59 protein-coding genes (2 of these 59 running past the window's edge) are annotated in these 57,671 nt (G+C 38.6%); 6 read left to right on the top strand and 53 right to left on the bottom strand.

Annotation, left to right across the window (positions count from 1 at the left end):
* The 3 genes from LAV82_RS21750 to galU all read right to left on the bottom strand — a co-directional run.
* Positions 1–13: the 5' end (the start) of a WecB/TagA/CpsF family glycosyltransferase gene (locus tag LAV82_RS21750; protein WP_013059779.1), read on the bottom strand. Its footprint begins 695 nt before the window's first position; only the first 13 of its 708 coding nucleotides appear in the window; its start codon is at positions 11–13; its stop codon lies off the left edge, out of view.
* Positions 14–79: 66 nt separating this feature from the next.
* A complete protein-coding gene (locus LAV82_RS21745; RefSeq protein ID WP_013059780.1) occupies positions 80–1,363 on the bottom strand; it encodes a nucleotide sugar dehydrogenase in 1,284 nt (427 codons plus the stop codon).
* Positions 1,364–1,608: 245 nt separating this feature from the next.
* Positions 1,609–2,493, bottom strand: a complete 885-nt coding sequence (gene galU, locus LAV82_RS21740; RefSeq protein ID WP_029319374.1) for a UTP--glucose-1-phosphate uridylyltransferase GalU — start codon at positions 2,491–2,493, stop codon at positions 1,609–1,611.
* A 241-nt stretch (positions 2,494–2,734) separates the two neighbouring features.
* On the opposite strand from galU, the gene LAV82_RS21735 reads away from it, so the two are divergent.
* From LAV82_RS21735 to LAV82_RS21725, 3 genes are all read left to right on the top strand, one after another.
* Positions 2,735–4,297, top strand: a complete 1,563-nt coding sequence (locus LAV82_RS21735) for a replication initiation protein (RefSeq protein ID WP_499716875.1) — start codon at positions 2,735–2,737, stop codon at positions 4,295–4,297.
* Positions 4,290–6,920: a DEAD/DEAH box helicase gene (locus tag LAV82_RS21730; protein WP_499716874.1), complete on the top strand. Its 2,631-nt coding sequence runs from the start codon at positions 4,290–4,292 to the stop codon at positions 6,918–6,920. The genes LAV82_RS21735 and LAV82_RS21730 overlap by 8 nt, the downstream gene beginning before the upstream one ends.
* A gap of 298 nt (positions 6,921–7,218) precedes the next feature.
* The gene (locus LAV82_RS21725) at positions 7,219–8,265 is read left to right on the top strand and encodes a C40 family peptidase (protein WP_499716873.1); all 1,047 of its coding nucleotides are present in this window, start codon (positions 7,219–7,221) and stop codon (positions 8,263–8,265) included.
* A gap of 537 nt (positions 8,266–8,802) precedes the next feature.
* Here the strand turns inward: LAV82_RS21725 and ssb are convergent.
* The gene (gene ssb / locus LAV82_RS21720) at positions 8,803–9,165 is read right to left on the bottom strand and encodes a single-stranded DNA-binding protein (protein WP_013059785.1); all 363 of its coding nucleotides are present in this window, start codon (positions 9,163–9,165) and stop codon (positions 8,803–8,805) included.
* Positions 9,166–9,261: 96 nt separating this feature from the next.
* Here ssb and LAV82_RS21715 point away from each other — a divergent pair, with 96 nt between their 5' ends.
* Positions 9,262–9,699: a YwpF-like family protein gene (locus tag LAV82_RS21715; RefSeq protein WP_014457773.1), complete on the top strand. Its 438-nt coding sequence runs from the start codon at positions 9,262–9,264 to the stop codon at positions 9,697–9,699.
* 523 nt (positions 9,700–10,222) lie between these two features.
* Positions 10,223–10,645: a helix-turn-helix domain-containing protein gene (locus LAV82_RS21710; protein WP_025752508.1), complete on the top strand. Its 423-nt coding sequence runs from the start codon at positions 10,223–10,225 to the stop codon at positions 10,643–10,645.
* 28 nt (positions 10,646–10,673) lie between these two features.
* Here the strand turns inward: LAV82_RS21710 and fabZ are convergent, their stop codons facing one another.
* The 41 genes from fabZ to LAV82_RS21505 form a co-directional block, all read right to left on the bottom strand.
* A complete protein-coding gene (fabZ, locus tag LAV82_RS21705; protein WP_013059788.1) occupies positions 10,674–11,108 on the bottom strand; it encodes a 3-hydroxyacyl-ACP dehydratase FabZ in 435 nt (144 codons plus the stop codon).
* A gap of 83 nt (positions 11,109–11,191) precedes the next feature.
* Positions 11,192–12,013 (bottom strand): flagellar hook-basal body protein, encoded by an 822-nt coding sequence (locus LAV82_RS21700; protein WP_499716872.1) that lies wholly within the window; start codon positions 12,011–12,013, stop codon positions 11,192–11,194.
* A 23-nt stretch (positions 12,014–12,036) separates the two neighbouring features.
* Positions 12,037–12,861 carry a flagellar hook-basal body protein gene (locus LAV82_RS21695; RefSeq protein ID WP_499716871.1) on the bottom strand — a complete coding sequence of 275 codons (825 nt, stop codon included), beginning with the start codon at positions 12,859–12,861 and terminating at the stop codon, positions 12,037–12,039.
* Positions 12,862–12,975: 114 nt separating this feature from the next.
* Positions 12,976–13,977, bottom strand: a complete 1,002-nt coding sequence (locus tag LAV82_RS21690) for a rod shape-determining protein (protein WP_013059791.1) — start codon at positions 13,975–13,977, stop codon at positions 12,976–12,978.
* 186 nt (positions 13,978–14,163) lie between these two features.
* A complete protein-coding gene (gene spoIIID / locus LAV82_RS21685) occupies positions 14,164–14,427 on the bottom strand; it encodes a sporulation transcriptional regulator SpoIIID (RefSeq protein ID WP_013059792.1) in 264 nt (87 codons plus the stop codon).
* 275 nt (positions 14,428–14,702) lie between these two features.
* Positions 14,703–15,533, bottom strand: a complete 831-nt coding sequence (gene spoIIQ, locus LAV82_RS21680; RefSeq protein ID WP_499716870.1) for a stage II sporulation protein SpoIIQ — start codon at positions 15,531–15,533, stop codon at positions 14,703–14,705.
* Positions 15,534–15,695: 162 nt separating this feature from the next.
* On the bottom strand, positions 15,696–16,718 hold the full coding sequence (gene spoIID, locus LAV82_RS21675) for a stage II sporulation protein D (RefSeq protein ID WP_013059794.1): 1,023 nt from the start codon (positions 16,716–16,718) through the stop codon (positions 15,696–15,698).
* Positions 16,719–16,880: 162 nt separating this feature from the next.
* On the bottom strand, positions 16,881–18,185 hold the full coding sequence (gene murA / locus LAV82_RS21670) for a UDP-N-acetylglucosamine 1-carboxyvinyltransferase (protein ID WP_013059795.1): 1,305 nt from the start codon (positions 18,183–18,185) through the stop codon (positions 16,881–16,883).
* A 31-nt stretch (positions 18,186–18,216) separates the two neighbouring features.
* The gene (locus LAV82_RS21665; RefSeq protein WP_074681816.1) at positions 18,217–18,957 is read right to left on the bottom strand and encodes a YwmB family TATA-box binding protein; all 741 of its coding nucleotides are present in this window, start codon (positions 18,955–18,957) and stop codon (positions 18,217–18,219) included.
* 160 nt (positions 18,958–19,117) lie between these two features.
* Entirely contained in the window at positions 19,118–19,354 is a 237-nt protein-coding gene (locus LAV82_RS21660) for a DUF1146 family protein (protein WP_013059797.1), read from the bottom strand.
* Positions 19,355–19,628: 274 nt separating this feature from the next.
* Positions 19,629–20,033, bottom strand: coding sequence for a F0F1 ATP synthase subunit epsilon (locus LAV82_RS21655; RefSeq protein WP_013059798.1), 405 nt, complete (start codon positions 20,031–20,033; stop codon positions 19,629–19,631).
* A 26-nt stretch (positions 20,034–20,059) separates the two neighbouring features.
* Entirely contained in the window at positions 20,060–21,481 is a 1,422-nt protein-coding gene (gene atpD / locus LAV82_RS21650) for a F0F1 ATP synthase subunit beta (protein ID WP_013059799.1), read from the bottom strand.
* A 36-nt stretch (positions 21,482–21,517) separates the two neighbouring features.
* A complete protein-coding gene (locus LAV82_RS21645) occupies positions 21,518–22,375 on the bottom strand; it encodes a F0F1 ATP synthase subunit gamma (protein WP_013059800.1) in 858 nt (285 codons plus the stop codon).
* 105 nt (positions 22,376–22,480) lie between these two features.
* Positions 22,481–23,989: a F0F1 ATP synthase subunit alpha gene (gene atpA, locus LAV82_RS21640; protein ID WP_013085461.1), complete on the bottom strand. Its 1,509-nt coding sequence runs from the start codon at positions 23,987–23,989 to the stop codon at positions 22,481–22,483.
* A gap of 15 nt (positions 23,990–24,004) precedes the next feature.
* Positions 24,005–24,550, bottom strand: a complete 546-nt coding sequence (locus LAV82_RS21635; protein WP_013059802.1) for a F0F1 ATP synthase subunit delta — start codon at positions 24,548–24,550, stop codon at positions 24,005–24,007.
* Positions 24,547–25,065 (bottom strand): F0F1 ATP synthase subunit B, encoded by a 519-nt coding sequence (locus tag LAV82_RS21630; RefSeq protein WP_013085463.1) that lies wholly within the window; start codon positions 25,063–25,065, stop codon positions 24,547–24,549. Before LAV82_RS21630 ends, LAV82_RS21635 begins: the two co-directional genes overlap by 4 nt.
* Positions 25,066–25,167: 102 nt before the next feature.
* The gene (gene atpE / locus LAV82_RS21625; protein WP_013059804.1) at positions 25,168–25,380 is read right to left on the bottom strand and encodes a F0F1 ATP synthase subunit C; all 213 of its coding nucleotides are present in this window, start codon (positions 25,378–25,380) and stop codon (positions 25,168–25,170) included.
* Between the two features lie 90 nt (positions 25,381–25,470).
* The gene (atpB, locus tag LAV82_RS21620) at positions 25,471–26,181 is read right to left on the bottom strand and encodes a F0F1 ATP synthase subunit A (protein WP_013059805.1); all 711 of its coding nucleotides are present in this window, start codon (positions 26,179–26,181) and stop codon (positions 25,471–25,473) included.
* An 18-nt stretch (positions 26,182–26,199) separates the two neighbouring features.
* Entirely contained in the window at positions 26,200–26,571 is a 372-nt protein-coding gene (locus LAV82_RS21615; protein WP_013059806.1) for an ATP synthase subunit I, read from the bottom strand.
* 6 nt (positions 26,572–26,577) lie between these two features.
* Entirely contained in the window at positions 26,578–26,799 is a 222-nt protein-coding gene (locus LAV82_RS21610; protein ID WP_013059807.1) for an AtpZ/AtpI family protein, read from the bottom strand.
* A 297-nt stretch (positions 26,800–27,096) separates the two neighbouring features.
* Positions 27,097–29,289, bottom strand: coding sequence for a S8 family serine peptidase (locus LAV82_RS21605; RefSeq protein WP_499716869.1), 2,193 nt, complete (start codon positions 29,287–29,289; stop codon positions 27,097–27,099).
* A 68-nt stretch (positions 29,290–29,357) separates the two neighbouring features.
* On the bottom strand, positions 29,358–30,509 hold the full coding sequence (gene wecB / locus LAV82_RS21600) for a non-hydrolyzing UDP-N-acetylglucosamine 2-epimerase (RefSeq protein ID WP_499716868.1): 1,152 nt from the start codon (positions 30,507–30,509) through the stop codon (positions 29,358–29,360).
* Positions 30,510–30,531: 22 nt separating this feature from the next.
* On the bottom strand, positions 30,532–31,161 hold the full coding sequence (gene upp / locus LAV82_RS21595; protein ID WP_013059810.1) for a uracil phosphoribosyltransferase: 630 nt from the start codon (positions 31,159–31,161) through the stop codon (positions 30,532–30,534).
* Positions 31,162–31,374: 213 nt separating this feature from the next.
* Positions 31,375–32,619: a serine hydroxymethyltransferase gene (glyA, locus tag LAV82_RS21590; protein WP_013059811.1), complete on the bottom strand. Its 1,245-nt coding sequence runs from the start codon at positions 32,617–32,619 to the stop codon at positions 31,375–31,377.
* Between the two features lie 117 nt (positions 32,620–32,736).
* Positions 32,737–33,288, bottom strand: coding sequence for a TIGR01440 family protein (locus tag LAV82_RS21585; RefSeq protein ID WP_029319400.1), 552 nt, complete (start codon positions 33,286–33,288; stop codon positions 32,737–32,739).
* A gap of 35 nt (positions 33,289–33,323) precedes the next feature.
* A complete protein-coding gene (gene rpiB, locus LAV82_RS21580) occupies positions 33,324–33,785 on the bottom strand; it encodes a ribose 5-phosphate isomerase B (RefSeq protein WP_013059813.1) in 462 nt (153 codons plus the stop codon).
* An 80-nt stretch (positions 33,786–33,865) separates the two neighbouring features.
* Positions 33,866–34,294: a low molecular weight protein arginine phosphatase gene (locus tag LAV82_RS21575; RefSeq protein WP_013059814.1), complete on the bottom strand. Its 429-nt coding sequence runs from the start codon at positions 34,292–34,294 to the stop codon at positions 33,866–33,868.
* A 50-nt stretch (positions 34,295–34,344) separates the two neighbouring features.
* The gene (locus tag LAV82_RS21570) at positions 34,345–34,500 is read right to left on the bottom strand and encodes a hypothetical protein (protein ID WP_211078621.1); all 156 of its coding nucleotides are present in this window, start codon (positions 34,498–34,500) and stop codon (positions 34,345–34,347) included.
* Positions 34,501–34,522: 22 nt separating this feature from the next.
* Positions 34,523–35,083, bottom strand: a complete 561-nt coding sequence (locus tag LAV82_RS21565; protein ID WP_013059815.1) for a manganese efflux pump MntP — start codon at positions 35,081–35,083, stop codon at positions 34,523–34,525.
* A gap of 67 nt (positions 35,084–35,150) precedes the next feature.
* Positions 35,151–36,191 (bottom strand): L-threonylcarbamoyladenylate synthase, encoded by a 1,041-nt coding sequence (locus LAV82_RS21560; protein ID WP_013059816.1) that lies wholly within the window; start codon positions 36,189–36,191, stop codon positions 35,151–35,153.
* 192 nt (positions 36,192–36,383) lie between these two features.
* Complete coding sequence (locus LAV82_RS21555; protein WP_013059817.1) at positions 36,384–36,830, bottom strand: GNAT family N-acetyltransferase; 447 nt, start codon at positions 36,828–36,830, stop codon at positions 36,384–36,386.
* An 85-nt stretch (positions 36,831–36,915) separates the two neighbouring features.
* Positions 36,916–37,806 carry a stage II sporulation protein R gene (gene spoIIR / locus LAV82_RS21550; protein WP_055991595.1) on the bottom strand — a complete coding sequence of 297 codons (891 nt, stop codon included), beginning with the start codon at positions 37,804–37,806 and terminating at the stop codon, positions 36,916–36,918.
* A gap of 120 nt (positions 37,807–37,926) precedes the next feature.
* Positions 37,927–38,778, bottom strand: a complete 852-nt coding sequence (gene prmC, locus LAV82_RS21545; RefSeq protein WP_211078622.1) for a peptide chain release factor N(5)-glutamine methyltransferase — start codon at positions 38,776–38,778, stop codon at positions 37,927–37,929.
* Positions 38,778–39,845 (bottom strand): peptide chain release factor 1, encoded by a 1,068-nt coding sequence (gene prfA / locus LAV82_RS21540; protein ID WP_013059820.1) that lies wholly within the window; start codon positions 39,843–39,845, stop codon positions 38,778–38,780. Before prfA ends, prmC begins: the two co-directional genes overlap by 1 nt.
* Before the next feature lie 138 nt (positions 39,846–39,983).
* Positions 39,984–40,598 carry a thymidine kinase gene (locus LAV82_RS21535; protein ID WP_153252841.1) on the bottom strand — a complete coding sequence of 205 codons (615 nt, stop codon included), beginning with the start codon at positions 40,596–40,598 and terminating at the stop codon, positions 39,984–39,986.
* Between the two features lie 204 nt (positions 40,599–40,802).
* Positions 40,803–41,003, bottom strand: a complete 201-nt coding sequence (rpmE, locus tag LAV82_RS21530) for a 50S ribosomal protein L31 (RefSeq protein WP_013085477.1) — start codon at positions 41,001–41,003, stop codon at positions 40,803–40,805.
* Positions 41,004–41,157: 154 nt separating this feature from the next.
* Positions 41,158–42,432: a transcription termination factor Rho gene (rho, locus tag LAV82_RS21525; RefSeq protein WP_013059823.1), complete on the bottom strand. Its 1,275-nt coding sequence runs from the start codon at positions 42,430–42,432 to the stop codon at positions 41,158–41,160.
* A 526-nt stretch (positions 42,433–42,958) separates the two neighbouring features.
* The gene (gene murA / locus LAV82_RS21520; protein WP_013059824.1) at positions 42,959–44,245 is read right to left on the bottom strand and encodes a UDP-N-acetylglucosamine 1-carboxyvinyltransferase; all 1,287 of its coding nucleotides are present in this window, start codon (positions 44,243–44,245) and stop codon (positions 42,959–42,961) included.
* 207 nt (positions 44,246–44,452) lie between these two features.
* On the bottom strand, positions 44,453–45,097 hold the full coding sequence (gene fsa / locus LAV82_RS21515) for a fructose-6-phosphate aldolase (RefSeq protein ID WP_499716867.1): 645 nt from the start codon (positions 45,095–45,097) through the stop codon (positions 44,453–44,455).
* Between the two features lie 137 nt (positions 45,098–45,234).
* The gene (locus tag LAV82_RS21510) at positions 45,235–46,092 is read right to left on the bottom strand and encodes a class II fructose-bisphosphate aldolase (protein ID WP_013059826.1); all 858 of its coding nucleotides are present in this window, start codon (positions 46,090–46,092) and stop codon (positions 45,235–45,237) included.
* Positions 46,093–46,316: 224 nt separating this feature from the next.
* Positions 46,317–46,691 (bottom strand): response regulator, encoded by a 375-nt coding sequence (locus tag LAV82_RS21505; RefSeq protein WP_087944205.1) that lies wholly within the window; start codon positions 46,689–46,691, stop codon positions 46,317–46,319.
* 238 nt (positions 46,692–46,929) lie between these two features.
* Between LAV82_RS21505 and LAV82_RS21500 the strand changes: the two genes are divergently transcribed.
* Positions 46,930–47,460 (top strand): DUF2529 family protein, encoded by a 531-nt coding sequence (locus LAV82_RS21500; RefSeq protein ID WP_098547065.1) that lies wholly within the window; start codon positions 46,930–46,932, stop codon positions 47,458–47,460.
* Positions 47,461–47,499: 39 nt separating this feature from the next.
* Here the strand turns inward: LAV82_RS21500 and pyrG are convergent, their stop codons facing one another.
* The 8 genes from pyrG to LAV82_RS21460 all read right to left on the bottom strand — a co-directional run.
* A complete protein-coding gene (pyrG, locus tag LAV82_RS21495; RefSeq protein WP_013059829.1) occupies positions 47,500–49,107 on the bottom strand; it encodes a CTP synthase in 1,608 nt (535 codons plus the stop codon).
* A gap of 320 nt (positions 49,108–49,427) precedes the next feature.
* The gene (gene rpoE / locus LAV82_RS21490; RefSeq protein WP_013059830.1) at positions 49,428–49,964 is read right to left on the bottom strand and encodes a DNA-directed RNA polymerase subunit delta; all 537 of its coding nucleotides are present in this window, start codon (positions 49,962–49,964) and stop codon (positions 49,428–49,430) included.
* A 350-nt stretch (positions 49,965–50,314) separates the two neighbouring features.
* Positions 50,315–53,557, bottom strand: a complete 3,243-nt coding sequence (gene icmF / locus LAV82_RS21485; RefSeq protein WP_211078623.1) for a fused isobutyryl-CoA mutase/GTPase IcmF — start codon at positions 53,555–53,557, stop codon at positions 50,315–50,317.
* Entirely contained in the window at positions 53,554–54,198 is a 645-nt protein-coding gene (locus tag LAV82_RS21480; RefSeq protein WP_013059832.1) for a TetR/AcrR family transcriptional regulator, read from the bottom strand. The genes icmF and LAV82_RS21480 overlap by 4 nt, the downstream gene beginning before the upstream one ends.
* 27 nt (positions 54,199–54,225) lie before the next feature.
* Positions 54,226–55,359, bottom strand: coding sequence for an acyl-CoA dehydrogenase (locus LAV82_RS21475; protein ID WP_013059833.1), 1,134 nt, complete (start codon positions 55,357–55,359; stop codon positions 54,226–54,228).
* Positions 55,360–55,370: 11 nt separating this feature from the next.
* Positions 55,371–56,498 carry an acyl-CoA dehydrogenase gene (locus LAV82_RS21470; RefSeq protein ID WP_013059834.1) on the bottom strand — a complete coding sequence of 376 codons (1,128 nt, stop codon included), beginning with the start codon at positions 56,496–56,498 and terminating at the stop codon, positions 55,371–55,373.
* Between the two features lie 12 nt (positions 56,499–56,510).
* Positions 56,511–57,365, bottom strand: a complete 855-nt coding sequence (locus tag LAV82_RS21465) for a 3-hydroxybutyryl-CoA dehydrogenase (protein ID WP_499716866.1) — start codon at positions 57,363–57,365, stop codon at positions 56,511–56,513.
* Between the two features lie 15 nt (positions 57,366–57,380).
* On the bottom strand, positions 57,381–57,671 hold the 3' end of the coding sequence (locus LAV82_RS21460) for an acetyl-CoA C-acetyltransferase (protein WP_499716865.1). Its footprint extends 873 nt past the window's final position; only the last 291 of its 1,164 coding nucleotides appear in the window; its start codon lies beyond the right edge, outside the window — the gene reads right to left on this strand; it ends in the stop codon at positions 57,381–57,383.

The raw sequence follows: 57,671 nt of genomic DNA, 5'->3' as shown, positions 1-57,671 counted from the left end.
TGTTTTCCTTCATTAAATCACCCGTATGTTGATTTTTTAGTTTTTTACAAACGAAAGACAGGCTGTTCAGCCCGTCTTTTTATAAAGTAGAAACTTTTGAATCACCAAGTAACACTACGTCAAAGCCTGCTGCTTTCCATTGATCACGCTGAATGCAGTTTTTCGTATCAAAAATAACTTTTGTACGCATGTGATTTTCAACAGCTGATGGAAGAAGCTCTTTGAACTCATTATGATCTGTTAAAATAAGAATCACATCCGCATGTGCAACAGCTTCATCCAAACTTTGCGTCTGACGTTCGATTTTATTCTCTTTGATATGAGGATCAAATGCTGTGTAATCAACGCCCAGCTTTTCTAAATGATGAAGTACATCTGTTGATGGACTTTCACGCATATCGTCAATATTTCCTTTAAAAGCTAAACCTAAAACAGCTACACGTCCATGTTGAATGCCCTTTTCATCTAGCAGGCTTTTCGTTTTCAATGCTGTATATTCAGGCATTGAATCATTTGTATGACGAGAAAGAGAAATAATTTTTGCCAGTTCTGGCTGAAGCTCCGTTAAGAACCAAGGGTCAACAGCAATACAGTGGCCGCCTACACCAGGACCTGGTAAATGAATGTTTACACGTGGATGATAGTTCGCTAACTTAATCGCTTCCCACGCATTTACACCAATTTTTTCACTGATTTTTGCCAGCTCATTTGCAAACGCAATGTTCACATCACGATATGTGTTTTCGATTACTTTCACCATTTCAGCTGTTGTAGCATCCGTTACGTGAATATTTCCTTTTACAAATGTTTTATAAAGCTCAACAGTCAAACGACTAGACTCTTCGTTAATACCACCGACAATACGGTCATTATTTACTAGTTCCTCAAATACTTTTCCTGGAATAACGCGTTCAGGTGAATGAGAAACAAATAACTCACTGCCTAATTCTAAACCAGTTTCTTTTAGCACAGGTAGCATAACGTCTTCTACTGTACGCGGAGGAACTGTGGATTCTAAAATTACTAAATTTCCTTTACGAACGTAAGGAACAATCGATTTTGTGGCTTCTCGAACATAGTTCAAGTTTGCCGTTTTATCTTCATTAATTGGTGATGGTACAGCAATAATAAAAATATCCGCCTCTTCAGCTGTTGTGCCTACCGTGAAGTGTCCGTTGTCAACTGCTGATTCTAAACGTTCTTGTAAGCCGTTTTCTTCTATATGAAGTTGCTTATTTTTAATTAATTCTACTGCTTTTTCATTTACGTCGACACCGTGTACATATAAGCCGTGATTGGCAAACATAACAGCTGTCGGTAAACCTATATATCCTAAACCAACTACACACAATTTCTTTGTCATTGCAGAAAATCTCCTTTATATGACATGCTTAATAAATAAAACCTATCTGATATTATATCGAAAAATGTCATTTCATGATAGCATTTATATAAAAACATGAAATAATTTCTTTTACTTATTATTATGTAACATTTTATGAGAATTCATCAATAAACGATATAACCATCTTTTGTACAACGAGCTCTAACCCAAAAGAACTATTGAAAATCTCCTTGATTCCCAATAGTTCCCCTAGTAAATATATTTTACATATGCCCTTCTTTTTCGACAATTTCTCTAAAATAGCTCACTAACTCTTCTCGCAGCGGTTCTCTTTGCAGAGCTAAATCAATTGTTGCTTTAATGAATCCAAATTTATCTCCAACATCATAACGTTTTCCTTCGAAATAATAAGCAAGAACACGTTGAAATTCATTCAGACGTAAAATAGCATCTGTTAATTGAATTTCTCCTCCTGCGCCAATCTCTTCTCTACTTAAAATATCAAAAATTTCCGGTGTTAAAATATAGCGCCCCATAATTGCATAGCCTGAAGGGGCCTCTTCTGGATTCGGTTTTTCAACGAGCGTTTCTACGTCTAATAATCCTTTTTCAAGAGGCTCTCCTTTAGGACCTACAATTCCGTACTTTGAAGTTTCTTTCCTAGGCACCTCCTGTACACCAACTACAGCGCATTCATATTTTTCGTATACGTCCATTAACTGTTTCAAACAAGGTGTTTCTGATTGAACTACATCATCGCCTAGCATAACAGCAAAAGGTTCATCTCCGATAAAACTTCTTGCACAGTGAATGGCATGACCTAATCCTTTGGGTTCCTTTTGACGAATGTAGTGAACATTAGCCAAATTCGAAATCCCCTGCACTTCTTCGAGCATGTCCCACTTTTCCTTTGCGGCTAATGTTTCTTCTAACTCATATGATTTATCAAAATGATCTTCGATTGCTCGTTTTCCGCGACCGCTTACAATTAAAATATCTTCAATACCTGATGCTACTGCTTCTTCCACAATGTATTGAATCGTTGGTTTATCTACAATTGGCAGCATTTCTTTAGGCTGTGCTTTTGTAGCCGGCAAAAAGCGTGTCCCTAATCCAGCTGCTGGAATAATAGCTTTACGAATTTTCACTTACTTTTCCTCCTGTCAATGTCAATCGTGCTTATTGGTTATAGTATAGTAAGTCTGCGATTGAGTATGTACACAAAGTCATGTTGAGTCCATTTCTTTTTATAAAGAGTCATGTTGGATTCTGCTTTATCATAACAAAAGATTTTGTATAATTCTATTTTTATCATTTATAATGAAAAGAAAATTAATCACTTATAAATATAATTTTATGCTCCACTTATGTATAGAAAGGAATGGGATTATGAGTTCGTTTTCAGATCACTTACAGCACCAATTTATACATCATTTCCCGTACAGTGATGCACGCTATCGTACGAATGCCCAAGCAGGATTAGACCTTTACCGTACCCATTCATTCTTCATTTTGCACAATGGTGAACAGATGTTAAACGTTAAAATCGATTCGTTTTATGTTGAACTAAACAAGCAGCTGCTCCCTGAAAGTACCTGTTCTTGTCAGCATAACGGATTTTGTGAACACTGCTTTGCAGCGTTTTTTTATATGTATTCATTAATAGAACCGCTTGCGCCCCTATTCAAAGAATGGCGAAATCATGAAAAAGCAGCTTTGACTATGCTATCTGCCAAACAAGTGTTAAAAAAGCCGAAGGCAACTTTTCAAGAGTGGAGACAAACTTTTGAGGAGCAGTATACGCTTTTTATGCAGGGGCGGAACGAAAATGACCGTTCCATTTATCACGAATATTATCAGTACTATTACCGTGCTTTAGTGAAAAAGGCTCCTGAGCACCCATTGCTTTATGCTTTATTTTGTATGTATGGAGCGGTCCATACATTCTATAAACTATCAGCTCAATTACAGGCACAGCAGCTTTCTACTAACATCGAGGAATCATTTGTATATAGTCACGTCTACAAAATAACAAATGAAATTTATGCTACCGCTGATTCATTAAAGCAAACGAAATACGATGGAGATGCATTATCTATTATAGAGGACAGCATTCCATACATCCGAGAATTATTGCATAAAGATATGCCTTTACAATACGAACGTATTGAGATTTATCGCGTTATTTGGCAAAAAGTCTTCACGTTAGAAAAGTGGCGAAAAACTGAGGAAAGCGAATTAAAAGCCAAGCACGTTTCTTTTATAAACAATACAGCTCTTTCCTATCTTTTATTCCTTCAAGAAAAAGATGGTGAAGCAAAAGAACGTTTGAGCGATGAAACACTACAAATGATTCCCTATCTTATTCCTTGGTTAAATGATTTATTGCACGAAAAAGAAACTGACCGCTTTACTCAGTGGGGCTCTTATATAATGGCCTATATAGGAGATTACGTACGCACCGTTCCGACTACTTATCAAGGAAGCCGAAACATGGTCTCCATGATTGTAAATTTATTTCAGCACTATAAAGACTTAACGAACGATCAAACTTTGTATACTGAAGCATTACAAACATTACTTCCCTATAGTTTTATTGAATACAGTGATTTTCTATATGCTTCTGACCAATTGAAAAAGTGGGTTGAATTACAGGTGCTTCTTCAATATGACAGCATCAAATATGACGAGCAAACGATAGAAGCCTTAAAACAAAAAGATGAAAAGCTGGTTATTCCTCTTTATCATCAAATGATTTCAAAGCTGATTTATGAAAAAAAGAAAAGCAGTTATCAAGAAGCCTATATCTACTTACAAGAATTAAAGAGACTTTATCTACAAATGAATCGCTCTCTACTATGGGAACATTATATGGAAGAATTAGCGATAAAAACGAAGAAACAGCGCGCGTTTCAACAACTATTAGAAAAAGGAGATTTACTGAATGTTTGATTTGTTTCATTTAACACTTGAAGTCGAACCTGTACACGGTGACTTTTTTCTCTACTGTGTATCACCTAGCGGCCAAATTTTGCTCCCTGATACATGGAAAGATGCGCTGTTTCTATGGCATGAACAGACCTATTACGGAAGCGAAGCTACACAGGTTGAGATTAATGGAAAAAAAGGAATTCTTCTTTCTGCATGGCAAATGTTCACTTTCATACAACTACCTATTCAACAGCATGTGTTGAAACCGGCTTTGTCCGCTTCAGCGGAAACTTATCAGCAAATTGCAGTCGATATGACAAAGAGGATTATCCAAGGGAAATTTCATTCTCTTCCTTTAAAAAAACAAATGACTGGATCGCTTTCACAAGCTGATGAGCAAGAGTGGCGAGCACAAATTAAAGAGAGCCTGTTAAAAAAAGAAGGAAAGGACTTTTTAATAAGCATAGAAGGCGAGAGCTATAATCCTCCCTTTGACCTTTCATTGCGTATTGTAGAGCCAACGACCGATGGAGATGTATGGATGGCTGAAACATTCGTGATTCCCCACGATGAAGCCAAAGAACCTTTTATACTGGGAAGAACGCTTCCTAAAGAGTGGAACCACTACGAATCATATATCGCTTACGAACACGAACGATGGAAAGCATTGGCTCCTACTTTATACCAAAAAGGCGCGTTTATTCAGTCTGTCCTAACAGATGAGGAAGTATGGGAATTTCTAACTCAAGATAGTCCAGCATTGATTAAACAAGGTGTCTCTATCCATTTGCCAAGCTGGTGGGAATCATTAAAAAAAGCCACCATCAAAGTATCTGGCGCTATAGAAAATACTTCATCTGCATTGTTTGGTAAGCAAGCTATCAGCAGCTTCCGCTGGTCATTTTCTATTGGCGATCAAACTTTCTCAGAAGAAGAGTTTCGGAAATTAGTCGAACAAAAACGCCGATTATTATCTATTAACGGACAGTGGATTCAACTGGATTCTAGATTAATTAAACAAGCGCAGAAAATTGTTAAAGAAGCTAGTAAAAAAGGCGTCTCAATTCATGAAATTTTAAAAACGAAGCTAACCTACATGGCAGACAGTAAAACCGATGAAGAAGAGGTAAAAGTTGAGTTCCAACTCCCCGCTTCCTTTCAATCATTTATTACATCCTTAACGGATTTAGAACGGCTGCCGGAAGTGCTGCCTCCCTCTGAATTTAAAGGTGCATTAAGACCTTATCAGCAGCAAGGTTTGAATTGGCTCATGTTTTTGAGAAAGTTTAACTTAGGAGGATGTCTAGCAGATGACATGGGGCTAGGTAAAACCATTCAATTAATTGGTTATTTAACAAATATTCATCAGTTACATAGCTCTCCTTCTCTTATCGTTTGCCCAACTTCTTTAATTGGAAACTGGGAAAAAGAATTACAGAAATTTGCCCCTTCTCTTCGTGTTCATGTTCATTACGGGCCGAAAAGAACCAACGGATACGCATTTGAGAAGATATGTGAAAGTACTGACGTTGTGATCACGACTTATCAAGTTGCTCTTTTGGATGTCGAATTGTTGAAAGGGTTTATGTGGAACAGCATTTCCTTAGACGAAGCACAACATGTTAAAAACCCGCAGACTAAACAGGCGAGAGCCATCCGTCAGCTGCAAGGAAGACACAAAATTGCGCTTACTGGAACTCCAATTGAAAACCGTCTGCTGGAACTATGGTCATTATTTGAATTCATCAATCCTGGTTACTTAGGAACAATCAATTCATTTAAAAACCGATTTGTAGCAGGCATTGAAAAAGGCGAGAAACCTGAACGAACTGTTGAGCTTAAAGCACTCATTCAGCCTTTCTTATTGAGAAGAACAAAACAAGATAAAAACATCGCCCGCTCACTGCCTGATAAACAAGAACAAAAAGAATATATCCCGCTGACAGCGGAACAAGCTTCACTTTACCAAGAGCTAGTTCAAGGAATGCTTCAAGAAACAGAGGAAAAAACAGGATTTGAACGAAAAGGCATGATTTTGCAAACACTAAATAAGCTAAAATTATTATGCAATCATCCAGCTTTGTACTTAAAGGAAAGTGCAGCTAAACAAACGGTACGGCGATCTCATAAAAGTGAAAAAATTATTGAACTCGTAGAGAGCATTCGCACACAGCAAGAAAGCTGTTTAATCTTTACTCAGTATATTGAAACAGGACTCATGCTGCAAAGAACCTTAGAAAAAGAAATCAACGAGCCGGTTTTATTCCTTCACGGAAGTTTGTCAAAAGAACAACGAGATGCGATGGTTGCTCAATTTCAAGCAAGGAAAAAAGCCATCTTTATCCTTTCTCTTCGCGCAGGTGGAACTGGATTGAATTTAACAGCTGCAAATCACGTTATTCATTTTGACCGATGGTGGAACCCTGCCGTTGAAAACCAAGCAACCGATCGCGCCCATCGAATTGGGCAGAATAAATTTGTTCATGTTCATAAGTTTATTACAAGAGGAACGATTGAAGAAAAAATTGATGAAGTGATGAATCAAAAACAACATCTAAACAATGAACTCATCCAAGGAGATCAATGGGTAACAGAACTTTCTAATAAAGAACTACAAGAGCTTCTTGCATACAGAAATGAATAAGAAAAATTATAAAATGTGTTACAACGTTACTAAAAAGAGGACTTTTTTACTTGTCCTCTTTTTTTATTAGACCATTCGACACAAAAAAATAAGTGCAAATCATTCTCCAGCTACTGATAAAGATACAAAAAGCGCAATAAATAGCGTTTTTTTGAATAAAAAGGTGTTTTTATAGCAAAAAAGACCCTTTACTTTCTCTTTAAATTCCAGCATATTTATACATATAATATTTTTGTAATTTAATAGACATATTGGAAAAATAAACACGAAACATTTACATAATTAGGGGGATTTATTAATGAAAAAAAGGCAGCTCGCTTTATCTCTAGGCACCATTGTTGGCGGGACATTCTTATATCAAGCTTCAGCTGAAGCATCTGCTTCAACTGTTCAAGTGAAAGCTGGAGATACACTTTGGTCATTATCTACCACATACCATACAACGGTAGAAGCTTTAAAAAGCGTAAATAAGTTATCTTCAAATACAATTCACATAGGACAAACGTTATCGATTCCTTCCGTTTCAACCTCTCAACCATCTAATAAGGAAGAAAAGCCTTCAGCTCCCGCTACTGGTTCGACCTATAAAGTTCAAAGCGGCGATACCCTTTGGAAAGTTGCTACTCGTTTTAATATGAACGTAGAAGAATTAAAACGTTTGAACGCTCTTTCTTCTAACATTATTTATATTAACCAAACGTTAAAAGTAAATGGAAGCAATAGCGCATCGACTTCAACTACGAGTAAACCAGCAGAAACTCCTTCTAAGGATGCAAACGGAACTTACAAAGTTCAGCGTGGAGATAGCCTATCTAAAATAGCTTCGACATTTCACATGAGCGTCAGTGAGCTAAAACAAATAAACGGATTAACGTCTAATACGATTTATGTAAATCAACAATTAAAGGTATCAAAAAGCAGCCAAACAACTACGCCAACAACAAAACCAAGTACATCCACACCTTCAACTTCTAACGGAACATTAAATGTATCGCAAATGATTTCAGATGCAAAACGTTATATAGGTGTTCCTTACAAATGGGGTGGCACAACTCCTTCTGGTTTTGACTGCAGCGGATTCATTTATTACGTAATGAAACAACAAATTTCTACAACGCGCTATACGACGGCTGGTTATTGGAGTGTATCAACACCCGTCAGTAATCCACAGCCTGGAGACTTAGTGTTTTTTAATACATATTCTAGCGGTCCTACACATATGGGCATTTACCTTGGTAATCGTCAATTTATTCATGCTGGATCTTCTACGGGTGTAACCATCGCAAGCTTAGATAACAGCTACTGGAGCAAGCGCTACTTAGGGGCAAAAAGATTTTCTAAATAATTGATAGAAGCTGAAACAAAAGTATTTTAGTTGGAGGAAGATCCGAACGAGTTTGATTCTTGATGGAGAATCAAACTCGTTCGGATTTTTTCATTGGTAGGGTGGACGTAGGTTTCATATATGTAGGTTCTTCTAGCTGTTGAGCGGAGGGCAAAGCGAAGACTCCTGCGAGAAAAGCAGAATAGATGAGACCGCGCGCAAGTGACGAGGAGGCTCATCGGCCGTCCGCGGAAAGCGAATCCTTGCACGGAAATCAACAGTGGTGTAACAAGTGATCCATACTAGCTCACCCCATTTGTTTGTCTTTAGATTGCATTAATTCAGTTATGTCTCAACCTCTTATATACAGCAAAAAAACCGTTAAATGATTTAACGGCTGAAATAGAGGAATAGTTCGGGGGTAGTGAATACTTTAGTTTTCTCTCTTGAGAACATAGAAAGAGCCTTGCTCTTAAAAAGGATCTATCTTCTATTATGATAGATAAGAGGAATTAAAACCTTAGCTGAACTAATCACCCCCTTTCATACTAGATAACTTTATTCTTCTTGTTGATTTGAATCAAATGAAGAAAAACCGGATGGCTTTCCACTTAAAAACTTAACAGCATCAGCCACAACGTCGGTCATATATACTCGTTGCTGAAGATTATTTTCAAATGTGCGCGTTTGTACACGCCCTACCACACCTACAACCGCTCCTTTATCACAGTAAGCAGCCGTATTTTCTGCATTTTTTCTCCACAGAGTAATGTTGACAAAATCAGCATCATATTCACCTTCAACATTTCGAAACGTTCGATTAATTGCTAAAGTAATAGTAGATACTGCAATCCCTTCATGGGTATATCGAAGCTCAGGTTTTTTTGTCAGTCTTCCTACAAGAATAATATGGTTAATCATAGTCTACCACTCCAACTGATTGAATAATGGGAATCTTTAAGCTCATTCATGTTATAATATGGATAACCTACTATTTACGTAAAGGAGGAAACATCAATGAAAACATTTAAACTTGTGTCATTTCAATTGGTTGATGATCAAGAAAAGCGTCAGTCTGTCTCACTAACTAATGGCCTTATTATTAATAAAGAAGACGGCGAAAATAACTGGATTTTAGAAGCAGTTATCGATAAGAAATGGTACGATGAATTTCATGTTTTGTTGAAAGATAAACAAAAAATGACGGTAGAAGCTAAAATTACGAAAGAAACAAATGATCCGGCTACCTTTATAGCTACCGTGGCTTCCATTACTTCAATTGGTGAAAATCGTATTAGTTTGTTGATGAAAGGTGTTTTAAAAGAACGGAGACTTCATTATGCTGAAATGCTCTTAGAGGATTTAATTAACCAAGGGTTATCAGGTCAAGATTTACTTCAACAGTTCAAACTGCAGCTTCGAAACAGACCGATAAAAAGTACATCTAAAAAATAAGTCAAGTCATCTCAAGGTGTCTGGATTTAAAAGAGAGGATTATTGTTTGCGGTCTTTTTCGTTGGTCCATGAGAAGGGTAAAGAAAAGAGAACTCACTGGAGAGGTACCTTTCTTTTTTTCCTAAAAATAAATGAGCACAACTAGAACGTTTGAAGCGATTATCTCTTATGCGAGCGCCTTGCCTTTTCAAATAAAAATTTGTCATTTTTTCACTCCTTTTTCTTTGTAATTCGTATATTAATGCATTTTTCCCCGTTATTCAACCATTTTTTTCAATATGCCGAACAAAAAATAGGATTTTTTTACTATAAAAACCTCTATTTTTGTTCTTTTTTTTATATCCATGCAGAAAAATGAATCTTTTTAGAGAAAAAAAAGAAATAAAAACAGGTTTTATTCCCTTTATTGCAGAAGGTAAAGTGTATATGTTTCATATTGTGCGAATTTAGCATGTTACAAAGAACATGAACTACATTCGAACAATAAGACATATACTTATCTTTACGAAATCAGGTGATGCATATGAAAGATTTTGGAGAAAGAATTAAACATTTCAGACTAAAAGGAGGGTTTTCACAAGAAGAATTAGCAAATCAGTTGAATGTTTCTCGTACAACTATTTCAAAATGGGAATGTTCGAAACAAACGCCTTCCATTTTTGATTTTCTATCTCTATGTAATTGTTTTCAAATTACGCTGGACCAACTTATTGAGCCTTCCTCTTATAAACAAGATCATTTACATGACTTCCAACTTCTTTACTTAACAAGAAAATGTGAATCGGATTCACACGACGAGACCATTTTAACCCTCATAGATAAACAGCCCTTATTGAAACATGTGCTCTTACAATTTTCATCTCTGTCACCAACACTTCAAAAAGAGTTGCTAACGGATATTATACCTTTATTAAAGAAACTTTTTTCTGCTTTGCAGCGTCAATAAAAAAAGCTGCATCAGCAGCTCTTATGTACTATTCTTTTTTATCGCCTAAAGCAAACATAATATCTGTTTCGCAGACTAACTCTCCATCTACAGTTGCGATACCTTTTCCTTTGCCAATAGATCCACGCGCACGTACAATTTCAACCTCTAAACGCAGTTGATCACCAGGTCTTACTTGCTTTTTAAAACGGCAGTTGTCAATGCCTGCAAAAAATGCTAAACGTCCTTGATTTTCTTCTTTTTTTAGCATAGCTACTGCTCCTACCTGAGCCAAAGCTTCTACAATTAAAACCCCTGGCATCACAGGATAGTCAGGGAAATGCCCGTTAAAAAATTCTTCATTGGCAGATACGTTTTTTAAACCCACTGCTTTTTTTCCCTCTTCCACTTCTAAAATGCGATCGACCAATAAAAATGGATATCGGTGTGGAATAATTTCTTTAATTTGTTCAATATCAAGCATAAATAAGTCTCCTTTCAAACCGCATGTAACATACGATACTATTATCAATATACAGAATGCTCAATTGAGAAGCAACTACTTGCTTAAGCTCTGATTCCATTAACCAAGCCCATCATTTGATCTGCAATTAAAATAGAGCGGGAATTAAATTGATACGCACGTTGAGCAATGGACATATCAGTAAGTTCTTTACTCAAATCTACATTTGACTGTTCCAACTTCCCTTGCTCTACGCCTGCTGTTTCTCGAGCTTTTCCAGTCAAATCTGTAAACATATTCGGTTGGTTCATCCCTGCTGGAAAGGCAAATAGATTTTCTCCTTTAGCTTCTAGCACCTGCGGCTTTTGGACATTTGTTAACCCAAGTGTAAACTGGTCAACGCCCGTATTCGTAGTAACCGTTATCGTTCCACTTCCATCAATTTGTATATCTTTGAACGCGTTATTGAAAATAATAGCTTGACCATTTTCCCCCAGCACATCCTGACCAGAACCGTTTACTAATTTAACATCGTTCGGGCCTTCAGGGCTAAGATGAAAAGAACCATCTCGCGTATACTGTACAGGCTGTTGGGAATCGTTTACGGCAACTTGAAAATAAACGTTTGGATTAGATGCAGCTACATCTAATAGTTTATCTGTATTCTGAAAAGCACCCTGCGTCATATTCAAGCTCGTTTGATCTAAATAAGCGCCTGTGCCTTGCCGAATTCCGGCTGGCGTAAGCCGCTTTTCTGTTCCCTTATCTTCTTGATTGTTTACTTGTTGATACAGCATATCATTAAATGAAGCATCTCTCGCTTTATATCCTGTCGTATTTGTATTAGATAGATTATGACCAATGACATCAAGCTGCTGCTGCAGCTGTCCCATCGTATTGGCCGCTGTTATCATTGTACGGTTCATCCTTCTCATCTCCCCTGTTGCTTTTAGCGCACACGCCCAATTTCATTTGCCGCTTTATCCATGCTTCTATCGTAAGCTTGCATTATTTTTTGATTTGCCTCAAAAGCTCTGTAAGCCGTTAGTAAATCAGTCATACTTTGAGCAGCATCTACATTGGAACGTTCAACAAATCCTTGCTTTAACTGATAAGAAATGCCTGGATTATTCCTTGCTGAAGGCAAGGGCTGATTGTTCAGCGTTTCATACAATCCATTCCCTGCCTTTTTAATCGTTTGTAAGTCACTAGCATAAGCAATATCGATTTGTGCAACCTGCTGATTATTTTCCGTTACGTTACCTTGTGAATCAACTGTAAAGTTTTCACTTTTTAGTTGAATTGGTTGATTATTTGTATTTAATACATAAGCTCCGGTAGACGTAGTTAAAAACCCTTCCTGATCTAATGTAAAATTACTGTTTCTTGTATATTGGGGCGTATTATCAGGGCTTTGTACCACAAAAAATAGTCCGCCCTCTTTTGTAGGCATATTTTGCTCCATCAATGCAATATCAGTTGATTGAGGCGTTTGCTGAAGATCACCTTGTGTAAAATTTGGAACTGTTTCTTGCATATACACGCCCGTATTAATCGCACCTATGTCTTTTTTGTTCTGAACAGAGATGCTACGGTCAGTAGGTAAATCTTCAGATTCCATTCGCTGCAGCAACATATCAGGAAATGCCTTTAACGTACCTTGATCTGCTTTAAATCCTGGCGTATTAGCATTTGCTATGTTATTCGTTAATAAGTCAGTTTGACGCTGTTGAGACAGCATACCCGCTGCTGCCGTGTAAAACCCTTTAAACATACTTCATCCTCCTTACAAGTAAACGTTGTTCGTTATAGCCAGCTCACAGAGTATAATAGATAAAAGAAGAGACTCCTCTGTATGAAACGAGCCAATAGAGGAGTCTTCATTTATTTAAACAATATTGCGACGAGATAGTTTATCAATATTATCGAGCATAATACCTGTTCCAACAGCTACACAACCCATTGGATTTTCTGCAATTAGCACAGGCACCTTTAATTCTTCCGCTAACAGCTGATCCATACCGTGAAGCAATGCTCCACCGCCAGTTAAAATAACGCCTCTATCTATAATATCGGCAGAAAGTTCGGGAGGTGTACGCTCTAATACACTTTTCGAAGCTTGTACAATTACGCTGACAGACTCTCTAAGTGCCTCCTCTACTTCTTCAGAATAAACAGTAACCGTACGAGGTAGGCCTGAAACCATGTCTCGCCCTCGAATGTCCAACTCTTCATTACGAGCTTTAGGAAACACCGTACCAATTTTCACTTTAATTTCTTCTGCTGTACGCTCTCCGATTAAGAGCTTATATTTTTGCTTAATGTACTGCAAAATTTCGGCATCAAAACGATCACCAGCCATCTTAATAGAAGCTGCTGTTACGATATCGCCCATTGAAAGGACGGCCACATCGGTTGTACCTCCACCAATATCTACGACCATATTTCCGCTCGGCTGAAAGATATCCATTCCAGCGCCAATAGCCGCGACTTTTGGTTCTTCTTCCAAATAAATAGTTTTTCCACCGCTCTTTTCAGCAGCTTCGCGAATTGCTTTTTGTTCAACAGAAGTAATATTTGTTGGACAACAAATTAAAATGCGCGGCTTGGATAAAAAACCTTTTACATTTAATTTGTTAATAAAGTGTTTGAGCATAGACTCTGTAATTTCGAAGTCAGCGATAACACCATCTTTTAAGGGACGAATGGCAATAATATTACTGGGCGTTCTTCCTACCATACGTCTCGCTTCTTCCCCTACTGCTAGCACTCTATTTGTATTTTTATCAATCGCCACAACAGACGGTTCATTTAACACAATTCCTTTGCCTTTAACGTGAATTAAGACGTTAGCTGTACCTAAATCGATACCAATGTCTTTTGCTAACATACCTTAAATCCTCCTTCTATTTACATATCTTTGCATGATAACCATTCTTTTTTCCTAATTTACTATTTTATCACAATTTGTATATGTATGTTGTTATTAGCAAAAATATTTATTATATACCTATTTTATCCAAAAAATAAAATGCCCTATACTACCTCTATAAAAAAGGCAATATTGGGCATTTTTTCATTTTACAGTTTCTTCTTCCTTTTTGTACTTTAATTTTGTTGCTTCTCCTCCACGCAAATGCCGAATAGATTTATGATAATCAAGAATTTCTTTTACTTCATTTGCTAACTCAGGATTTATTTCTGGTAGACGCTCTGTTAAATCTTTATGGACAGTACTTTTCGAAACGCCAAATTCTTTCGCAATTACACGAACTGTTTTCTTTGTTTCTACAATATACTTTCCAATCTTGATAGTTCTCTCTTTGATGTAATCGTGCACACTACTCGCCCTCCCCAAATTGGATATGAGAAGTATCCAAGGGAATGTATATATTATCCCTTTTCTAACATTCTCTTTATAGGTTTGTAACAGTTTATTAGCTTGTGTGCAGATATATGCTAGAAAAGTCAGTAAGGACAAGTGATTTCTTATATTTTTTTGAAAATTTAGTGTTTTTTATTTACTTTTTTAACATAATGCATCTCATTTTAGAAAAATTCATAAAAAAAGAAGCTCGATTTTATCCAGCTTCTTTTCATATTTATGGTCTTGCCTTATGCATTTGGTTTAGACGTATCTGCTGAAGGTTGTTTTGAATCTTTATCTTCTTTAGTCTTTTCATCAGATGATTTTTCGCTATCCTTTGATTCTTCAGAAGAAGAGTCGTCTTTTGGTTCTGTCACTTCAGTTGCTTTGACTTCTTTGATAGAACTAACAGATTTTCCAAAATAACTGCTTGGATTAATTGCTACACCATCTTTACGAACTTCAAAATGCACATGTGTTTTTGCTTCTTGATTATATAAGCTTTTTCCAGCTTTTGCGATCGTTTGGCCTTGTTTAACAATATCTCCTACTTCTACATCAGCTTTCTCAAGAGATTGATACTGTGTGACTAAACCATCTTTATGATCAATTTCTACTACATAACCTAGTAAAGGATCTTTTGTTGCTTTTGTTACTGTACCGCTAGCTGCTGCTACAACATCAAATGATTTATCTCCCTTAACAGCTAAGTCAACACCTGTATTTGGATGATACGTATTGTTGTAGAAAACTAGTGCTTCTTCTTGCTGTTTTTCAGATGCTTGATCGTCGTAGAAAGGCTTTTTCACAATAGCTGATGCTTCACTAGCAACTGGCATTTTTAAATTTTCAAGCGAAGCATTTACCTCTACAGCGTCGTCTCGATAAGCCGTACCGTCTTGGCTATAGCCGCTTTTGTCTTCTTTGCTAATATCGTTTCCATTAGCTTGAAACCAAAGGACTGCTGTAAGAATAATTGCTGCACTCGCTAAATAGATAGCCGGGAACACCCAACGCTTTCTAACTAATTTTTGAACTTTCGATTTTGGAGAAGTACGTTTCTTTTCTTCCTCTCTCATATATCATCACCTCAGCAATCAGTCTGAACACAATTGAATGAATATATACACAGCGATAAAAAATTTTTTTCGATTATTTTTCAACAGATGAATCTAAAATATACATTTTATTTAAAAAAAGTGAAAACCATAAAAAAAGACCCTGCTATAAGGGTCTTTGAATTAGCGTTTAGCTGTCAATTGTGCAACAAACTGATCGTTAGGGGTAATCGCAACACCTGTATAATAATGAGTAACAATATCTTTATACGTTTTTCCTTCCAGTGCCATACCATTTGCTCCGTACTGACTCATCCCAATACCATGTCCATATCCTTTTGTGTTGATGATAATTTCATTACCTTTTTTTGTCCAATGAAAGTCGGCTGACGATAAACCCAGTTTTTCCCGAACATCTTTTCCCGACAGTTCTTTACCGTTTATCTTTACGTAATCTACGCGCTGCCCCGGCGTTCTAGAGACGATTTCACCTACTGATCCACTGTTTGTTAATTTCACTCCAAGCCTCTGTTCAAAGCTAGCAACAGACATTACTTTCTGATTTGTAAATTCAGGGGACTTTTTATCCCATGGACTAGCTACACTTTTTAGATAAGGAATGGAATTCTTCCAATACGCTTCTGAATTTTCAGTGTAACCATTGCTGGTAGAAAAGAATGTAGCATTAATTGGCTTATTTTTATACGTAAGAATTTGACCTTGGGTGTCCTTCACTGCTTCTTGAATTTTTTTGATTTTCCAATCATAGTCTTTGTTCCACCTGCTTCTTAGCTCATCTTTATTTAAATATACTTGGTACTCTACGGTATCAGTCACATCCGCTCCTTGGGGAAGATGACTATTTCCATTCATCATAGTTTGCACAATATAGGTTCTGGCTGCCAAACTTTGAGCCTTAAGTGCTTCAAGCTCAAAAGTAGCAGGCATTTCAGCTGCTACTACCCCTACAAGATAGTCTTCGAGCGGCAGTTTTTCTACTTTTTTCGTTTCCGTACGATAAACACTGACGTCAAGAGGAGACGCTGTCACTTTTTGTAGTTTTTCGGTTTTTGGGGTCTGTTTGACATTTTCATGTAGCTTTCCATCTGTCTTTTCAGTAAAAGGAACAACGAGAAGTGTTGGGATGAGTAACACAACGAAAAAAAAGATGACTCCTAGTACGACGATTGGCTTTGCTTGTTTCATGAACGCCTAGCCTCCATATCTATTATTTTGACAAGGAACACCTATATCCCTATATTCCATATGTATGGAGGTGGACAACCTTTTATGACAGCAAACCGGCCATAAGGGTCGTCCAACGACAAAAAAAGCATCTCGCTATGAGATGCTTTTTTTATGACATATTTATTTGACGTCTGAAGCCTGTTGAGTTTGTTCTACTTGCTTTGTTTCGTCATTTACACGTTCAATATCAGCGCCTAAAGCGGCTAATTTATTGTGGAAATTTACATAACCACGATCAAGGTGTTTTAATTCCGTTACACGCGTATAGCCGTCTGCTACAAGTCCTGCTAATGTTAACGCTGCTGCTGCACGAAGATCTGTTGCTGCTACTTCAGCGCCTTGTAGTTGAGAAGGTCCGTTAATAATAACAGAGCGCCCTTCAATTTTAATATCAGCGTTCATGCGGCGAAACTCTTCTACGTGCATAAAGCGGTTTTCAAAAACTGTTTCTGTAATCATACTTGTGCCTTCTGCTGCTAATAATAATGCCATCATTTGAGATTGCATATCCGTAGGGAACCCTGGATGAGGCATTGTTTTAATATCTACTGATTTTAGCTTTTCAGGTCCTACAACACGTAAGCCGTCGCCTTCTTCAGTAATTTCAACACCCATTTCTTCCATTTTAGCAACAAGTGAACTGATGTGCTCTGCTACTGCACCGCGTACAAGTACGTTTCCACCTGTAATAGCTGCTGCTACCATGAATGTTCCAGCTTCGATACGATCTGGAATAATTGCATGTTCTGCACCATATAATTTATTAACACCTTCAATACGGATCGTACCAGTTCCTGCACCGCGAACTTTAGCGCCCATTGCGTTTAAGAAGTTTGCTAAGTCGACAATCTCAGGTTCTTTTGCTACGTTTTCCATAATTGTAGTGCCTTCCGCTAATGCTGCTGCCATCATAATATTTTCTGTGGCACCTACACTTGGGAAGTCTAAATAAATTTTAGCACCTTTTAGTCTTCCTTCAACTTTTGCATCAATAAAACCATTTCCTACTTGAACTTTAGCACCCATTGCTTCAAAGCCTTTAAGATGCTGATCAATCGGTCTTGATCCAATCGCACATCCGCCAGGTAAAGCTACACGAGCCTCACCTGTACGCGCCAATAAAGGACCCATTACAAGTACTGAAGCGCGCATTTTTCTTACATATTCAAAAGGTGCATCTGTTTTTAACTCTCTTGATGCATCTACAACTACACGATTTGTTTCAAAATCTACTTCTGCATTCAGATGTCTTAAAACTTCGCCAATCGTAAATACATCGGAGAGAGCTGGTACATCATTTAGAATTGTTTTTCCTTCACTAGCTAATAAGGTTGCAGTGATAATAGGTAAAACGGCGTTTTTTGCTCCTTCAACTTTAACTGTACCGCTTAATCTATTTCCACCGCGGACGATGATTTTTTCCAAGGTATTCCCCTCCGCGTCCATTTTCTCTATATTAATATTCAGACGTAATGATAGGTGTGCCAACAACTATGGTTGTTTGACCGCCCATTCTTGTCTTGCGTAATGCAATTTGTAAGTTCATTTCCTGCTTTTTCGTTTGAAGAGCTTCTTTCCACAGTCCAGTATATGCTGAAACAGAGGTAAATGACTCTTCCACTAGAGATTCCACTGGTTTAGCATTGAAAGCTCGTAATAGGTCTTGAATTTCAACAGACAAAACACTTTCCATCTTATCATTGATTTCCCCCGTTGCACAAGAGAAAATTATGGGTTCTGATAGGAAAATTTTTTCATAATTTGTCTGAAATACATTTTGAAAATGGGTCATATTTTTTTCTTTTAAACCTTGTCCCGTTACATGATACGATATGTACGCATTGCTGTGTTCATCGATCGCATAAGTTAACAGAATGACTTCGTTCACATCTTCACTTTTGCGTGTACCTATTGCTTTCCATAGGTCTCTTTCCCTCTTCACTTCCCATTTAAAACCTCTAAAATTACTTTTAATACTTTTAGCTTGCAAATAAAAGGTTTTTTGGTCAGTAACAGCTTTTACTTCTTCTCTTGCATACAACGATACTTCAGTTAACGAAACATGCTGCTTATTTAAGGTGTGAACAATCTTCTCAATAGTAGTTTCATTGTTTTGGGCATTGCTCACATAACTTCCATGATATACGAATAAGCCAGTAATGAAAATAGCCAAAAAGACACTAATTTTTTTAAACATTTCGCCACTCCCTCTCCGTACTCATCAGTCTTTCCAGAAGGCGATGATACATACATGAAAAGGGTCGTCATATTTAGACATAGCGACATACATTAGCGTATAAATTCGTATATCTTCAATGAATGAACGTCTATTTTATCATAGACTCATAGCTTGCCAATCATTGAAAAAATGAGGGAATGCGCTGTGACCAAAATAAATAATCCAAAAAGAAATTACTTACTGTTGATGAAATCGTAATGGTCAATAAAATAAGCATTAATTTTGCTTGAAACACATGATTAGGTTTCATCAGCTTTTCAATTTGAAAGCCCTGCAAAGCATACCAAGTAATCACAATAAAAATCAAATGTGAAATCATGGTTAGTAACGTTTGCTGTTCAATTCCTCCAAACAATAAAAGCACTCCTTTTAAACACCATATGAAAAGAAGAGACGATCATCGTCTCTTCTTTTCATATTAAAGCACACTTATGCAAATTCGTAAACGGTAACATGAAAAACATTTATTTTATTCCCTATTTTAAGATCCTTTTCCATTATTGAACAAAATAAAGAAGATGGATGCGCTTAGTTAAATGGAATATATAATCATAGATCAATGCTATTTGCTCTTCCCCTTGTGTATAATAGAGCAAAAAAGCCCTCTCATTCGTTTGAGAGGGCTTTTTTTAGAACTTACGTTGACTAATATCTAAACGATTGACTGCCCGTTTCAAGGCAATTTCAGCACGCTTAACATCAACGTCATCTTGTTTGCTATCAAGGCGCATTTCAGCGCGCTTTTTCGCTTCTTCTGCACGAGCTACGTCAATCTCTTCAGCTGTTTCAGCAGCCTGTGCAAGAATTGTTACTTTGTCAGGTCTTACTTCAAGAAATCCTCCGCTAACAGCCACAAGTTCTGTACTGCTTGCTTTCTTCAAGCGGACGGCTCCAATTTGTAAAGGAGCAACCATCGGAATATGGCCATGTAAAATACCAAGCTCACCGCTCTGTGCTCGGGTACTTACCATTTCCACTTCTGATTCGTAAACTGGGCCATCAGGAGTCACTACACTGACATGGATTGTCTTCATTTAAAAAACCTCCTATGTCCCTTAAATTAAACTTCTACTCCCATACGTTTCGCATTTTCAATAACTTCTTCAATGCGACCAACTAAACGGAACGCATCTTCAGGTAAATGATCGTATTTACCTTCCAAGATCTCTTTAAATCCTTTAACAGTTTCTTTTACAGGAACATAAGAACCTTTTTGACCTGTAAATTGTTCTGCTACGTGGAAGTTTTGAGACAAGAAGAATTGAACGCGACGAGCACGTTGTACAACAAGTTTATCTTCATCAGATAACTCATCCATACCTAGGATTGCAATGATATCTTGTAACTCTTTATAACGCTGTAACGTTTGTTGAACTTGACGCGCAATTGCATAGTGCTCTTCTCCAACAATTTCAGGAGATAAAGCGCGAGATGTAGATGCTAATGGATCTACCGCAGGGTAAATACCCATCTCTGATAATTTACGCTCTAAGTTTGTTGTTGCATCTAAGTGAGCAAATGTTGTCGCTGGAGCTGGATCCGTATAGTCATCGGCTGGTACGTAAATCGCTTGAATCGATGTTACAGAACCTACGCTTGTGGACGTGATACGCTCTTGAAGCTGACCCATTTCCGTCGCTAATGTTGGCTGATAACCTACTGCTGATGGCATACGGCCAAGTAATGCTGATACTTCTGAACCCGCTTGTGTGAAACGGAAGATATTATCGATAAAGAATAATACGTCTTGACCTTGTTCGTCACGGAAGTATTCTGCCATTGTTAATCCTGTTAATGCAACACGTTGACGTGCACCAGGTGGCTCATTCATTTGTCCAAATACCATAGCCGTCTTCTTAATAACACCGGAATCTGTCATTTCATGGTATAAGTCATTACCTTCACGCGTACGCTCACCTACACCAGCGAATACCGAAATACCGCCGTGCTCTTGAGCAATGTTATTGATTAACTCTTGAATTAATACTGTTTTACCTACACCGGCACCACCGAATAGACCGATTTTTCCACCTTTAATGTAAGGAGCTAATAAGTCTACTACTTTAATACCTGTTTCAAGAATTTCAGCTTGTGTAGATAGATTTTCGAACTTTGGTGCTTGACGGTGGATTGGATCACGACGTGCACCTGCATCGATTGGGGCGTCTAAGTCGATTTTTTCACCTAATACATTGAATACACGACCTAACGTAACGTCACCAACTGGTACTGAGATTGCTGCACCTGTATCTTCTACTTCTAATCCACGAACTAAGCCGTCAGTGGATGACATTGCTACTGTACGAACTGTGTTATCACCTAAGTGAATCGCAACTTCTAATGTTAATTCGATTGCAACTTCACTTGCACTGCTCGGTTTATGTGAAATTTTAAGGGCGTTATAAATTGCTGGAAGGTGTCCGTTGTCAAACTTTACGTCTACAACTGGACCCATGATTTGAGTAACGCGTCCTTTTGTCATCGTGTTCCCTCCTAACTTGCTTTTCCATTAAACTTTCTATTCTAACGCTGCCGCTCCGCCAACAATTTCCGTAATTTCCTGGGTAATTGCCGCTTGACGTGCACGGTTATATGACAATGTAAGATTATTGATAAGATCTTTTGCGTTGTCTGTTGCACTTTTCATCGCTGTCATACGAGCAGCATGCTCACTTGCTTTTCCATCAAGCAGGCCGCCGTAAATTAAACTCTCTGCATACTGAGGAAGTAATACTTCTAAAATCTCTTCTTGTGATGGTTCAAATTCATAACCAACAAGTTTACCAGAAGGTTGAAGATCTGTTAGAGGCAATAGCTTCTTCTCCGTCACTTCTTGTGAAATCGTATTGATAAAGTGATTGTAGTATAAGTAAAGTTCATCAAACGTACCGTCCGCAAACATTTGAACTGTTTGTGAAGCGATTCCTTGAATGTCAGCAAAAGCTGGCTGATCTGCTAAGCCTGTGATTTCAAGCAAAACCGGAATACCGCGTTTTACGAAGAAATCTCTCCCTACTCGTCCAATTGCAATCACACCATATTCATCAGGTGATTGATGGCGTTCTTCAATAGCTTGAGATACTTTTCGCAAAATATTACTGTTATATGCTCCTGCTAGACCGCGATCTGAAGTGATTACGATATAACCAGTCTTCTTCACGCTGCGCGCAGTTAACATTGGATGTGAAGCGCCTCTGCTGCCAAGGGCTACGCTTGAGACTACCTCTTGAATTTTTTCCATATATGGAACAAACGATTTTGCATTTTGTTCCGCTCTATTCAGCTTTGCAGCTGAAACCATTTCCATTGCTTTCGTAATCTGGCTCGTTTTTTTCGTCGATGTGATTCGAGTTTGTATATCACGTAATGATGCCAAAGGTTTCACCACCTTGTTTTAGAAGATCACGTGGTATGAAAGGTGAACAAATGTTCACCTTCACCTTATTGAAAGATTGTCTTAACATACCATGCTGACAATATATTATTCAGATGCAATAAATGTTTTCTTGAATTCTTCAAGTGCTGATTCGAATACGCCAGCTTCAGGAAGGCCACCAGTTGTACGGATTGATTCAAGTACTTCTTTACGGTTTGATTCTAACCATGTTAAGTACTCGTCTTCAAAGCGTGTAATATCTGATACTGGAACATCATCTAAGAAGCCTTTTGTTAATGCGTAAAGCACAGCTACTTGTTTTTCTACGCGAAGCGGTTTGTGTAAACCTTGTTTTAAGATTTCAACTGTACGCGCTCCTCGATTTAATTTTGCTTGAGTCGCTTGGTCAAGATCAGAACCGAACTGAGCAAATGATTCAAGCTCACGATACGATGCAAGGTCTAGACGCAGTGTACCTGCTACCTTTTTCATCGCTTTAATTTGTGCAGATCCACCTACACGTGATACAGAAAGACCAGCATTAATCGCAGGACGTACACCTGAGAAGAATAGATCTGACTGTAAGAAAATTTGTCCGTCTGTAATCGAAATTACGTTCGTTGGGATATAAGCAGATACGTCTCCTGCTTGCGTTTCAATAAATGGAAGAGCTGTTAATGAACCTCCACCTTTTGCGTCCGATAACTTTGCCGCACGCTCTAATAAACGAGAGTGCAGGTAGAATACATCCCCTGGATACGCTTCACGACCTGGAGGACGGCGTAATAGTAATGAAAGTTCACGATAAGCTGATGCTTGTTTTGTTAAGTCATCGTAAATAACAAGTACGTGCTTACCGTTATACATAAACTCTTCACCCATTGTTACTCCAGCGTATGGTGCTAAGAATAATAGTGGAGCTGGTTGTGAAGCTGATGCTGTTACAACGATTGTGTAATCTAGAGCACCGTGTTTACGTAATGTCTCTACTACGTTACGAACTGTTGATTCTTTTTGGCCAATCGCTACATAGATACATACCATATCTTGATCTTTTTGGTTTAAGATTGTATCGATTGCTACCGATGTTTTACCCGTTTGACGGTCACCGATAATTAACTCACGCTGTCCACGACCGATCGGCACAAGTGCGTCAATCGCCTTGATACCTGTTTGAAGCGGCTCATGTACTGATTTACGATCCATAACGCCAGGTGCAGCACCTTCAATTGGACGTGTTTTTGTTGTTTCTACTGGGCCTAAGCCGTCTACTGGCTGACCTAATGAGTTAACAACACGACCGATTAACTGCTCCCCTACTGGAACTTCCATGATGCGTCCTGTACGGCGAACTTCGTCACCTTCACGAATTTCCGTGTATGGTCCTAAAATAATGATACCTACATTGTTTTCTTCTAAATTTTGTGCCATTCCCATGACACCATTTGAAAATTCAACCAGTTCTCCAGCCATGACATTGTCGAGGCCATGAGCACGTGCGATACCGTCCCCAACTTGGATAACAGTACCTACATCACTCACTTTAATCTCAGACTGATAGTTTTCAATTTGCTGCTTGATCAGCGCACTAATTTCTTCAGCTTTGATGCTCATGAATTTCACCCCTATCTACGATCTGTGTGCAAGAAGTCCTCGGTGGATCGTTTCTAATTTGCTGCTAATGCTGCCATCATAGATACGATTACCAATGCGAAGCTTCACGCCGCCGATTAGGCTTTTATCTACTATATTTGAAATATTTAACGTATGTTTTCCAACTTTAGAAGCAAATGATTGCGAGATTGCTCTTTTCTCATCTGCACTTAAAGGTTTGACAGAATAAACAGTTGCATCTGCCACGCCACGTACTTCGTTCGCTAGGAAACGATACTCTTTTACCATTTCGCTAACAATTTGAATGCGGTGACGCTCTAATAATAGAAGAACCGTATGTTGAACAGTTGGTGAAAGTTCAGCAAACGCCTCACTTACAAACTGTTTTTTTCGCTCAATTGTAATTTTTGGATGAGTTAATACATCCATTAATTCAGGTGTTTTAGCAAACACCTCTTCAACGATTTGTAGCTGGTCTTGCATTTCATCGATCATCTGTTTTTCTGTTGCTAATTGAAAAAGAGCTAGTGCATAGCGTTTGGCTACAGCTGGTTGACTCATCGTACATCCCCTACTTCTTGGATATATTCATGAATTAACTTCTCTTGATCTTGTTCAGAAAGTTCTTTTTCAATAACTTTCGACGCAATTAAAACAGATAATGAAGCAACTTGCTCACGTAACGCAGCAACTGCTTGATCTTTTTGCTGTTCGATTTCTTGTTTTGCTGCAGCTTTTAGACGCTCAGACTCTTCGCGTGCTGCCGCAATGATTTCTTCTTTTTTATCTTCTGCAGACTTTCTAGCGTTTTCCATCATTACTTGCACTTCTTGACGAGATTGCTTTAAGATTTCACGCTGCTCTTCAACAAGCTTCTTCGCTTCCTCATTTTGCTTTTCTGCTTCATCAATCTCACCGGCAATATGCTCTTCACGTTTTTTCATGATTCCCATTACAGGACCAAACGCGAATTTTTGAAGTAACGCAAGTAGGATAAGGAACATCACTAATTGGAAAAGAATATCTCCACCATTAATGCCTGCTGCTCCTAACACAAACATGTTCGACACGGCCATGTTCACTCCCTTCAGAGACTCCACATATATAATTTACTTATTAAAGACATAAAGTAATGGCGAAGGTTCTTTTGAATGATCTTCGCCACATGTAACACATTATTATTTACCTTGTACCATGAATGCAATAACTACGGCGATAATTGGAAGCGCCTCAACTAACGCAACCCCAACGAACATCATTGAAGTTAATGTACCACGTGCTTCTGGTTGGCGAGCTGTGCCTTCAATCGTCTTAGAAACGATAAGACCGTTACCAATACCAGCACCTAGTGCCGCTAAACCAATCGCAATTGCAGATGCTATTAAACCCATTTTATAAAGTCCTCCCTTAATATATATGATTTTGTTTAACTAAGTTTTGTTTTGTCCAAATTGGGTATTACTTGAACAAAGCTTTATAAATTAATGGTCGCTACTCACTTTGTGAGATAAATAAACCATCGTTAACATTGTGAAAATGAAGGCCTGAATTGCGCCTACAAAAATACTGAATCCTTGCCATAAAAGCATTGGAATAGCAGCTCCAATTGTACCTAAGAAGCCTGTTGTTGCTAAACCAGCTAGCAAGCTTAACAAAATTTCCCCAGCATAAATATTACCGTAAAGACGAAGGCCAAGCGTTAACGTATTGGCAAACTCCTCGATAATCTTAAGCGGGAATAAAAATGCCATTGGCTTGAAGTAATCTTTCGTGTATGCAGAGAAACCTCGCATTTTAATACCATAATAATGTGATAATACAACTACCATAACGGCTAACGTCAGCGTAATTGCTGGATCAGCGGTTGGCGATTTCCACCATAAGTTATGGTCAATCACGATGGCAAATGGAAGACCCAACATATTTGACACAAAAATGTACATAAGTAAAGTTACACCTAGCGTCAAAAAGCGGCCACCTGTTTTCCAATCCATATTGCTATTAACGAGTCCTTTAACAAAATCTAAGACCCATTCAATAAAGTTTTGTGCACCGCTTGGCTTCATAGCAAGAGTACGAGTACATAAAACTGCAATTAAGAATACAATAACAGAAGCTACGGTAACCATAAGCAAGTTACTTTGACTAAAAGTAAGGCCTAGAAACTCTATAGTTGGTGATTCATGACCCAACTGTGTTCACCTCTCTTTCTATCTTCTACGCATATTTTGAACAACTAAATCTATGATAATGACAACGTAATACGTCATTAATCCCACAACTACACTAATAATATGAAAGGTTTTTGGATAAGAGATGGTAATCACAACTGCGAGAGCAGCTGTTGCAAATCTTACAACAGTCCCAATTGAACGGGGCTTTTTCCCCTCATCCAACGCCTGTCCAAACTGCTCAAACTTTCTTACTAAGTTCCACAAATTATACAAACTCAGGGCGGTTCCTAAAATTAAACCTGCAAAAACAGCCTTATAACTTGTAAATCCCCAGCCGAGAACGTATAATGCTAACAAATACAATATGTATGAACGAAGTCTTGGAAAAACGTGCTGCAAATCCTGCATGAATTATTAATCTCCTGAAAAAAAATGGTGGACTGTCCGCAGCATCATAAAAACACCTGCTGCTAGCCCTAAAAGAAGGCCTAAAATCAAAAATAGTGGTTCGGTGTCAAGCCATTGATCAGCCCATCTTCCAGAGAATAAGCCAATTAAGACTGAACCTGCTAACTGTGATAGAATGATTGACACTAATGCCATCGCTTGCAAAGGATGACGGTTGCGATCTTTCATAAGCTCATACCCCTTTTGCAAAATTTTCTTTTTTCCGAATTCTCTATCGTTTTTATAGCTCAATATATGATAGAAAGGCAAAAAAAATTGCTAAAAAAGGTAAAAACAGCTAATAAAATACGCAGAAATATCAACGGTTTTCACAGGTTGAAAACCTTATCATTTATATTCCCTGTAAGCATACAATAGCGTATATTTAATGTCAATGTGTTTAAGCTAAAAACTTCACAATCTCTTCTTATTGTTCACATTTCTGCCACACATAAAACCTCTTCAAATGAAAACATTTAAAGAGGTTCATTCAATCGTTATTGTACTTTGTACAACCTGCTCTTGTCTATGCTTTTTCACAAATGCAAATATTTGGTACGACCCCGGTACAAGCGATTCATCAATCGTTATTTTTCGTTTTCTCATGCCTCTTTCTACATCAACGTCAACATCTAAATACGATACAAACTGTAAAGACTGCTTATCAAAAAGAGCCACGCCTAACTGATCTGCTCCTTCAGGCAAAAACAGTTCATAGCTATACGTATTTTTCTCTTTTTCCGCTGCTACTTGCAATCCCATGACACGAGGATAATCTGGAATGCTAACCATGTACATATAAGGAAGCGAAAATGTTTCACGTGAATCATTTATTTCCAAATATCCGTCATATATACCTTTATTTTTAAAGCGGGGCTGCACCGATAAAGTGACAGCTATTTCTTTTGTCTGATGGGGCTGCACCGTGACGGGTAATGGAACATCCCAGTTCACTCCTTCATCCCTTTTTGGAACGTTTAAGCGATACGTTTTTGCTTTATCAGACTGATTATCAATTTTAAATGATAAGACTTTCTTTGATGGGCGCGTAAAAATACCGAAAGATAAAGAAGATGGATAAAATAAGGAGTCTGCTGTGACAGCTTTTGCTATTTGAATTCTCCCGGCTCCTTGTTCATATACGCGATACGTTTGGCCATTTAGCTGCTGCATTACTTTACTTGTGTTCATCAATGAAGCTTTGACTTGTTCAGGAGACCAGTTCGGGTGAGCTTGTAAAATAAGAGCGCACGCTCCAGCTACATGGGGCGCAGCCATACTTGTTCCATGCATGCGTTCATATCCCCCAGGAACTGTACTATTAATGAAGTAACCAGGTGCGACGACGTCCGGCTTGATTCCCCAAGTAGTCGTTACAGGTCCTCTTGAACTGAAAGATGTGAGCAAGTCTTGCACCACTTGCTTGCCAGTGCGTAAGTATGGCTGTTGAGACTGAATGTGTTGATTAATGGTATCACCGCTTTTTTTACTTACCCATATCACTGGAATATTTACTGACTCTTGTAGTTTACCGATTATGCTTTTTTCAGTCGGGCTATATAAAAGAACAGCTTTTGCTCCAGCCTGTTCAGCTTGTTTAATCTTTTTTTCAACCGCATTTCCTTCTGCTTTTAGCAAAATGACGTTACCCAACGCATGCTTTTTCTCTTTGGAGTATTCTTCATTTATTACACGCAGCGTTTGATTAAACGTCCATGGACGAGACCCTTCTACTGGCGCCATCATAATTTTTTCTTTGTTAAATCCAATTGTTAGAAATTGAACTGTTGTCGGGGAAACAGAAGCGCCAACGGAAATAGCTTTTCCCGCTGTACCTGGAGAACCCACGGTCCATAAACCTGGACCTGAATTGCCGCTAGATGTGACCGTTACAATTCCTTTTTCAACAGCCCGATCTAATGCTAAGCTTGTTGGTAAATCAGGACCATTCACATCATTTCCCAATGATAAATTAATAATATCTACATCATCTTGAATTGCTTTTTCGATAGCTAGAATAACACTTTCAGACGTTCCAGCTCCTCCAGGTCCAAGAGCTCGGTATGCGTAGATCTCTGCTTCAGGTGCTACACCTTTAATATTTCCATTTGCTGCAATAATACCAGCTACATGAGTGCCATGCAGAGTAGGCTCTCCTTGCTCCCGAGTGGTTTCCATCGGCTCATAATCTTTATCTATTACATCATACCCTCCTCTGTAGGTTTGTTTTAAATCGGGATGAGAATAATCAACACCCGTATCGATGACGCCTACTTTGATCCCTTTTCCTGTTAAGCGCTGATTATAAGTATCAAATAAGCCTCTTACCTGTTCTGAGCCAATGAAGGTTACGCTATTTTCTTCTGCAACCTGGTAGTTTTTAATAGAATGTGAACTAATAATAGAAGGATTATGAGATAGGTTTTCCAAATCCGAAATGGAGCCGTTTAACGAAAGTCCTGTAAACACCGTATGAAATTCGCTCTTAATCTTTATATTAGGATAATTTTTTTGTAGCTGACTTTTAAATTTGGCGAATTTTTCTTTTTTAATCATGACAATTATTGATTTTTCTTGATGATGCATTTCTTGTTTTATAGAAGGAAATGTGGGATTGAGCGACATTTGCCCTCCCCCGCTTCCCAATATAAAGCTAATCATTAACCATTTAATCCACATAAAAAAAACACCTCTCACACTATCGTGTCTCAAAGAGACACTTTTCATGTGAAAGGTGTTTAGAAATCTTACGAAAGCGGATTAAAAGCTTCCGGTCTGTTTTCACGACGGTTGAAATAGTAGCTAATAGCATCACAAATGCGTTTAGAAGCTAAGCCGTCTCCGTAAGGATTCGATGCTTGTGACATTTGCTTATATACGTCTTCATCTATTAACAGCTCTTTTGCTAGCACATAAATCGTTTCTTCTTCCGTTCCTGCTAGTTTGAGCGTTCCTGCTTCAATTCCTTCCGGTCGCTCTGTTGTATCACGAAGTACCAATACAGGTACGCCTAATGAAGGAGCTTCTTCTTGAACACCGCCCGAATCTGTCAAAATAATATGAGCGCGCTCAGCGAAGTTATGGAAGTCAATTACATCTAACGGTTCAATTAAGTGAATGCGTGGGTCATTTCCTAAGATATCGTTTGCTGTTTCTCTAACTACTGGATTCAAATGAACAGGATACACAACTTGCACATCTTCATGTTCATCCACAATACGTTTAACAGCACGGAACATGTTTTTCATTGGTTCGCCTAAATTTTCGCGGCGATGCGCCGTTAATAAAATAAGACGATCATCTCCCAATTTCGTTAACACTTCATGCTCATATGTCTCTTTTACTGTCGTTTTTAACGCATCGATAGCTGTGTTTCCAGTCACAAAGATTCGCTCTTCTTTTTTATTCTCTGCTTGCAAATTAGCTGCAGACTTATCTGTCGGAGCAAAGTGCAAATCAGCGAGAACGCCTGTAAGCTGACGGTTCATTTCTTCCGGATATGGAGAATATTTATTCCATGTGCGCAAACCTGCTTCAACATGTCCCACCTGAATTTGATTATAAAAAGCTGCTAGTCCGGCAATAAACGTCGTAGTTGTATCGCCGTGTACAAGTACGATGTCCGGCTTTACTTTTTTCATTACGTCGTCCAAACCTTCTAATCCTCTGGTCGTTACGTCCATAAGAGTTTGGCGATCTTTCATAATGTTAAGGTCATAGTCAGGCTGAATGTCAAAAATGCTCAATACTTGGTCTAACATTTCACGGTGCTGAGCCGTTACTGTAACAATCGCTTCGAACTCCTCCGGCCGATTTTTAAGCTCTAGCACTAGAGGGGCCATTTTAATTGCTTCTGGTCTTGTCCCGAATATCGTCATTACTTTAATTGGCTGCTTCATGTTCATCACCCGAATCTACAAATTATTTTGTACCGAATAAACGATCCCCTGCATCACCTAAACCTGGAACAATATATCCATGGTCATTTAACTTTTCATCTAATGCTGCAATGTAAATATCTACGTCAGGGTGTGCTTCTTTTACGATTTCCACACCTTCAGGAGCAGCAATTAAACACATAAATTTAATGTTTTTGGCGCCTCTTTTTTTAAGAGAGTTGATTGCTTCTACAGCTGACCCTCCTGTTGCAAGCATAGGATCTACTACAATAAAGTCACGCTCTTCTACATCATTAGGCAGCTTTACATAATATTCAACAGGCTGTAATGTTTCTGGATCACGATATAAGCCAACGTGTCCAACTTTAGCAGCTGGCATTAGTTTTAAAAATCCATCTACCATGCCGATACCAGCACGAAGAATTGGAACGATACCAAGCTTTTTCCCTGCAATAACTTTTGACTTTGTTTTGCAAACCGGTGTTTCAATTTCAACGTCTTCTAGCGGTAAATCACGTGTCGCTTCAAAAGCCATTAAGCTTGCCACTTCATCAACTAATTCACGAAACTCTTTCGTTCCCGTTTTTACATCGCGTATGTAAGTTAATTTGTGTTGAATAAGCGGGTGATCAAATACGTATACTTTGCCCATTGATATCTCTCCTTATATATAAAGATGTACACATTAAAATACCATTCAACGAATTGAATGGTACGTACTAGTAAAAACATATCTCTTGCTAATTAAATTTATACATTGCATTCATTTTACAGAAAAAAGTTTTTGAGTTCAAGCATTATTCAAAAAATGATTGAATTGCTACCACTTTCTCCATAAAAAAACAGGCACAAAGGCCTGTCTCTCTTAAAGTGATTTATACATTTCAAACTTGCTTGTTAAAGCTTCAACGCGTGTTTTAGCTTCAGCTAGCTTTTCTTCATCTTCAATATTTTTAAGCGTTAATCCGATGATAGAAGCAATTTCATCCATCTCTTCTAAGCCAAATCCGCGAGTTGTAACCGCAGCTGTACCAATACGGATACCGCTTGTTACAAATGGGCTTTGCTCATCGTAAGGAATTGTATTTTTGTTTGTTGTAATACCTACATCATCAAGTGCTTTTTCAGCTACTTTACCTGTCAAATTCATTGAACTTACGTCGATTAACACAAGGTGATTGTCTGTTCCTTCAGATACAAGAGCAAATCCTTCTTTCTTTAATCCTTCTGCTAAACGATTAGCATTGTCGATGATATTTTGAGCATAGTGCTTAAATTCATCTTGTAATGCTTCACCAAATGCTACTGCTTTTGCAGCGATCACGTGCATCAATGGACCACCTTGAATACCAGGGAAGATTGACTTATCAATCTTTTTCGCAAATTCTTCTTTACATAAAATCATACCGCCGCGTGGTCCACGTAGTGTTTTATGTGTTGTAGTTGTAACGAAATGAGCATGTGGCACAGGATTTTGATGAAGTCCTGCAGCTACTAGACCAGCAATATGAGCCATGTCTACCATTAAATAAGCGCCTACTTCATCAGCGATTTCACGGAAACGCTTGAAGTCGATTGCGCGTGGATATGCGCTTGCACCAGCCACAATTAATTTTGGCTTATGTGTACGAGCTTTTTCTAATACATCATCGTAGTTAATACGATGTGTTTCACGATCTACGCCATATTCGATGAAATTGTACTGAACACCACTAAAGTTAACAGGACTTCCGTGCGTTAAGTGACCGCCGTGCGATAAATTCATACCAAGTACTGTGTCTCCAGCCTCTAAAACAGTGAAGTATACAGCCATGTTTGCTTGTGCACCTGAGTGAGGTTGAACATTCACGTGCTCTGCTCCGAAAATTTCTTTTGCACGATCACGAGCTAAGTCTTCTACTACGTCTACGTGTTCACAACCGCCGTAGTAACGTTTAGCTGGATAGCCTTCAGCATATTTATTTGTTAAAACTGAACCTTGTGCTTCCATTACCGCTGTTGTTACAAAGTTTTCTGAAGCAATTAGCTCAATCTTAGTACGTTGTCTTTGTAATTCATCCTTGATCGCATTATAAACTGCTGGATCTTGTTGCATTAGTTGTTTCTCCATCAAAATCCTCTCCTCATTTCGTATTCGCAATGTTCGTTATTTGTTGATTCAACTACATTGTAACATGATTTATTTAGAATAAAAAAGAAAAAATGTGTATTATTTTAATATATTTAATTACGAAAGTTCGTAAAACGCTCTCATTCCACCAATTAGTTTTGGACGCGTCTTTGCTACAGTAACATGAGCGTGTCCAACTGCGTTTAACGTACAACGAACGGGTACTGCGACATGCTTTAAATGCATACCAATGAATGTATCTCCAATATCAATACCGGCATCAGCTTTAATAAACTCTACCAAAACAGGATCTTTAAGCTGGCCATAGGCCTGTGTAGCCATCGCTCCGCCTGCTTTATGGATAGGAACAACACTAACGATTTCTAAACGCTCTTTGCGAGCTAATTCTCTTTCTACTACCAGTGCTCGATTGAGATGTTCACAGCATTGAAATGCTAAGTGGACACCCGTTTTTTTTCGAAAATCTGCTAGTGTATCAAAAATCATTTCTGCGACTTCCATTGCGCCTGCGGTTCCTATTTTTTCACCAATTACCTCGCTTGTACTGCATCCAATGACAAGTGTATGTTCTGAAGACAACTGCACTTGTGCTAAAAAATCAGATAAAACTGTTTCCAACTGCTCTTTCCATTTCGTAAGTTCAGACACGTTTTTCTTCCTTTCTTTCATTGAATACGTTCACATTATACAGTTACTGTTGCATCGCTTTGGTGCTCATACTGTTTAATTTTATTCACGCGATTTTCATGTCGGCCGCCTTCAAATTCTGTCATTAACCAAATTTTCGCAATTTCACGTGCAAGTCCCGGCCCAATGACACGTTCACCCATTGCCAAAATGTTGCTGTCATTATGTTCTCTTGTTGCTTTTGCACTGAACGTATCATGCACTAGAGCGCAGCGAATTCCTTTTACTTTATTAGCTGCTATACTCATACCGATGCCTGTTCCACAAATAAGAATGCCTCGACTTACTTCTTGGCTCGCCACTTTTTGAGCAACGGGAAGTGCATAATCCGGATAGTCTACAGACGCTGTGCATTCACACCCTAAATCCACATATTCAATATTTAATTCTTCCATTAAAGAGATAATTTCCTGTCGCAAATTTATACCTCCGTGGTCAGATGCAATAGCTACTTTCATCTTTGTTTCCTCCTCATACATACCTTCGTCTTATATTAAATTTCTGTTCATTTTAAGTCAGCAAAAATTTATGGAACCTTTTATAATTTGTCGACTATTTTGTTAATCATACGCTCTAACTCTTCTAAAGTCTGTTCGTACGTCTGTAATGATCCGCCAAACGGATCAGATACTTCACCTTGCTCGTCGGCAAATTCTTTTAGCGTAAATAATTTATCACTTACGTATGGAGCTTGGTTCAAAATCAGCATTTTATGCTGATCCGTCATCGTAAAAATATAAGTAGCCCACATCAATTGTTCTTCCGTTAATGCTGCCGAAGCATGAGAACAAGCTATGCCTTTCTGGTGAAGGGCAACTTGTGCATGAACAGAAGCTTCACTTCCATTTGAAGCGAATACACCTGCAGACTTCACGTTTATTCCATCTATCTCTTTAGCTTTGAGCAACGCTTCTGCCATAGGGCTGCGGCACGTGTTTCCTGTACATACAAATAAGATGTTTTTCAAGATACATCCTCCCTTGCTTTCACTATGTTCGACTATGTTGATATTCCACCCTATTGTATCTCTATTACTTGCATAAATCCAGTTAGCTTTTCCGGATATTTTTTATCCATTACCACTTCATCCATCTCGAAAAAACGACTTCGCTTTCCTTCTTTTATCGCTGCAATCCAAAAGAAGCAAAAAAAGACCATAACCTGAATGGTCATGATCCTTTACCTATTTATATAGTTAAAAAGGTAGTAACAATTTGATTCCAAAAGCTAATAAAATGCTTCCGCCCAGTGCCTCACTATATGAACCAAGCCAGCCTTGCACTCTTCTGCCTAGCAGCAGTCCTAACCAAGTTAATAGCATACTCACTACGCCAAAAACAATAATGGTCAAAAACGTTCTTGCTCCAAAAATACCTAAGCTAAGTCCAACAGAAAAACTATCTAGACTCACGCTGAGCGCAAAAAATAACAGTCCAAAGCCAACTGGTTTGATAAACGGCGTATCGTCATGCTTAAAGGAGGAATAAATCATCTGCGCCCCAAGAATCAGCAATAAAATTCCACCGCCATAGGTAGCAAACATTCCAAGTTTATCAGACAAAAGTCGTCCAATAAACATGCCTAACAGCGGCATCCAAATATGAAATACACCGATAACAACACCAATGTAGAAAATTTGGCGAAAGCGTAAACGAATTAATCCCATTCCCAAACCAACTGAGAAAGCATCCATTCCTAAGGCAAACGCCATAATGACTAACGTGATCATTTCACTAATTAACTGAGATACATTCATCTTTACCCTCCTCGGACGTGCTCCTATTTCAAAATATGCACATTCGAAAAGGTTTAGAAGATGAATTTTATTGCTTAATCACGTGATGTCCTGCAGCTTTCATTAATCGGTTCATAACGGCATGACCGACTCCTTCTTCAGAAAAACTTTCACTAACGATAATATCTACGTCACACTCATTAAATGAACGAAGCGACTCGTATAAATGGCTAGCAACCGTCTCTAAATTTGAACGAGATCCACATGTGATAACCGCATCCGCTTTATACGCATCTTCATGTTCAGATGTCGTTAATACCCCCACTCGCTTACCCTGATCTTTATAGCCATCAATAATAGACTGGAAAAAATCTGAACTGCCGTCAACGATGACAAGCGGTGCATCAGGTGCGTAATGCGTGTATTTCATACCTGGAGATTTTGGCGCTTCTTTATCACTTAGTAACGCTCGATCTACTTTTACGGGACCAATGACATTTTCCAACTCTTTCTGAGTAATGCCGCCCGGCCGTAAAATGATAGGAATCTCTTCTGTACAATCAAGGACAGTTGACTCTACTCCTACCCCTGTTGCTCCTCCATCTACAACTCCGCTAATACGCCCTTCTAAATCATTCATCACATGATGAGCTAGAGTGGGACTTGGCTTGCCGGAAAGGTTTGCACTAGGAGCTGCGATAGGCAAAGCCACTTTTTTTAATAATGCGAGGGCTACTGGATGTGAGGGCATTCTCACTGCGATGCTGTTTAAACCAGCCGTAACCTTATCTGAAACTCGATCTTTTTTGGGTAATATTACTGTAAGAGGACCCGGCCAAAAAGCATCAATCACTTTCTCTGCTTTTGAAGGAATCGACTCTACAAATGTATGAAGCTGCTCTTTATCTCCAATATGAACAATAAGAGGGTTATCACTAGGACGTCCTTTCGCTGCAAAAATTTTATCCACAGCTTTATCCGATGTTGCGTCTCCTCCTAATCCATACACCGTCTCTGTAGGAAAAGCAACCACTTCGTGATTGCGCAGCAAATCTGCTGCTTCTTCTATCTGTGGATAAATATCTTTTTCGTTCGTAAAATTATCCACAACCCATAACTTAGTTTCCATCTTCTTCAACTCCTTTTTCTTTCTATATCTAGGTTTTTTTTACTTTAAAAGTACAATATGTATCAAAGATAGTAAAATACATGCATTCATTATATCAACAAACAAGCTTTATCCACAAAATGTGGATAAAGCTTGTGTTTTTGTGAATAACATTGTGGATACCCTATTAAAATGATTTATCCACATTTTCTTTTAACTAGCTGCATAAAACATCACATAGACATCCTGAGGGTTTGGTAACTTTTTTAAATAAGAATGTTCTTTTAACAACTCAGGCAGTGCACTGTAAGATGTTTGCTGAAAATTCATCATTTGAAAAAAATGTAGAGAAGATGCCTTATTTGTTAGTAAATATAGTTGCTTCACGCCATGCTTTTGAGCCAGCTGGACGATGCTTTTAAATAGCAGCAGAATATCAGATTGCATTAAAGAAGGAGACACCACAAGGGAGCGGAGAATTCCATCCACACCTTCTTTTTCAAACCCAACTGTTGCTAGCAGCTCGCCTTCTTCATTTTCCATTATGACAAATTGATGAATATGCTCTTCCACACCTGCTGTGCTGATGCCCGCTTTTTGTAAAAACTGCTGAATTCGAATATAATCATTTTCACTGGCAATTTTTAATTGTTCTCTCATTTTAATCACCTCAACTTGTTTTCTAGTAACAAATCTATGAGATGATTAAAAAAAGTAGAACTGAATTTTATTTTTAATGATTCTATTAATTAAATACTGACGATACCCATTCCACTACAAAAAACTTAACTTCTACAGAATCTTCTTTTGATTTAGAATCAGCTTTTTTCTTAGATGAAACAGACTTTTCGGCTTCTTTACTTTCCTTTTTTTCAGCCTTAGCACTTGTGTCTTCCTTTACTGTACTTGTATCTTTTGCAATTGCTTCTTTAGAAGATACTGTTGGTTGAGAAGATTCCTCAGCTTTCTGCTCAATAGAATCCGATGTAATAGTTGCAGATTGAATTTCTGTTTTCACTGCAGGCTCTTTACTTTCAGCCGATTTGTCATCTGTTTTGTCTGCAGATTTTGATTCAGAAGCTGCTGGTTTCTCTTTTTCTTCCTTTGGCTCTTCTTCAGATGGCTCCGGCGCTTTTACCGCTTCACCGTTTGAGAAATCTAAGAAGCATAAAGGAGGAAATAGTACACACCACCAGTTTGCTCCCTCTCCTTTGCCAAGAGTAATAAGCACGGCTTCATACTCACCTGCTGGATATAAAAACTGACCGTACAACTTAGTAGGAAACTCTACTTTTCCGAATTTAACATGAACAGATTCATTTACGCCCTCTTCTTTTAGCACTTCTTTCGCAATTGTTTCAAGCGCCGGCAAATTTTCTTTAATTGTTTTTCGAGCTACAGTTACAGATGTTAAATCTTTTACCCATTCTGTGATTTGTTCGTTCACGCGGTCACGAATCAGACGTTTTACGTACTGGTCTTTTTCACCGTCGCTGTTTGCTAAAATGCGCAGTCGAATTGCCTCGTCTGGAATGACTGCAGGCTGATCTGCCTGCACTTGGTTATGTGTATATATAAGTTGAGCATTTGCTCCAATAATTAATAAAATAAAATAAATGATAGCATATTTCTTCATTTCGGCCACCGCCCTTTCATAGGAACAGTATGGCCGAAAGCAAGATATCTTAAACTAGTAATTTAGTAAAAAAATGCATGATTTTCAAAAATCAAAGGGAAAATTATTCCCTCTGATTTTTTAGTTCTCGCGAAGTTGTGCAAAAACCATTCGATCTTTTCCATTAATATCATATACACATTCTACAAAAGCTGTCGGAAACGTTTTTTGCAGCATCTCAGCTACATCTTTTGTCTGTCCTGCCCCAACTTCAAATCCAATAATACTATTTGACTTCGTCACATATGGCAACTCTTCCATGAAACGTCGATAAAAATCCAGGCCATCTTTTCCACCAAAAAGAGCTCGGTTTGGCTCATGATCTTTTACCACTGTGGACAACTCATCATCTGCTGGAATATAAGGCGGATTAGACACAATTACATCAAATTTCTGATTCGATAATAGAAATGGTTGTAATAGATCTCCCTGTATAAACGTGACAGCAGCGTCCAAGTTTTGAGCATTTTCTTTGGCTACGCTTAAAGATTCTATAGCTATATCTGTTGCTGTAACTTCCACTCTGTCAAGCTCCAAAGCTAAAGTGATAGCAATTGCCCCACTTCCCGTTCCAATATCTACAAGCTCAATAGGCTGGTGTTGAAATTCTTTTTTTATTCGAGAAATCATTCCGTATACCAGCTCTTCCGTTTCGGGTCTTGGAATTAATACATGTTCGTTTACAATAAATGAACGCCCGTAAAATTCTTCTGTCCCGATTAGATATTGTACAGGCATACCTGCTTTATGAGCATGAACATCTTGTTCAAATCTTTTTAGGATTTCTTCTTCTAGTTCTTCCTGCAGAGAACCTAGCAAATGAGTTCTCGTCATCTGCAAGTGATGGCGAAGCAAGAGTTCTCCCGCGTTTTCATCTCGCTTTGCCTCTTTCAAAAAAGAAGAAGCCCACTTAAGGGCTTCAAATATTTTCATTAGTTCGAATCTTCCATTCGGCGCGCTTGGTCTTCCATGACTAATGCATCGATAATTTCATCAAGCTTGCCTTCTAAGATTTGATCTAGCTTTTGAATCGTCAGACCAATACGGTGGTCCGTTACGCGATTTTGCGGGAAGTTATACGTACGGATACGCTCGGAGCGATCTCCTGATCCAACTGCTTGTTTGCGCGTTGCATCGTACTCTGCTTGTGCTTCTCGCTGGAACTTATCGTACACGCGAGCACGCAATACTTTCATTGCTTTTTCTTTATTTTTAATCTGAGACTTTTCATCTTGACATGATACCACTGTATTTGTTGGTAAATGCGTTAAACGAACGGCTGACATCGTCGTATTAACACTTTGGCCACCAGGTCCACTTGAAGCAAATGTATCTACACGGATGTCTTTTTCATGGATGTCCACTTCGACTTCTTCCGCTTCAGGAAGACATGCTACCGTTGCTGTAGACGTATGAATACGACCGCCTGATTCTGTTTCAGGAACTCGTTGAACACGGTGTGCACCGTTTTCAAATTTCATCTTTGAGTACGCACCTTTACCGTTAATCATAAAGATAATTTCTTTATAACCGCCTACTCCAGTAGTCGTTGCTTCCATTACTTCTGTTTTCCAGCCTTGTGATTCAGCAAAGCGCGAATACATGCGGTACAAATTAGCTGCGAATAATGCTGCTTCATCTCCACCAGCCGCTCCACGAACCTCCATGATTACGTTTTTATCATCGTTTGGATCTTTTGGAATTAATAAAATACGTAGCTTTTCAACTAGCTCTTCTTGCTGCGTTTCTAACTCGGCAATTTCTTCTTTTACCATGTCACGCATATCTGCATCAAGCTTATCTTCAAGCATCGTTTTCGCTTCTGATAACTGCTCTTTTACATCTTTGTATTCCTGATAAGCGGCTACCGTTTGTTGTATATCTGATTGTTCCTTCGAATATTCTCTCAACTTAGAGGGGTTGTTTACGATCTCAGGGTCACTCAGAAGTTCGTTTAACTTCTCATAGCGCGCCTCTACCGCTTCTAAACGATCAAACACGTCATTCACCTCATTCTTTATCCATAACATTGTAATTATAGTATAGCTTTAAAATAGAGTCAAAACCTTGTTAATACACGTATATGAACAAAAAAACAGAACTGCGCGTTCTGTTTTTATCATCATAAAATTCTTGCTTTATTTTTCGACCATTTCGCTTGAGTCCACAGACACAGCTTGTCCTTTAGACTTTTGCACAACGTGGCAATGACGACATCTTGGTTCGTACGATTCCGACGCACCGACTAAAATAATAGGGTCGTCATAAGAAGCAGGCTCACCGTTAATCAAACGCTGCGTACGGCTCGCAGGAGAGCCACATGAAGCGCACACGGCCTGTAGCTTTGTTACCGACTCTGCAATAGCCATTAACTGCGGCATTTGTCCAAAAGGTTCACCTTTGAAGTCTTGATCTAATCCCGCTACAATTACACGAAAGCCTTGATCTGCTAAAGATTGAACAATTTCTAAAATATCTGTGTCAAAAAACTGTACTTCGTCTATCGCTACTACGTCTGTCTCTTCATTTACTCGCTTTAAAATATCGCGCGATGCCGAGATTGAATAAGCCATAACAGATGTACCATTATGTGAAACGACAGCTTCTTCGCTATATCGATTATCAATTGCAGGCTTGAATACTTGTGCTTTTTGTTTAGCAAACTGCGTACGGCGCACACGTCGAATCAACTCTTCTGATTTCCCTGAAAACATACTGCCACAAATTACTTCTATCCAACCGCTTTGTTTCATTACGTACACCACTGCGGGACTCTCCCTTCTTCTCGTTCCGTTTCTGAGCGAACCGCTACTAACTTAATCTACGTCTTCTATGTAGATCTTATTCTTATGATAAAGTACCCACTTTTTTATCAAGCAGACACTGTTTTTCTACTTTTATAAGCAAAAAAACAGGCAAGAAGTTAAGCTACTTGCCTGTTTGTTTCGACAATGTGATTATTTAAGACCGTATTTTTTGTTGAAGCGATCAACACGGCCACCAGCTTCAGCGAATTTTTGACGACCAGTGTAGAATGGGTGACATTCAGAACAAGTCTCAACGCGGATCTCTTCTTTTACAGAACCACTTTCAAATTCGTTTCCGCAAGTACATTTAACCATAACTGTTTTATAGTTTGGATGAATTCCTGTTTTCATTCGTTTCATCTCCTTCCGCCCTGAATCATTCTGAAACAGAGTTTATTGATAAAGATAGTGATGAAATAATAACTATTTCACTGTGTACTTTATCAACACACATGATGAAATTATAACAAGGGTTGTATGCTTTTGCAACCACATGTTTTATAACTTATCGTTTATTTGCTAGAAGCGTTTTTTTCTCTTCCGTTAACATCGAGAAGAACTCTTCATTTGTCTTTGTTTGACGTAAACGTTTTAAGAATTTTTCTGCAAAATCAGGAGCATCTGCCATTGATTTACGAATTGCCCATAAATGGTCTAAATGCTCTTTTGGAATTAACAGCTCTTCTTTACGTGTGCCTGAGCGACGAATATCAATCGCAGGGAAGATACGTTTTTCAGCCAGTGAACGATCTAGATGCAGTTCCATGTTACCTGTACCTTTAAATTCTTCATAAATAACATCATCCATACGAGAGCCTGTATCAATTAAGGCTGTTGCTAGAATGGTTAAGCTGCCTCCATCTTCAATGTTACGAGCAGCTCCAAAGAATCGTTTTGGACGGTGAAAAGCAGCTGGGTCAATACCCCCTGATAGTGTACGACCGCTCGGTGGAATAACTAAGTTATAAGCACGAGCAAGTCTTGTGATGCTATCCATCAAAATGACAACATCTTTTTTGTGTTCGACTAATCTCATCGCACGTTCAAGGACAAGTTCCGCTACTTTAATGTGGTTTTCTGGCACTTCGTCAAATGTAGAACTGACAACATCACCGTCAACCGAACGCTCAATGTCCGTCACTTCCTCAGGACGCTCATCGATAAGAAGGACAATCAATTCTGCATCAGGATGATTTGTTGTAATGCTATTAGCAATTTCTTTTAACAGCATCGTTTTACCTGCTTTTGGCGGCGCGACAATTAGTCCCCTTTGCCCAAATCCAATTGGTGAAATCAAGTCAATAATACGCGTAGAGAAACTTCTTGGCTGAGTTTCTAGCAGCATTTGCTCATTTGGATAAATTGGCGTTAGCGCTGGAAAATGCACGCGATCTTTTGACGTTTCCGGATCTTCTCCGTTTACTGCTTCTACATGTAATAATCCGTAGTAGCGCTCATTTTCTTTTGGAGGACGAACTTTCCCCGATACCTTGTCTCCATTACGCAGATCGAAGCGACGAATTTGTGAAGCTGAGATATAAATATCTTCTGAACTCGGTGAATAGTTAATTGGTCGTAAGAAACCGAATCCTTCTGACTGAATAATTTCAAGAACGCCTTCCATAAATAAAAGCCCATCTTGTTCAGCTTGAGCCTTTAAAATAGCAAAGACAAGTTCTTTTTTCGTTAATTTACTATAGTACGAAACTTTATACTCACGAGCATGTTCATATAGCTCTTTTAATTTCATATTTTCTAAACTGGATAATGTTAAGTTCATTAGGACACCACGCTTTATAATGAATAATTTTTAACCGTTCCTCCCATATTAAATTCAAATATAAAATTGAGAGATGATATGGATGGAATAAATCTGTGAAAATGGAGAATATAACCTTTGAAGTATAATAAGTAGAATCAATTGATTAACTATACACTTTTAGAAGAATAATTCCGACATAAAACCATTTATATTATCTTGATAAATTTAACGTAGCAATTTATATTCTAACCTTTTTCTATCTTTTTAATCAATCTTTTTTTACTTTAGAAGATGAATAAAAAAAAGGAAATTTAATAGCTTACGAGAAGCGAGGAAAACCTTTTCATAATTTCACATTAAAGGAAATAAACTGGACGTTAAAATTAAGAAGTGAAATTTATCTTTTAGCTTCCCTTTTTATCTATTTACCCTATTCATAAATATATAAGCTACACAGACATAGAAGAACGCTCCTACGCCTGTGTAGCTTATTAAAAAGCTCATTTCTAAACTTTGCTTTCATGACTGTGGCACCGATTTGCCTCTATGAATTTTGAAATTGCTCAATTTCCTCTTGAGTCATCTCTTCACGCCAAATCATTGCCCCTAAATCCGATAGCTTGTCTACTAAATGACTGTAACCTCGGTCAATGTGCTCTAAACCCGTTACCTCTGTAATCCCTTTGGCCATTAAGCCAGCGGTTACGAGAGCTGCTCCTGCTCGTAAGTCCGACGCTTTCACACGTGCACCTTGTAAGTGAATGGGGCCATTAATAATAGCAGAACGTCCTTCTACCTTAACAGATGCATTCATTCGTCTCAGTTCATCAATATGCTTAAACCTTGCACCGTAAATTGTATCCGTCACAACGCTTGTACCAGACGCTCTTGTTAGAAGCGTCGTAAATGGCTGCTGTAAATCAGTTGGAAAACCTGGATATACTAGCGTCTTAATATCTACGGGCTTCAATAGCTGACGAGTCGCTACAAGAATCTGATCTGAGCTTGTTTCGATATGAATACCCATCTCACGCATTTTAGCCGTTAATGACTCCAAATGCTGAGGGATAACGTTGTCAACAACAACTTCTTTTCCCATACTCGCTCCCATGATCATATATGTGCCTGCTTCAATTCGGTCTGGAATGATGGAATGACGGCATCCTTTTAATTGATCTACTCCATCAATTCGAATAACATCTGTACCTGCACCTTTAATACGGGCACCCATACTTGTCAGTAACGTAGCTACATCAATAATTTCAGGCTCTTTGGCAGCATTCTCAATAACGGTACGCCCTTTTGCTCTTACAGCAGCGAGCATAATATTGATTGTTGCTCCCACGCTAACAACGTCTAAATAAATTCGAGCACCAATCAGTTCCTCAGCTCGAATGTAAATAGCTCCTTGTTCATTTGTTACTTTAGCGCCAAGAGCTTCAAAGCCTTTAATGTGCTGATCGATTGGTCTAGGACCAAGGTAACAGCCACCTGGAAGCCCAACTACCGCTTTTTTAAAGCGTCCCAACATCGCCCCCATTAAATAATAAGAAGCGCGTAATTTTTTTACTTTCCCGTTCGGTAAAGGCATTGCAACCATTCCGGATGGATCTACTGTTAATTCGTCGTTATCAATGGTTACTTTCCCACCAATTTCTTCAACTAAATCCCCTAATAACTGCACGTCTGAAATATCGGGCAGACCTTCAATTGTAACAGGTGACTCGGCTAAAATTGTTGCTGGAATAAGCGCAACGGCACTATTTTTAGCACCACTGACGCGGACGGATCCACTTAAGGTAAAGCCACCTTGTATTTTTAATTTTTCCATTTATAGCTCCCTTCTAGTGAAAGAAAGTTTCTCACCTAGTAATTGAGGAAAATTTTGGTACAAAGAATACCTAAAAGAATGGTTATTTTTCCTATTACCTACTAGTGTACACGAAAATGAAAAAATCATGTATAGTTTCGACAAGATAAAAGAAAAATATGGCATTCACCTGTCAGGATGGTAAATGCCACACAAATTTATACATGTTTAGACATTTCGTTTTTCCCAATCTGCCAAAAATCGGTCAATTCCTGCGTTTGTTAACGGATGTTTGAACAATTGCATTAAAACTTTGTAAGGAATTGTCGCAATATGTGCTCCATTTTTTGCAGCTTCTGTTACGTGCATCGGATGACGAATAGATGCTGCAATAATTTCTGATGGAATGTCATGAATCGCAAAAATATCTGCGATATCTGAGATTAAATCGAGACCGTTAAAACCAATATCGTCTAATCTTCCTAAGAAAGGCGATACGTAAGTAGCACCTGCTCTTGCTGCCATTAACGCTTGGTTAGCTGAGAAAATAAGCGTAACGTTTGTCTTAATACCTAAACTAGTAAATTCTTTTACTGCTTTTAAGCCATCTGGAGTCATCGGTACCTTGATTGTAATATTCGGCGCAATCGCAGCAAGCTCTTTTCCTTCGCGAATCATGCCTTCTGCATCAAGCGCAATCACTTCTGCACTTACAGATCCTTCAACGAACTCTGTAATTTCACGAAGACGATCTTCAAACGTGATGTTCTCTTTAGCTACTAAACTAGGATTTGTTGTAACCCCCGCTAACAAACCTAATGAATGCGCTTCCTTAATTTCGTCTAAATTAGCCGTATCAATAAAAAACTTCATGAATGCCATCCCCCTGTGTTATGTATTCAGAATGATAAGAAAATTATAGTAAAAATAAAACCGCCTTACAATAAAAATAAGACGGTTTTATTTTTCAGACTCAACTAACTGCAAACAGGCAATCCGAAGATTTCAAATTATGCTTTGTTAGAAGAACCGAATTCACGCATTTTACCTTGAACCGTTTCTTTGATTGCTTCGCGAGCAGGTCCTAAGTATTTACGTGGATCATATTGTTCAGGTTGCGCAGCTAATACTTCACGAACAGCTTTAGCTGAAGCAATTTGGTTTTCAGTGTTTACGTTGATTTTAGCAGTACCTAAAGAAACTGATTTTTGGATATCTTTTGTTGGAATACCAGTTCCACCGTGTAAAACTAATGGTAAGCCTGTACGATCTCCGATTTCTTTCATTTCAGCAAAACCTAGGTTTGGTTCACCTTTGTATGGTCCGTGAACTGATCCTAATGCTGGAGCTAGGCAATCGATACCTGTACGGTTAACAAGTTCTTCACACTCGTTAGCATCTGCATAGATAACGCCCTCAGCAATAACGTCGTCTTCTTGTCCACCAACAGTTCCTAGTTCTGCTTCTACAGATACTCCGTGGAAGTGAGCTAGTTCAACTACTTTAGAAGTAATTGCAATGTTTTCTTCAAATGGGTGGTGAGAAGCATCGATCATTACAGAAGTGAATCCAGCATGGATTGCTTTTGCACATGATTCAAAGCTTGAACCGTGGTCTAAGTGAATTGCAACTGGTACTTGAACGTCGTAATCTTCGATTAGAGCTTCAACCATTGCTACAACAGTTTTGAAACCGCCCATGTAGCGTGCTGCACCTTCAGATACACCAAGAATAACTGGAGAGTTTTCTTCTTTTGCTGCTTGAAGAATAGCTTGAGTAAACTCTAAGTTATTTAAGTTAAATTGACCTACTGCATAGCCTTGTTCTTTTGCTGTAATAAGCATTTCTTTCATTGATACTAAAGGCATATTGAAATCCTCCTTAAAATCAACCTTAGATTAGATGCTAACCAAAAAGCACACTCAAATAGTATGCTCTTGAATTGAGTGTTTCATGTAGAAACAACGCGCATCTTTACATAATAGATTGTCGAATTATGAATACAGTAATTAGGATACCAACTAACAATGAAAACAGCAACATTTTTAGGCTGATATTCAAAATTTGTTAGGATGAAAACCCTACCAAAACCTTAATTCGACTTTACTGGTATATATTCCCTAACAACTTTTCGGATTTCATCAATATCAAACGGTTTTGCAAAGTGTGTTAATGCTCCTAAATCTTTTGCTTCTTGAATCATATCCAATTCACCATAAGCGGTCATAATGATGACTTTAATCGTTTCATCGTGCTGCTTTAACCTTTTTAAAATTTCAATTCCATCCATTCCTGGAATTTTCATATCTAATAAGACAAGATCCGGTGCTTGCTCTTTTGTAATATCAATCGCCTGGAAGCCGTTCGCCGCTTGAAATGTCGTATAGCCTTCTTTTTGCAGCACTTCCGTTAATAAAATACGTATACCATACTGATCATCAACAATTAAAATTTTCTCTGCCAATATAATCCCACCTTTTATATTCCTCTTCTACAGACAAAACTAACATATGTATTTCGCCTTTAAAACAAAAATCCCTGCTTATTAGAGAAATTGTTACAAAACATAGCTTTTTTTGTCATCCATCTAACTTCATTGCACTTTACTTTCATTGTAGCTCATTTCAAGATAGAATACAGATAGCTTTTTTCGTTGATAATGTGTAGATAGACGGCTTTAGCCGCTTAAATCGAAGGGAGATTCTATGCTTAAAATTTTCACAACTCAACTTTCAGGTTTTTTTAAACGAATTGAAGAACAAGAAGAATTCCAATTTGAAGATGCCGCGCGTATTTTAGCACAGGCCTCTGTCGGAAAAGGATTTATCTATATTTATGGTGTAGAAGAAATGCACGCCATTACGCTTGAAGCACTAAGCAGTGCGGAACCTTTAAGTCAGGCAAAAGCTTTGCCTTTACATGAATTAGATCAGCTGACTAGCGTTGATCGCGTACTGCTTGTCTCTCGATTTTCAACAGATAATAAAGCAGTGGAAATAGCTGAACGTTTAAAGAAACAGGATATTCCATTTGTTAGTATTGCTGCTGTTCCTAAAGAGATAGCCGAACCTTCTTTAACAGCACTCGCAGATGCTCATATTGATACAAAATTGTTAAAGCCGCTTATTCCTGGAGAAGACGGCTCAAGATTTGGTTTTCCAGCAATGATGGTCGCTTTATACGCGTACTACGGTTTAACTTTCACATTAAAAGAAATCGTAGAAGAATATGAATAAAAAACACGCTGTCTAAAGACAGCGTGTTTTTTATTTCACTTATTTGTTTTGGCTTGACTCCATTGATGCGCGAATAAATTCTCTGAACAATGGTTGCGGTCTTGTTGGACGAGATGTGAACTCTGGGTGGAATTGTGAAGCCAAGAACCATGGGTGATCTTTTAGCTCTACAATTTCAATTAAACGGCCGTCTGGGCTTGTACCAGAGAAGATAAAACCTTTCTCTTCCATTTGTTGACGGTATTCGTTATTAAATTCATAACGGTGACGATGACGCTCATATACCACTTCATCTTGATATGCTTCATATGCAAGCGTATCTTCAGACAATTTACAAGGATATAGTCCTAAACGCAGTGTACCGCCTAGGTCCTCTACGTCTTTTTGTTCTGGTAATAAGTCGATAATTGGATAATTTGTTTCAGGTGCAATTTCCGCTGAATGTGCGCCTTCTAATCCTAATACATTACGTGCAAACTCAACTGATGCCAGCTGCATACCTAAGCAAATACCTAAGAATGGAACCTTTTGCTCACGTGCATATTGTGTTGCTACAATTTTACCTTCAATTCCACGATCACCAAATCCACCTGGAACTAAGATACCGTCTACATCGCCAAGTAAATCTTGAACATTTTCTTTTGTTACAAATTCAGAATTTACCCACTTAATGTTTACATCTGCATCGAATGCATATCCAGCATGTTTCATTGCTTCTACGACAGAAATATAAGCATCTTGAAGCTCTACATACTTACCAACCAATGCAATTTTTGTCGTATTTGAAAGTCCTTTTACTTTCTCAACCAGTGCTTTCCACTCAGTCATTTCTGCTTCTTTGCAATCTAATTTCAAGTGATCGCATGTGATTTGATCTAGGTGCTGCTCTTGTAGAGATAGTGGAATTTCATATAATGTTTCAGCGTCTGCACACTCAATAACCGCTTTTGGATCAATGTCGCAGAATAAAGCTAGCTTGTCTTTCATATCTTCAGAAATTGGCATTTCCGTACGAACAACGATAACATTTGGCTGAATACCTAAGCTACGTAATTCTTTTACACTATGCTGTGTTGGTTTTGTTTTCATTTCACCAGCAGCTTTTAAATATGGCACAAGTGTACAGTGGATATACATAACGTTGTCACGGCCAATATCGCTTTTGATTTGACGAATAGCTTCTAGGAAAGGAAGTGATTCAATATCTCCTACCGTTCCGCCGATTTCAGTAATAACAACGTCCGCATTTGTTTCTTTACCTGCACGGAAAACGCGTTCTTTAATTTCATTTGTGATGTGCGGAATAACCTGAACTGTTCCGCCTAAATAATCACCGCGACGCTCTTTTTTCAATACTGTTGAATATACTTTACCTGTTGTTACGTTGCTGTAGCGATTTAAGTTGATATCGATAAAACGCTCATAGTGACCTAAGTCTAAGTCTGTTTCCGCGCCGTCATCCGTTACGAATACCTCACCGTGTTGGTATGGACTCATTGTTCCTGGGTCTACGTTAATGTATGGATCAAACTTTTGAATCGTTACGTTCAACCCACGGTTTTTTAATAAACGGCCTAAAGAAGCTGCTGTAATCCCTTTTCCTAGAGATGATACAACACCGCCTGTTACGAAAATATACTTTGTCATCTATACTTCCCCCTCTAAATAATTTGAACTGTACAATATTAAAAGTTTTCACATAAACAATCACAATTCATTCATTGTGCATGCGAAATTATAAGAAACCTTATGAATGTGAAACGTTCAAGAACCAAAAGAAAGTTTCTATCAAGGATTTATAAGAACATATCGGGGTGTAAAACATGGATAGATAAAATAAAAAAATTGCTCCCAATACCAAAACTGGATTGGGAGCAATAGTCTATTTTAAATAAAAACTTTTTAAATGCTTGTTTAAAGAGCCCAAAAAAGATTCTACCTACTTCGCTTGAAAAAGTCAAGAAGGATTATTTTTCTTTTTCGTCCTCATAATCTTCTTCTTCGTCTTCCTCATCATCGTCTAGATCATCTTCTAAATCGTCAAAATCGTCTTCTGCAAGATCATCTTCATCTTCTTCTAGCTCGTCAATGTCTTCAAAATCTTCTTCTTCGTCTAGATCATCAACATCTTCATAATCCAAATCTTCTTCTAAATCATCAAAATCTTCAACTTCTTCAACAACAGCTTTTTTCGCTTTTTTCTTTTTAGGTTTTGCAACCGGAATAACTTCTTCTTCAGCTTGGTCAAAAGGATACCATCCACGAAGACCCCAGTGGTTGTCCCCTACTGTTAAAAAGCGACCATCAATATTAATATCTGTATAAAACTGAGCTAATCTCGTTTTTAATTCTTGATCTGACATTTCAGCTGCTGCTTTAATTTCAGCAATAATTTCTTGGAATGACATTGCTTGACGATCTGTTTTTTCTTCTAGAAGCGCATAAGCAATCTCAATCATCGACATTTCTTTTAAATCCGTTTTTGAGTACTGTGCTAAACTCAAATCTGGCACATCCTTTCTATGGCTATGTATATCGAAAATCTATTAAATCAATTCATCATATGTGTAAATGATGGAAACGAATAAATACATACCATTCATTATAAACAAATTCAATACATTTATGCTAGCCTCGTTTCTAAAATTCTCGAGAATTTCGCATAAAACAACGAAAAAATAGACATTTTATCACTATAATACATTCTACTTAATACGCCAACAGCATCCTTTAACCAAAAGGAATTCACCATCAGTTATTCTGACTCCGCTAGGGTTAGGGCTATAAAAGCCGAGATGACCAACAAACGGTCATCTCGGCTTTTAATATATCACTATATACTAACGATACATTATTACATATTTCGGCGATATTGCCCACCGCATTCATATAAAGCTCGCGTAATTTCTCCTAAGCTGGCTACTTTAACGGTCTCCATTAACTCTTTAAAAATGTTCTCTCCTTCTGTTGCAGCTTTCTTTAACCTTTTCAGCGCATCTTCTCTTTTTTCTTCATGCTGCTGTTGAAACTTCTGAAGCTGATTAATTTGATGATTTTTTTCTTCTTTTGATGCCCGGGCTAACTGCATGTCATCAACTGAGGAATTTTCCTCTTCATTTGGATTAATATACGTATTTACTCCTATAATAGGTAAAGCTCCCGTATGTTTTTGCATCTCATATTCCATCGATTCATCTTGAATCTTACCTCGCTGATACTGCATTTCCATCGCACCTAAAACGCCGCCTCGATCATTTAAGCGTTGGAACTCAGCCAAGACCGCTTCTTCTACCAAGTCTGTTAGTTCATCAATAATAAAAGAGCCCTGTAGTGGATTTTCGTTTTTAGTTAATCCATGCTCTTTTGTAATGATTAATTGAATGGCCATCGCTCTTCGTACAGATTCCTCTGTCGGTGTTGTAATTGCTTCATCATACGCATTGGTATGAAGAGAGTTGCAGTTGTCATGAAGAGCCATTAAGGCTTGCAGCGTCGTACGTATATCATTAAAATTAATTTCCTGTGCATGAAGCGATCGGCCGGATGTTTGAATATGATACTTAAGCTTTTGACTGCGTTCATTCGCGCCGTATTTATCACGCATCACAATTGCCCAGATTCTTCTCGCTACACGTCCGATAACCGTGTATTCAGGGTCAAGTCCATTACTAAAGAAAAAAGATAAATTAGGAGCAAAATCATCAATGTGCATGCCTCGGCTCAAGTAATATTCCACGTACGTAAAACCGTTGGCTAATGTAAACGCGAGCTGAGAAATTGGATTGGCTCCTGCTTCAGCAATATGATAGCCTGAAATAGAAACAGAATAATAGTTGCGCACTTTCTCGTCAATAAAGTACTGCTGAATATCTCCCATCATTTTTAATGCAAATTCTGTGGAAAAAATACACGTATTTTGCCCTTGGTCTTCTTTTAAAATATCTGCTTGAACGGTTCCTCTCACTTGTTTCAACGTACCCGATTTTACGTCCTCGTATTCCTCTTCTGTTAAAGGACGCTTCAGCTCCTCTTCCTTCTTTTCCACCTGCTGACTGATCGCTGTATTCATAAACATAGCTAGTAATATTGGAGCCGGCCCATTGATCGTCATCGAAACGGAAGTCGACGGATGGCAAAGATCAAATCCCTTATACAAGAGTTTCATATCATCAAGCGTACAGACATTTACGCCGCTTTCGCCAATTTTCCCGAAGATATCCGGCCTTGGATCCGGATTTTCCCCATAAAGCGTTACAGAATCAAACGCTGTACTTAAACGCTTAGCCTCATCATCTTTTGACAAATAGTGAAAGCGGCGATTTGTTCGTTCTGGTGTTCCTTCGCCTGCGAATTGGCGCTTAGGATCTTCTCCTTTTCGTTTAAACGGAAAAACACCTGCTGTATAAGGAAACGCACCCGGCACATTTTCTTTATAAAGAAAACGAAGAACTTCCCCGTATTCTTCAACTTTTGGAAGGGCCACGCGCGGAATACGCAGTCCTGATAGGGTATCAACTTGCAGAGAGGTTTTAATTTCTTTATTTCTTATCTTTGTAATAAGTTCTTCTTGCCCATACTGACTTTTTAATTTAGGCCAGTTTTCCAGCTTTTCAATCGATTCAGCCGTTAGCTGTTTTTGATATTTCTCCTTTAGCTGAGTGAGCTCTTGCTTGGCCGTTTCTGTTTCCACTTCCTCCAGAGCACCCTCTAGCTGATAAAATTTACGCGCTGTTTGCACTTGAACATCCGTATTGCGGTGATAAGAGCGAACGCTATTTACAATCTCCTGTAAATATTGCTGTTGATCATTAGGAATGATGGTATATTTCTTTTCACTTACGCGCTCTGATGATTTTTCTACGTGCCAATACGTACGGCATGTTTGATGCAGATGATTTACAAGATCTTCAAATAAAATATTTGTTCCCCCGTCGTTGAACTGACTCGCAATTGTTCCGTAAATTGGCATAGTAGAGAGATTATTTTCAAAAAGCTGATGATTGCGCTGATATTGACGCTGCACTTGTTTTTTTGCGTCTTCGGAACCTTTTTTTTCAAATTTATTGATTACAATAAAGTCTGCGTAATCAATCATTTCAATCTTTTCTAACTGCGACGGCGCGCCAAATTCGCTTGTCATTACATAAAGAGAGACGTTTGCAATATCTTTAACTTGAGCATCAGCTTGCCCGATGCCGCTTGTTTCGACAATGATAATGTCGAAACCCGCTTTTTTCACGACGGCAATTCCATCTCGAATGGCCGCCGATAGCTCATGTCCAGATGAACGTGTGGCCAAACTTCTCATATACACACGAGGAGACGCTGCGATGTTCATGCGAATTCGATCCCCAAGAAGCGCTCCTCCGGTTTTTTGTTTAGTTGGATCAACGGATAAGACAGCTACATGAATATCTGGAATATGTTCAATAAACCTCCTTACTAATTCATCCGTAAGCGAACTTTTCCCCGCTCCTCCTGTTCCTGTGATTCCAATAACCGGTATTTTTTGATCCGTCTCGCTTTCGATTACACTTTCTCGGATTTCTTCAAGAGCGGCTGCATGCTCTTTTGTGTATTCATAGGCCTCATTTTCAGCGCATGTAATAAGCTGGGCAATTAAACGGTCATTAGCCGGCGTTAAGGTTCGATCCTTCGGCAGTGCAGGGGGATTGGTGTAATAACAATCATCGATCATAAATTGAATCATGCCTTCTAAACCCATTTTTCGTCCATCTTCCGGAGAAAAGATTTTAGAAATGCCGTAATCATGAAGCTCTTGAATCTCACTCGGAATAATTACCCCTCCTCCTCCGCCATAAATTTTAATATGAGAAGCCTGTTGTTCTTGGAGTAAATCGTACATATACTTAAAATATTCTACGTGGCCGCCTTGATAAGAAGAAATGGCAATTCCCTGAACATCCTCTTGTATGGAAGCGTTAACAATTTCTTCAACAGATCGGTTATGCCCCAGGTGAATGACTTCTACCCCCTTGGCTTGAAGAATTCGTCTCATAATATTAATGGACGCGTCGTGGCCGTCAAACAGGCTAGAAGCGGTTAAAAAACGAAGCGGTCTTTTGCTTGTATTCAAACTGTCTCCCCCTCACACAGTTGTTGAAATGAAAAATTTTTAAGTAAAAAATCTAACTGCATATTTGTATATTCTTCTAATGAATAATGCTTTTGCAGCCACCATCTGCGAAATGCCCACATCTGACCTTGAACAAATAAATGATGAGCAAACAGCGAAATTTCTTTATCCGTAAGTGCAAATTGATTGTTTTCTACGCAGCCTTCGATAATAACCTTAAACATTTCAACCATATCTAGCTCTTTTTTTAATACATATGGAAGCGCATCTTTAGACAACGATTTCGCTTCTTGGTACATGACTAATACTTCATCTTGAAGCTCATCCACAACTTTAAAATAGTGCTGAATCGCTTGTTGAAGCTCAGCGATTGTATAACGATCCACTACCATCTCTTCTAATCGCACTCTCACTTCATCGTAAATATTGTCACATACAAGATATAAAACATCTTCTTTAGATTGAATATATTCGTAAAGCGTACCAATGCTGAACCCAGCGGCTTTGGCAATTTCCCTTGTTGTTGTTCGGTGAAAACCTTTTTCCTTAAATAGCGTGACGGCCCCTTTAATCATTTGATTACGACGCTCTACAATCAGCTTTTCATCTTTAATGGATGTGAGAACTTCTCTCTTTTTCATTTTTTCACCTCTCCTACAACAAGTGTTTTATTTAGCAAGATACCTAGAAATGACAAGACGCTGAATCTCTTGTGTCCCTTCATAAATTTGCGTAATTTTTGCATCTCTCATAAAACGTTCTACTGGATAATCTTTTGTATAACCGTACCCTCCAAATACTTGAACAGCTTCTGTCGTTACTTTCATTGCTGTATCCCCAGCATATAATTTTGACATGGCTGATTCTTTGCCATATGGCAGCCCTTGGGACTCCAGCCAAGCAGCTTGATAGGTTAACAGTCTTGCAGCTTCTATACTCGTGGCCATGTCGGCTAGCTTAAAAGCAATTCCTTGCTGAGAAATAATTGGCTTACCAAATTGCTGACGTTCCTTGGCATAAGCTACGGCCGCATCTAACGCCCCTTGAGCAATTCCTACAGCCTGCGCTGCAATGCCATTTCGGCCGCCATCTAGTGTCATCATCGCAACTTTAAATCCTTCTCCTTCATTTCCTAGCAAATTTTCTTTTGGAACACGGCAGTCCTCGAAAATAATTTCTGTGGTAGGTGAAGAGCGAATGCCCAGTTTCTTTTCTTTTTTACCAACTGAAAATCCCGGCATATCTTTTTCAATAATAAAAGCGCTCGTGCGTTTTTCATTGGGGTCGATGCGAGCAAATACAACGTAAATATCCGCTTCGCCGCCGTTTGTAATAAAGATTTTAGAGCCATTTAAAATATAATCTTCTCCGTCCTTTACAGCGAGCGTTCTCATTCCTCCTGCGTCTGATCCAGCACTCGGTTCGGTTAATCCATAAGCACCTATTTTCTCACCCGTTGCCATAGGTTTCAGGTATTTTTGTTTTTGTTCTTCTGTTCCGAATGTATAGATTGGCCAGCCGGCTAGAGAAGTATGAGCCGACAAAGTAACGCCTGTCGATGCACATACTCTAGACAGTTCTTCAACGGCAATGCAATAAGCTAGATAGTCACTGCCAATTCCTCCGTATTGCTCCGGCCATGGAATACCTGTTAATCCTAGATCAGCCATTTGCGTAAAGATTCCTCTGTCAAAACGTTCTTCTTCATCTCGTTGTGCAGCTGTCGGAGCCACTTCGTTTTTGGCAAAGTCCCGCACCATTTTTCGAATCATTTCGTGTTCTTCTGAAAGTTTAAAAAACATGATTATTCCCCCTATAATTGACTGCTAATGACGATGCGCTGAATTTCGCTTGTACCTTCGTAGATTTCGCATACTTTGGCATCGCGAAAATACCTCTCTACTGGATAATCTTTCATATAACCATAACCTCCCAAAACTTGAATCGCATCGATTGCTACATTCATCGCTGTTTGGGAAGCAAATAATTTCGCCATTGAGGCTTCTTTTTTACAAGGAAGTTTTTGATCATATAAAAAAGCGGCTCTATACATTAAAAGCTTCGCTGATTCAACAGCCGTTTCCATATCAGCCAGCTTAAAGGCAATACCCTGCTGAGATAAAATCAGTTTTCCGAATTGATATCGTTCATTTGCATAGTTTTTAGCTGCCGTTAACGCACCTTCAGCAATTCCTACCGCCTGAGCAGCAATACCAATTCTTCCGGCATTTAAATTAGCCATCGCAATTCGAAAGCCTTCACCTTCTTCTCCGAGACGATTTTCTACAGGTACCTGCATATTTTCAAAGTGCAGTTGAACCGTTCGAGAACCGTGAAGACCCATCTTATGTTCATCTTTTCCTACTGAAAATCCCTCCATCGTCTTTTCAACGATAAAAGCGCTCATCCCTCTCGACCCGCGTTCGGGGTTCGTTTTAGCAAATACAATATACGTATCCGCTTCTCCGCCGTTTGTAATGAAAAGCTTTGAGCCATTTAAAAGATAGTGGTCTCCTTTTCGTTCTGCCTTTGTTTTTAAGCTTGCAGCATCAGACCCTGCACTAGGTTCTGTTAAACAAAAAGCACCTAAATATTCACCTGTCGCCAGTTTTTTTACATATTTTTGTTTTTGATCTTCCGTCCCAAATACGACAATAGGATTCGTACCTACAGAAGTATGAACAGACAAAATGACGCCGAGGGCTGGACTTACTTTTGATATTTCGTGGATGGCAATCATGTACGACACAAAGTCCAGTCCGCCCCCTCCGTATGCTTGAGGAACGGGAATGCCCATCAGGCCAAGATCAGCCATCTGCTTTAATAAACCTCGAGGAAATTCACCCTTTTCCATGTTTGGCACAGCCGCAGCGACTTCTTTTTCACTAAAATCAGCTACCATCTTTTTAATCATGTGTTGTTCAGACGTAAAAAAGATCATTTCGCCACTCCTTTATGTTTCGTACGTAAAAAATCCTTTTCCTGTTTTTCGACCAAGCCACCCTGCCTTTACATATTTCCTAAGCAATGGACAAGGACGATATTTGTCATCACCAAACCCTTTATGAAGCGTTTCCATAATAAATAAACATGTATCGAGGCCGATGAAATCTGCTAATGTCAAAGGTCCCATTGGATGGTTCATTCCTAGTTTCATCACTTGATCAATATCCTCCTCGTTTGCTACACCTTCATAGAGCGTAAACACAGCTTCGTTAATCATTGGCATTAAAATTCGATTTGAAACAAACCCTGGAAAATCATGAACTTCCACCGGGGTTTTATTTAATTTTTTCGTTGTTTCATAGACTGCTTGATACACTTCATCGGTAGTAGCCAGCCCTCTAATAATTTCAACGAGTTTCATCACCGGAACAGGATTCATAAAGTGCATGCCAATTACTTTTTCAGGTCGAGTGGTCACAGCTGCAATTTCAGTAATAGGAAGCGAAGACGTGTTGGTTGCTAAAACAGTATGACTCGGGGCTAACGAATCCAACTCCGCAAAAATGGCTTGTTTGACTTCCATCTTTTCCACAACCGCTTCGACAATTAAATCTGCTTTTTGTGCTGCTGTTATTTCATTTACCAGGTGAAGGCGCTCCATAATTTCTTCATATTCCTTAGCTGAGAGAGAACCTTTTCCCACCTGCTTTTTCAGACGTTTATCAATACCTTCTATTCCTTTTTGTGTATTTTTTTGATCAACGTCATACAAAGAAACTTGATATCCGCTCGCAGCAAATACTTGTGCAATTCCTGCTCCCATCTGACCTGCTCCAATAACCATAACTGTTTCAATATTCAAGTTGGTATCCCCCTTTTACACTTCTACCATGATGGCATCACCTTGGCCGCCGCCGCTGCAAATAGAAGCAATGCCCAGGCCGCCGCCTCGTCGTCTTAATTCATGAATGAGCGTTACAACAATACGGGCACCGCTTGCTCCAATTGGATGTCCAAGTGCTACTGCCCCCCCGTTCACATTTACTTTTTCAGCCGGAAGTCCCGCAATCTCCATACTCATCAACGCTACTGCTGAAAAAGCTTCATTGATTTCAAACAGCGCAATATCGTCTGCTGTTTTATTTGTTTTTTGCAGTAGCTTGTTAAT

Source organism: Bacillus sp. ILBB4 (genome assembly GCF_035064545.1).
GTDB lineage: Bacteria > Bacillota > Bacilli > Bacillales > Bacillaceae_H > Priestia.
The sequence above is the reverse complement of the archived record's forward strand: the minus strand, read 5'-3'. Positions and strand labels throughout refer to the sequence as shown.

Bases quoted from the DNA above. Each gene is read 5' to 3' on its own strand.
- LAV82_RS21715 (WP_014457773.1), top strand. From the start codon at position 9,262: ATGAAAACATTTAAACTTGTGTCATTTCAATTGGTTGATGATCAAGAA.
- LAV82_RS21560 (WP_013059816.1), bottom strand. From the start codon at position 36,191: ATGGAAACTAAGTTATGGGTTGTGGATAATTTTACGAACGAAAAAGAT.
- atpA (WP_013085461.1), bottom strand. From the start codon at position 23,989: ATGAGCATCAAAGCTGAAGAAATTAGTGCGCTGATCAAGCAGCAAATT.
- atpD (WP_013059799.1), bottom strand. From the start codon at position 21,481: ATGACAAAAGGACGCGTTACTCAAATCATGGGTCCAGTTGTAGACGTA.
- LAV82_RS21570 (WP_211078621.1), bottom strand. From the start codon at position 34,500: ATGACCATTCAGGTTATGGTCTTTTTTTGCTTCTTTTGGATTGCAGCG.
- ssb (WP_013059785.1), bottom strand. From the start codon at position 9,165: ATGATTAACCATATTATTCTTGTAGGAAGACTGACAAAAAAACCTGAG.
- LAV82_RS21635 (WP_013059802.1), bottom strand. From the start codon at position 24,550: ATGAGTCAACCAGCTGTAGCCAAACGCTATGCACTAGCTCTTTTTCAA.
- murA (WP_013059824.1), bottom strand. From the start codon at position 44,245: ATGGAAAAATTAAAAATACAAGGTGGCTTTACCTTAAGTGGATCCGTC.
- LAV82_RS21475 (WP_013059833.1), bottom strand. From the start codon at position 55,359: ATGTTTTTTAAACTTTCAGAAGAACACGAAATGATTCGAAAAATGGTG.
- LAV82_RS21700 (WP_499716872.1), bottom strand. From the start codon at position 12,013: ATGAACCGTACAATGATAACAGCGGCCAATACGATGGGACAGCTGCAG.
- LAV82_RS21725 (WP_499716873.1), top strand. From the start codon at position 7,219: ATGAAAAAAAGGCAGCTCGCTTTATCTCTAGGCACCATTGTTGGCGGG.
- fabZ (WP_013059788.1), bottom strand. From the start codon at position 11,108: ATGCTTGATATTGAACAAATTAAAGAAATTATTCCACACCGATATCCA.
- LAV82_RS21690 (WP_013059791.1), bottom strand. From the start codon at position 13,977: ATGTTAGCAAAAGACATTGGTATCGATTTAGGTACAGCTAACGTCTTA.
- spoIIQ (WP_499716870.1), bottom strand. From the start codon at position 15,533: ATGAGAGAGGAAGAAAAGAAACGTACTTCTCCAAAATCGAAAGTTCAA.
- rho (WP_013059823.1), bottom strand. From the start codon at position 42,432: ATGAACTTAACATTATCCAGTTTAGAAAATATGAAATTAAAAGAGCTA.
- atpE (WP_013059804.1), bottom strand. From the start codon at position 25,380: ATGGGTTTAATAGCATCTGCAATTGCGATTGGTTTAGCGGCACTAGGT.
- LAV82_RS21615 (WP_013059806.1), bottom strand. From the start codon at position 26,571: ATGCAGGATTTGCAGCACGTTTTTCCAAGACTTCGTTCATACATATTG.
- LAV82_RS21470 (WP_013059834.1), bottom strand. From the start codon at position 56,498: ATGATCTTTTTTACGTCTGAACAACACATGATTAAAAAGATGGTAGCT.
- LAV82_RS21710 (WP_025752508.1), top strand. From the start codon at position 10,223: ATGAAAGATTTTGGAGAAAGAATTAAACATTTCAGACTAAAAGGAGGG.
- LAV82_RS21555 (WP_013059817.1), bottom strand. From the start codon at position 36,830: ATGAGAGAACAATTAAAAATTGCCAGTGAAAATGATTATATTCGAATT.
- LAV82_RS21735 (WP_499716875.1), top strand. From the start codon at position 2,735: ATGAGTTCGTTTTCAGATCACTTACAGCACCAATTTATACATCATTTC.
- LAV82_RS21745 (WP_013059780.1), bottom strand. From the start codon at position 1,363: ATGACAAAGAAATTGTGTGTAGTTGGTTTAGGATATATAGGTTTACCG.
- fsa (WP_499716867.1), bottom strand. From the start codon at position 45,097: ATGAAGTTTTTTATTGATACGGCTAATTTAGACGAAATTAAGGAAGCG.
- rpiB (WP_013059813.1), bottom strand. From the start codon at position 33,785: ATGAAAGTAGCTATTGCATCTGACCACGGAGGTATAAATTTGCGACAG.
- LAV82_RS21535 (WP_153252841.1), bottom strand. From the start codon at position 40,598: ATGAAACAAAGCGGTTGGATAGAAGTAATTTGTGGCAGTATGTTTTCA.
- LAV82_RS21610 (WP_013059807.1), bottom strand. From the start codon at position 26,799: ATGAAAGATCGCAACCGTCATCCTTTGCAAGCGATGGCATTAGTGTCA.
- spoIID (WP_013059794.1), bottom strand. From the start codon at position 16,718: ATGAAACAAGCAAAGCCAATCGTCGTACTAGGAGTCATCTTTTTTTTC.
- glyA (WP_013059811.1), bottom strand. From the start codon at position 32,619: ATGGAGAAACAACTAATGCAACAAGATCCAGCAGTTTATAATGCGATC.
- pyrG (WP_013059829.1), bottom strand. From the start codon at position 49,107: ATGACAAAGTATATTTTCGTAACAGGCGGTGTTGTATCATCTCTAGGA.
- spoIIR (WP_055991595.1), bottom strand. From the start codon at position 37,806: ATGAAGAAATATGCTATCATTTATTTTATTTTATTAATTATTGGAGCA.
- LAV82_RS21655 (WP_013059798.1), bottom strand. From the start codon at position 20,033: ATGAAGACAATCCATGTCAGTGTAGTGACTCCTGATGGCCCAGTTTAC.
- LAV82_RS21500 (WP_098547065.1), top strand. From the start codon at position 46,930: ATGCTTAAAATTTTCACAACTCAACTTTCAGGTTTTTTTAAACGAATT.
- LAV82_RS21730 (WP_499716874.1), top strand. From the start codon at position 4,290: ATGTTTGATTTGTTTCATTTAACACTTGAAGTCGAACCTGTACACGGT.
- LAV82_RS21630 (WP_013085463.1), bottom strand. From the start codon at position 25,065: ATGGCCGTGTCGAACATGTTTGTGTTAGGAGCAGCAGGCATTAATGGT.
- LAV82_RS21565 (WP_013059815.1), bottom strand. From the start codon at position 35,083: ATGAATGTATCTCAGTTAATTAGTGAAATGATCACGTTAGTCATTATG.
- LAV82_RS21510 (WP_013059826.1), bottom strand. From the start codon at position 46,092: ATGCCTTTAGTATCAATGAAAGAAATGCTTATTACAGCAAAAGAACAA.
- prmC (WP_211078622.1), bottom strand. From the start codon at position 38,778: ATGAAAATATTTGAAGCCCTTAAGTGGGCTTCTTCTTTTTTGAAAGAG.
- upp (WP_013059810.1), bottom strand. From the start codon at position 31,161: ATGGGCAAAGTATACGTATTTGATCACCCGCTTATTCAACACAAATTA.
- rpmE (WP_013085477.1), bottom strand. From the start codon at position 41,003: ATGAAAACAGGAATTCATCCAAACTATAAAACAGTTATGGTTAAATGT.
- LAV82_RS21480 (WP_013059832.1), bottom strand. From the start codon at position 54,198: ATGAAAAAGAGAGAAGTTCTCACATCCATTAAAGATGAAAAGCTGATT.
- LAV82_RS21605 (WP_499716869.1), bottom strand. From the start codon at position 29,289: ATGTGGATTAAATGGTTAATGATTAGCTTTATATTGGGAAGCGGGGGA.
- LAV82_RS21695 (WP_499716871.1), bottom strand. From the start codon at position 12,861: ATGTTTAAAGGGTTTTACACGGCAGCAGCGGGTATGCTGTCTCAACAG.
- wecB (WP_499716868.1), bottom strand. From the start codon at position 30,509: ATGAAGCAGCCAATTAAAGTAATGACGATATTCGGGACAAGACCAGAA.
- LAV82_RS21665 (WP_074681816.1), bottom strand. From the start codon at position 18,957: ATGTTTAAAAAAATTAGTGTCTTTTTGGCTATTTTCATTACTGGCTTA.